The organism is Citreicoccus inhibens (assembly GCF_019039035.1).
GTDB classification, from domain to species: domain Bacteria; phylum Myxococcota; class Myxococcia; order Myxococcales; family Myxococcaceae; genus Citreicoccus; species Citreicoccus inhibens.
Window position 1 is genome coordinate 1 of sequence record NZ_JAHNZT010000018.1, and the last position, 56,744, is coordinate 56,744.

At 69.6% G+C, this 56,744-nt stretch carries 48 protein-coding genes and 1 pseudogene (1 of these 49 running past the window's edge); 19 read left to right on the forward strand and 30 right to left on the reverse strand.

Annotation, left to right across the window (positions count from 1 at the left end; all coding sequences use genetic code 11):
* Nucleotides 1–337 precede the first annotated feature (337 nt).
* A pseudogene (locus KRR26_RS37680) lies at nt 338–511 on the forward strand (transposase); the annotation flags it as partial.
* Nucleotides 512–568: 57 nt separating this feature from the next.
* Here the strand turns inward: KRR26_RS37680 and KRR26_RS36940 are convergent.
* From KRR26_RS36940 to KRR26_RS20860, 3 genes are all read right to left on the reverse strand, one after another.
* Nucleotides 569–2,317 (reverse strand): hypothetical protein, encoded by a 1,749-nt coding sequence (locus KRR26_RS36940; protein WP_236068917.1) that lies wholly within the window; start codon nt 2,315–2,317, stop codon nt 569–571.
* A 261-nt stretch (nt 2,318–2,578) separates the two neighbouring features.
* Nucleotides 2,579–2,755 (reverse strand): M57 family metalloprotease, encoded by a 177-nt coding sequence (locus tag KRR26_RS20855; RefSeq protein ID WP_236068918.1) that lies wholly within the window; start codon nt 2,753–2,755, stop codon nt 2,579–2,581.
* Between the two features lie 78 nt (nt 2,756–2,833).
* The gene (locus KRR26_RS20860) at nt 2,834–3,223 is read right to left on the reverse strand and encodes a hypothetical protein (protein WP_147423047.1); all 390 of its coding nucleotides are present in this window, start codon (nt 3,221–3,223) and stop codon (nt 2,834–2,836) included.
* 503 nt (nt 3,224–3,726) lie between these two features.
* On the opposite strand from KRR26_RS20860, the gene KRR26_RS20865 reads away from it, so the two are divergent.
* The gene (locus KRR26_RS20865; protein ID WP_217080637.1) at nt 3,727–4,941 is read left to right on the forward strand and encodes a methyltransferase; all 1,215 of its coding nucleotides are present in this window, start codon (nt 3,727–3,729) and stop codon (nt 4,939–4,941) included.
* A gap of 105 nt (nt 4,942–5,046) precedes the next feature.
* Here KRR26_RS20865 and KRR26_RS20870 read toward each other — a convergent pair whose 3' ends face one another.
* Nucleotides 5,047–5,688 carry a response regulator gene (locus KRR26_RS20870; RefSeq protein WP_120209235.1) on the reverse strand — a complete coding sequence of 214 codons (642 nt, stop codon included), beginning with the start codon at nt 5,686–5,688 and terminating at the stop codon, nt 5,047–5,049.
* Nucleotides 5,685–6,737 carry a sensor histidine kinase gene (locus KRR26_RS20875; protein WP_328707181.1) on the reverse strand — a complete coding sequence of 351 codons (1,053 nt, stop codon included), beginning with the start codon at nt 6,735–6,737 and terminating at the stop codon, nt 5,685–5,687. Before KRR26_RS20875 ends, KRR26_RS20870 begins: the two co-directional genes overlap by 4 nt.
* Nucleotides 6,738–6,980: 243 nt before the next feature.
* Between KRR26_RS20875 and KRR26_RS20880 the strand changes: the two genes are divergently transcribed.
* Together KRR26_RS20880 and KRR26_RS20885 are read left to right on the forward strand one after the other, a co-directional pair.
* Entirely contained in the window at nt 6,981–7,676 is a 696-nt protein-coding gene (locus tag KRR26_RS20880) for a DUF2306 domain-containing protein (protein ID WP_120209236.1), read from the forward strand.
* Nucleotides 7,677–7,848: 172 nt separating this feature from the next.
* On the forward strand, nt 7,849–8,364 hold the full coding sequence (locus KRR26_RS20885) for a GNAT family N-acetyltransferase (protein ID WP_217080639.1): 516 nt from the start codon (nt 7,849–7,851) through the stop codon (nt 8,362–8,364).
* On the opposite strand, the gene KRR26_RS20890 is transcribed toward KRR26_RS20885, so the two are convergent.
* From KRR26_RS20890 to KRR26_RS20910, 5 genes are all read right to left on the reverse strand, one after another.
* Nucleotides 8,353–9,615, reverse strand: a complete 1,263-nt coding sequence (locus tag KRR26_RS20890) for a hypothetical protein (protein WP_217080640.1) — start codon at nt 9,613–9,615, stop codon at nt 8,353–8,355. The two genes, KRR26_RS20885 and KRR26_RS20890, sit on opposite strands and share 12 nt — an antisense overlap.
* 164 nt (nt 9,616–9,779) lie before the next feature.
* Entirely contained in the window at nt 9,780–9,944 is a 165-nt protein-coding gene (locus KRR26_RS20895) for a rubredoxin (RefSeq protein WP_120209239.1), read from the reverse strand.
* A 189-nt stretch (nt 9,945–10,133) separates the two neighbouring features.
* On the reverse strand, nt 10,134–12,440 hold the full coding sequence (locus KRR26_RS20900; protein ID WP_120209240.1) for a S8 family serine peptidase: 2,307 nt from the start codon (nt 12,438–12,440) through the stop codon (nt 10,134–10,136).
* A gap of 233 nt (nt 12,441–12,673) precedes the next feature.
* Complete coding sequence (locus KRR26_RS20905; protein ID WP_217080641.1) at nt 12,674–13,105, reverse strand: hypothetical protein; 432 nt, start codon at nt 13,103–13,105, stop codon at nt 12,674–12,676.
* Nucleotides 13,106–13,453: 348 nt separating this feature from the next.
* The gene (locus KRR26_RS20910; RefSeq protein WP_217080642.1) at nt 13,454–14,050 is read right to left on the reverse strand and encodes a hypothetical protein; all 597 of its coding nucleotides are present in this window, start codon (nt 14,048–14,050) and stop codon (nt 13,454–13,456) included.
* Between the two features lie 131 nt (nt 14,051–14,181).
* Between KRR26_RS20910 and KRR26_RS20915 the strand changes: the two genes are divergently transcribed.
* From KRR26_RS20915 to KRR26_RS20930, 4 genes are all read left to right on the forward strand, one after another.
* Nucleotides 14,182–14,736: an O-acetyl-ADP-ribose deacetylase gene (locus KRR26_RS20915; protein ID WP_120209244.1), complete on the forward strand. Its 555-nt coding sequence runs from the start codon at nt 14,182–14,184 to the stop codon at nt 14,734–14,736.
* A 1,234-nt stretch (nt 14,737–15,970) separates the two neighbouring features.
* Nucleotides 15,971–16,672 carry a myxococcus cysteine-rich repeat containing protein gene (locus KRR26_RS20920; protein ID WP_120209247.1) on the forward strand — a complete coding sequence of 234 codons (702 nt, stop codon included), beginning with the start codon at nt 15,971–15,973 and terminating at the stop codon, nt 16,670–16,672.
* 155 nt (nt 16,673–16,827) lie between these two features.
* Nucleotides 16,828–17,544 carry a hypothetical protein gene (locus tag KRR26_RS20925; protein WP_120209248.1) on the forward strand — a complete coding sequence of 239 codons (717 nt, stop codon included), beginning with the start codon at nt 16,828–16,830 and terminating at the stop codon, nt 17,542–17,544.
* A gap of 74 nt (nt 17,545–17,618) precedes the next feature.
* Nucleotides 17,619–18,926, forward strand: a complete 1,308-nt coding sequence (locus KRR26_RS20930) for an outer membrane protein assembly factor BamB family protein (RefSeq protein WP_217080643.1) — start codon at nt 17,619–17,621, stop codon at nt 18,924–18,926.
* Between the two features lie 21 nt (nt 18,927–18,947).
* Here KRR26_RS20930 and KRR26_RS20935 read toward each other — a convergent pair whose 3' ends face one another.
* Nucleotides 18,948–19,601, reverse strand: coding sequence for a hypothetical protein (locus tag KRR26_RS20935; protein WP_120209250.1), 654 nt, complete (start codon nt 19,599–19,601; stop codon nt 18,948–18,950).
* 27 nt (nt 19,602–19,628) lie between these two features.
* Complete coding sequence (locus KRR26_RS20940; protein WP_217080644.1) at nt 19,629–20,171, reverse strand: C39 family peptidase; 543 nt, start codon at nt 20,169–20,171, stop codon at nt 19,629–19,631.
* A 200-nt stretch (nt 20,172–20,371) separates the two neighbouring features.
* Between KRR26_RS20940 and KRR26_RS20945 the strand changes: the two genes are divergently transcribed.
* Together KRR26_RS20945 and KRR26_RS20950 are read left to right on the forward strand one after the other, a co-directional pair.
* Nucleotides 20,372–22,246 (forward strand): penicillin-binding transpeptidase domain-containing protein, encoded by a 1,875-nt coding sequence (locus KRR26_RS20945; protein WP_217080645.1) that lies wholly within the window; start codon nt 20,372–20,374, stop codon nt 22,244–22,246.
* 341 nt (nt 22,247–22,587) lie between these two features.
* A complete protein-coding gene (locus tag KRR26_RS20950; protein ID WP_217080646.1) occupies nt 22,588–24,627 on the forward strand; it encodes a hypothetical protein in 2,040 nt (679 codons plus the stop codon).
* Nucleotides 24,628–24,907: 280 nt separating this feature from the next.
* Here the strand turns inward: KRR26_RS20950 and KRR26_RS20955 are convergent, their stop codons facing one another.
* The 5 genes from KRR26_RS20955 to KRR26_RS20975 all read right to left on the reverse strand — a co-directional run bounded on the left by KRR26_RS20955 (nt 24,908) and on the right by KRR26_RS20975 (nt 31,055).
* A complete protein-coding gene (locus KRR26_RS20955) occupies nt 24,908–26,857 on the reverse strand; it encodes a sensor histidine kinase (protein WP_233577364.1) in 1,950 nt (649 codons plus the stop codon).
* A 126-nt stretch (nt 26,858–26,983) separates the two neighbouring features.
* Nucleotides 26,984–27,898, reverse strand: a complete 915-nt coding sequence (locus KRR26_RS20960) for a glutaredoxin family protein (RefSeq protein WP_217080647.1) — start codon at nt 27,896–27,898, stop codon at nt 26,984–26,986.
* 12 nt (nt 27,899–27,910) lie between these two features.
* The gene (locus KRR26_RS20965) at nt 27,911–28,819 is read right to left on the reverse strand and encodes an SDR family oxidoreductase (protein WP_217080648.1); all 909 of its coding nucleotides are present in this window, start codon (nt 28,817–28,819) and stop codon (nt 27,911–27,913) included.
* Nucleotides 28,820–28,940: 121 nt separating this feature from the next.
* The gene (locus KRR26_RS20970) at nt 28,941–30,086 is read right to left on the reverse strand and encodes an acyl-CoA dehydrogenase family protein (RefSeq protein WP_217080649.1); all 1,146 of its coding nucleotides are present in this window, start codon (nt 30,084–30,086) and stop codon (nt 28,941–28,943) included.
* A 129-nt stretch (nt 30,087–30,215) separates the two neighbouring features.
* A complete protein-coding gene (locus KRR26_RS20975) occupies nt 30,216–31,055 on the reverse strand; it encodes a hypothetical protein (RefSeq protein ID WP_217080650.1) in 840 nt (279 codons plus the stop codon).
* A gap of 236 nt (nt 31,056–31,291) precedes the next feature.
* Between KRR26_RS20975 and KRR26_RS20980 the strand changes: the two genes are divergently transcribed.
* Complete coding sequence (locus KRR26_RS20980) at nt 31,292–33,403, forward strand: ATP-binding domain-containing protein (RefSeq protein ID WP_120209258.1); 2,112 nt, start codon at nt 31,292–31,294, stop codon at nt 33,401–33,403.
* A gap of 99 nt (nt 33,404–33,502) precedes the next feature.
* Nucleotides 33,503–34,390: a LysR family transcriptional regulator gene (locus KRR26_RS20985; RefSeq protein ID WP_120209259.1), complete on the forward strand. Its 888-nt coding sequence runs from the start codon at nt 33,503–33,505 to the stop codon at nt 34,388–34,390.
* A gap of 13 nt (nt 34,391–34,403) precedes the next feature.
* Here the strand turns inward: KRR26_RS20985 and KRR26_RS20990 are convergent, their stop codons facing one another.
* Nucleotides 34,404–35,078, reverse strand: coding sequence for a hypothetical protein (locus KRR26_RS20990; RefSeq protein ID WP_217080651.1), 675 nt, complete (start codon nt 35,076–35,078; stop codon nt 34,404–34,406).
* Between the two features lie 201 nt (nt 35,079–35,279).
* On the opposite strand from KRR26_RS20990, the gene KRR26_RS20995 reads away from it, so the two are divergent.
* A complete protein-coding gene (locus KRR26_RS20995) occupies nt 35,280–36,587 on the forward strand; it encodes a pectinacetylesterase family protein (protein ID WP_217080652.1) in 1,308 nt (435 codons plus the stop codon).
* A 90-nt stretch (nt 36,588–36,677) separates the two neighbouring features.
* On the opposite strand, the gene KRR26_RS21000 is transcribed toward KRR26_RS20995, so the two are convergent.
* The 6 genes from KRR26_RS21000 to KRR26_RS21025 form a co-directional block, all read right to left on the reverse strand.
* Entirely contained in the window at nt 36,678–38,063 is a 1,386-nt protein-coding gene (locus KRR26_RS21000; RefSeq protein WP_217080653.1) for a DUF1552 domain-containing protein, read from the reverse strand.
* Between the two features lie 11 nt (nt 38,064–38,074).
* On the reverse strand, nt 38,075–39,688 hold the full coding sequence (locus KRR26_RS21005; RefSeq protein ID WP_120209263.1) for a DUF1592 domain-containing protein: 1,614 nt from the start codon (nt 39,686–39,688) through the stop codon (nt 38,075–38,077).
* 109 nt (nt 39,689–39,797) lie between these two features.
* On the reverse strand, nt 39,798–40,145 hold the full coding sequence (locus KRR26_RS21010) for an SET domain-containing protein-lysine N-methyltransferase (protein ID WP_236068920.1): 348 nt from the start codon (nt 40,143–40,145) through the stop codon (nt 39,798–39,800).
* An 83-nt stretch (nt 40,146–40,228) separates the two neighbouring features.
* Nucleotides 40,229–42,772 (reverse strand): magnesium-translocating P-type ATPase, encoded by a 2,544-nt coding sequence (mgtA, locus tag KRR26_RS21015; RefSeq protein ID WP_120209265.1) that lies wholly within the window; start codon nt 42,770–42,772, stop codon nt 40,229–40,231.
* 13 nt (nt 42,773–42,785) lie between these two features.
* Nucleotides 42,786–43,868, reverse strand: a complete 1,083-nt coding sequence (locus KRR26_RS21020) for a lysylphosphatidylglycerol synthase transmembrane domain-containing protein (protein ID WP_217080654.1) — start codon at nt 43,866–43,868, stop codon at nt 42,786–42,788.
* A gap of 111 nt (nt 43,869–43,979) precedes the next feature.
* On the reverse strand, nt 43,980–45,464 hold the full coding sequence (locus tag KRR26_RS21025; protein WP_217080655.1) for a S41 family peptidase: 1,485 nt from the start codon (nt 45,462–45,464) through the stop codon (nt 43,980–43,982).
* Nucleotides 45,465–45,521: 57 nt separating this feature from the next.
* Here KRR26_RS21025 and KRR26_RS21030 point away from each other — a divergent pair, with 57 nt between their 5' ends.
* Nucleotides 45,522–45,890 (forward strand): arsenate reductase family protein, encoded by a 369-nt coding sequence (locus KRR26_RS21030; RefSeq protein ID WP_120209268.1) that lies wholly within the window; start codon nt 45,522–45,524, stop codon nt 45,888–45,890.
* On the opposite strand, the gene KRR26_RS21035 is transcribed toward KRR26_RS21030, so the two are convergent.
* A complete protein-coding gene (locus tag KRR26_RS21035) occupies nt 45,860–46,789 on the reverse strand; it encodes an alpha/beta hydrolase (protein ID WP_120209269.1) in 930 nt (309 codons plus the stop codon). The two genes, KRR26_RS21030 and KRR26_RS21035, sit on opposite strands and share 31 nt — an antisense overlap.
* Before the next feature lie 146 nt (nt 46,790–46,935).
* Here KRR26_RS21035 and KRR26_RS21040 point away from each other — a divergent pair, with 146 nt between their 5' ends.
* On the forward strand, nt 46,936–47,796 hold the full coding sequence (locus KRR26_RS21040; RefSeq protein WP_217080656.1) for a GspE/PulE/PilB domain-containing protein: 861 nt from the start codon (nt 46,936–46,938) through the stop codon (nt 47,794–47,796).
* A gap of 57 nt (nt 47,797–47,853) precedes the next feature.
* Here KRR26_RS21040 and KRR26_RS21045 read toward each other — a convergent pair whose 3' ends face one another.
* From KRR26_RS21045 to KRR26_RS21060, 4 genes are all read right to left on the reverse strand, one after another.
* Entirely contained in the window at nt 47,854–48,678 is an 825-nt protein-coding gene (locus KRR26_RS21045; RefSeq protein ID WP_328707182.1) for an SGNH/GDSL hydrolase family protein, read from the reverse strand.
* Between the two features lie 123 nt (nt 48,679–48,801).
* Complete coding sequence (locus KRR26_RS21050; protein ID WP_120209272.1) at nt 48,802–49,581, reverse strand: alpha/beta fold hydrolase; 780 nt, start codon at nt 49,579–49,581, stop codon at nt 48,802–48,804.
* Between the two features lie 398 nt (nt 49,582–49,979).
* On the reverse strand, nt 49,980–50,729 hold the full coding sequence (locus KRR26_RS21055) for an amino acid ABC transporter ATP-binding protein (RefSeq protein WP_120209273.1): 750 nt from the start codon (nt 50,727–50,729) through the stop codon (nt 49,980–49,982).
* Nucleotides 50,726–52,225, reverse strand: coding sequence for an ABC transporter substrate-binding protein/permease (locus tag KRR26_RS21060; RefSeq protein ID WP_236068922.1), 1,500 nt, complete (start codon nt 52,223–52,225; stop codon nt 50,726–50,728). Before KRR26_RS21060 ends, KRR26_RS21055 begins: the two co-directional genes overlap by 4 nt.
* A 110-nt stretch (nt 52,226–52,335) precedes the next feature.
* Between KRR26_RS21060 and KRR26_RS21065 the strand changes: the two genes are divergently transcribed.
* The 3 genes from KRR26_RS21065 to KRR26_RS21075 are packed head-to-tail and all read left to right on the forward strand — an operon-like array spanning nt 52,336 to nt 55,582.
* Nucleotides 52,336–53,007 (forward strand): response regulator, encoded by a 672-nt coding sequence (locus KRR26_RS21065; protein WP_233577377.1) that lies wholly within the window; start codon nt 52,336–52,338, stop codon nt 53,005–53,007.
* A complete protein-coding gene (locus tag KRR26_RS21070; protein ID WP_120209275.1) occupies nt 53,004–54,341 on the forward strand; it encodes a sensor histidine kinase in 1,338 nt (445 codons plus the stop codon). The genes KRR26_RS21065 and KRR26_RS21070 overlap by 4 nt, the downstream gene beginning before the upstream one ends.
* Before the next feature lie 5 nt (nt 54,342–54,346).
* Nucleotides 54,347–55,582 (forward strand): cytochrome P450, encoded by a 1,236-nt coding sequence (locus KRR26_RS21075; protein WP_217080660.1) that lies wholly within the window; start codon nt 54,347–54,349, stop codon nt 55,580–55,582.
* 42 nt (nt 55,583–55,624) lie between these two features.
* Here KRR26_RS21075 and KRR26_RS21080 read toward each other — a convergent pair whose 3' ends face one another.
* On the reverse strand, nt 55,625–56,263 hold the full coding sequence (locus KRR26_RS21080; protein ID WP_233577367.1) for a DsbA family protein: 639 nt from the start codon (nt 56,261–56,263) through the stop codon (nt 55,625–55,627).
* Between the two features lie 122 nt (nt 56,264–56,385).
* Here KRR26_RS21080 and KRR26_RS21085 point away from each other — a divergent pair, with 122 nt between their 5' ends.
* Nucleotides 56,386–56,744: the 5' end (the start) of an alanyl-tRNA editing protein gene (locus KRR26_RS21085; RefSeq protein ID WP_217080661.1), read on the forward strand. 844 nt of this gene lie beyond the right edge of the window; the window shows 359 of its 1,203 coding nt (coding positions 1–359); the start codon lies at nt 56,386–56,388; the stop codon falls past the right edge of the window.

Sequence of the window (56,744 nt, forward strand, 5' to 3'; positions counted from 1 at the left end):
CTCATGGCCGAGGTGGATGCCTACCTGGAAGCGCGCAACGCGCAACAGACGTCAAGTCCGCTGCTGCGCGTCGCTCCCACTCGACGCGCAGCATGAGACCATTCGAGAATCACGGTTCGTCGTTTAGAGGGCTCGATGCCCCAGCGTCTCCTCGCTGTTGCGGAGCGCCGAGGATTGCTGTCGGGGTAGTCCTCGGTGGAGTCCCGGCGCGGGCGCGATGCCCAACACGCGCCCCGTGCCGTCCAGGCCCATGCCCCAGGGGCAGCGTGTCTAGCGGCACGAGGGCTCGGCGGCCTGACATGCCCTGGGATTTTCGGACCACCTGAAGCTTGAGAGGATGCCGCTCCGGGTACGACCGAGGCAGGCGGTGAAGGAGAGTCGGTTCAGCGAAGAGCAGAGGGTCGCGAGTCTGCGCGAGGCGGAGCGGACGTCAGTCCCGGAGACCGCGAAGAAGCATGGAGTGAGCGAGCCGACGGTGTACGCGTGGCGCAAGCGATTCGGGGCCATGGACGCCAACGACGTCACTCGGTCCGGACCATCTCCTCCGTCATTGACTCCAGGAACTCGCTCAGTGCCGGTTCCAATAACGGTGGCGCTTGTATTTGCCCTTCAGTTGCTGAGTGTCGCCACAGAACGGACACCGGAACATGTAGGAATGGGGACTGGGCTTCGGATCCGCTGCGGGATTCGGCAGGGGCACCGCCGCGAGCACCAGCGGACGCACCCTGTTGGCCTCCTTGCAGGCCAGGTCGCTGACGACCTGCTCGGCCAGGTTCGGTGTCACGCCAAGATTGGCGGAGACCATCCTGCCCACGGTGTGGGATTGAAAGATGGCGCGGCCCAACTCCGCGTTGCGCATCGCCTGACTATCGGCACCTGGAATCGTGGTCGCGGGACCGGCTGGAAGGATGGGATTGCGGACCGCCCCCGGTCCGCCATTGAGCAGACCGGTCAGCCTCGCGGCGATATCTCCCACGACGCCAGCGCCAGCGGCGCGCTGGGACGCGCCGGTCGCCAGGGTGGCGAGGCTCAGGCCGCTGTTACAGCAGGGGCCGGCTTGTTGCTGGAGCCGATCGACCTCGGGATCGCGACGTGCCGCCGCGGCAATGTCCCAACACAACCCTCCACCGGTCGGCTCCTCCCCCGCGTGGTAGGCGATATCGAAGGTTCCACTCCGCCCCCCGACAATCACGACATCACGATGCAGCTCCCGCATCGTCGCCTTGAGGCGGGCCCAGAAATAGGCGCGCTGTGCCTCGGTGCGAGCGTGATTGGCGTAGAGGTCGATGTGATTGCCGCCGCCCCCCACCGGAGGGCGCCCGAAGGTCACCACCCTTCGAATGCCACGGGCGCCATTGACCGCGGCGAGGCGAGCCGGAGTGGTGTTGTGTTGGTAGTTGTAATCCTCGACACGGTTTGCCACCAGGATGTAGCCGGCGGCGGCGCTCAAACAGCCAGGAGCCTGGGTCAAGGCCTGGATCGCGCCATCAATGGCATTCTTCTCGTTGCTCATCAGACGTTCCGTCAATGTCTGCGCGAACAGCTCACAGGCGACATCCGCGATCGCGCGCTGCTCCTCCATCGCCTGCTCCACTGCGGCCTCGAAAACCCGGCGTGACGTACTCAAGCAGCTTTCAACATTCGTCCCCGCCGGAAGGCTCGCGCGTGCGATGTAGACAGGATGCCAGTGCGTCGCCTTGGTGCCCCTCGCCCAGACGGGAACCGGGGCACCCAGGGCCGGCACGGGGCCAGTGATGAGGATGGTCCGCCTGCCCAGGCGTGCCGCGACCATCTGCTCAATCATGGCGGAGCAGACCCGCAGATGCTTCTCGGTCGGCCCGATGCGAATCGCCACCGCGAGGCTGGGGCAGAGCTTCATGGCGGCGATGAGCCAGCACAGGTCTCCAGTCATGTCGCTGTTGATCGCGATCGCGCTCGTCGTGCCATCCGGCATGTGGGCCAGCGGCGCCGCGGATGTCGCGGTGGGCAAGGAACAGTCCTCGCTCTCCGCCCGACGGACACTGTCCGCCAGTTCCTCGAAGACTCTTGCGGACTCAGGCGCCCGGTTCACCCAGGCGCCCAGCGTGTTGTAGCGCGCGTTCAGGTCGACGCCGACAGGTCGGGCGGGAGCCCCCGCGGCGGACTCACGCGGATCGATGGCAATGGCCCAGTCCTTCGCGGAGAGCTGAGTGGCCGCGCCGCCCCCTCCCGTGGCGACCCCCCGGACCGCCGTGATGCGGTTGTTCACCGCGGCAACTGCGCCGTCGGTCCAGGTGTATTGGATGGGATAGGTTCCACGAACGGGCGTGAACGGCATCGAACCTCCAGCCCGAGAGGGCGACGGGCGCGGTGCCAGAGTATAGGGGCGATCTCAGAACTGCCTCAAATCCCAGAATTACCTCAAGAGGATGAGGATGCACCCGACGAGGAGGTGCACCACCTTCACCGTCGCGGCTCACGAAGCGACGAAAATTCTGGTGCCAGGCGAAGGGTCGCTGCACATTCCAGCGCCGTCGGTACTGGCGGAGTTCACGCCCGCCCTGGGTCTTCGTGTGGCGCCCGCGGCGAGGCAGGGCAATCAGCTTGACTCCGTGCACTGCGCCCTCAGCGCGGAGAGGTCTCCCGGGGCAAACCCGCCCGTCTCGGCCGAGCAGCAGCAGGAGTTCATGAGCGAGCCGCCGACTACCGCAGTGGTCGGCGGGCCTGGAATATCGATCGCACCGACGCCGGCCGGGCCCGGCGGGACTTCATGCAACGGGATGCGGCCTGATTACTACCAGGCGAGTGTCTCAACCATCAGGTGCGGTACAGCGGTCCGCCACCTCTGGCGCTCCTAGTTCGGCTGGAGAATCAGAGGTGCCGGGACCTTGAAGGGAAACACGACCGGAGTGGAGTCCGTGTCCGAAGCGGGATGCGTCAAGGCGATGCGGAAGGCTTTCACTTCTCGTGGCTCGGCTGGCAAAGGCAAGCACTTGCCTTCACCGCTGAGATAGTGCGTCGGGGTCACGGAAACAGTCTCTTCAGTCACCCTGTACGCAACGCCGGAGCTGCCCATGAGCTCCAGGGTCTTCCTGCCACCCTGCGTCACAAAGACAGTCTTGTCCGTCACATCGCAGGTCGGACCAGTGAAGAACAGGGCGGATCCCCCCAGGACTTCGCCAGTATCCATGTCGCGCGTCACAAACACTTTCCCGACACCTGGATAGGACTCGATGAGCGTCACCGAACCCGAGTACCCAACCAGCGGGCCCAACACCTTGCGATCCGACTGAAGCACCGTGACAAGCGCAGAGCCGTCGGCACCTCGGGCTCCAGCGGGGCCTGTTGCGCCGACCGCGCCCTGTGGACCAACGGGGCCGGCAGGGCCCTGCGCACCAATGGGGCCCGGCTGGCCCTCACTTTGGGAGCAACCTGCGAGTGAGGCAGCGATACAAAGCACGGCGACTGTGGTTCGCATGAACCTCCCGTCTCGTTGTTTCGGCACACCGGCCAGGGACACAGTAAACCAGGGACAGCCGTCTCAGGGTCTGCCCCTGTCGCTGAGGCCCAATGGGCGGGCCGCCAGGACGCGAGCTGTGGGCAGATATTCAACGAATATTTCAGGTCGGGCGGTTTGGGCCGCATCCACCACTGGCGGTGCGCCTTCGCGCCCCTGCCTCGAACGAAACGCACCGCTGAGACATCCCCCACCAGCGGAGCGGCGGCGCGTGCGTAGGATGCGCCCGCATGGACTTCCAGGCGCGACTCGAGGCGCTCACACACCAACTCCGGCCCTGGGCCCCGCTCTGGTCCCGCTCCATCCTCCAGGGCTGGCCCGAGTCTGGCGCCGCCTATCCCAAGGAGTGGTTGGCCTATGCCCGGTCTCTCGATGACCCGGGCGAGCGACGACTGGACCGAGGGGAACTCGTGGGCGAGCCGCCACCGTCCCTTGCCGCGCTCCTGGACGCGCTCGAGGAACTGACAGCGCTGCCCTGGCACCAGGGCAGGCACGCACTCACCGTCACGCAGACGCAGGGGCTCAGCGCCAAGAAGGCCCACGAACTGGAGCAGGTGCTCGCCCTGCTCGCGCCGAGAACACGCTCCATCCGGCTGGCGGTCGATATCGGCGGTGGAATGGGACATCTCTCCCGCCTCTGCTCTCGAACATTCGGATGGACGTTCCACAGCATCGATCGGGACGCCGCATTGCAGGACAAGGGCCGGCGATGGCTGACGAGAACCCACTCCGCGCACGGGGATACCCTGTGTTTCATCCAGGCCTCCGTCGAGGACAGTCTTCAGCCACAGGTCGATCCGCTCTTCTCTGGCCGGGACCGAGCCTCCATCGGACTGCATACCTGCGGGCCGCTCGCCCTCACGCAACTCCGCAAGAGCCAAGGGGCGGGCTTCATCCTGAACATTGGCTGCTGCTACGACAAGCTGGAGGTCCCTCGGGATCATCCCGTCTCCCGCTTCGGTAGCGCGCATCCGCTGCCCTTCACCCCACATGCTCTGGCGTTGACGACACGAGGACGGCAGCACAAGACCGATGAGGAGTTCGCGCGGATGAAGCGAGTCTACGCGTGGCGCTTTTCATTCCATCTCCTCGCGCGGCAGCTCTTTCCCGAGCGCGGCTTCGTGAGAGCGGGAGACTCGCCCCGAGCACGCTATGCCGGGAGCTTCGCCGACTACGCACTCGATCGCCTGGAGCGCCTGGGTCTCCATTCCAATATGACGAACGCGCAGCTGGATGCCTTTGAGGTGTCCGTTCGCGCCGAGACACGAGATCTCTTGCTCTGCCACCTGCTGAGGGATCGCTTCGCGAGGGCACTGGAGGTCGTGCTCCTGCTGGACCGCGCGCTCCTCATGGAGGAACTGGGCTTCCAGGTCGAACTCCTCCAGCTCTTCGAGCCGAGTCTGTCTCCGCGCAACCTCGCGCTCGTCGCGTCCCGAGGCGATTGAGCACCGGATGAGTCGCCCCGAGCCCAATCACGCCTCAGGAGTGACGATGCGCCAGACGCTCCTTCCCTCACGGGTCCAGCTGCACTGGGCCTGACGCATGCCGAGCTACAGACAGCCGAGTTCCATCGCGCGGAGGACTGCGCGCGTGCGGTCCCTCACTCCCAGCTTGGACAGAATGCTGGAGGTCTGATTCTTCACCGTTCCTTCGGCGGTCCCGAGCGCATCGGCAATCTCTCGGTTGGACAGTCCTCTCGCGATGAGGCGCAGCACTTCCAGTTCGCGACGCGTGAGTCCATCGGGCAGCTCCGCGTGGGGGAAGTCCCGCGGTAGCTCGGCCATTCCTCGCGCCACTCGCTCCGCGACGCCGGGCGGGAGCAAGGTCTGTCCCGCGTGGACTCGGCGGATGGCATCCGCCAGCTCATCCAAGGACACGTCCTTGAGCAGGAAGCCCTGCACGCCCGCGCGCAGGGCCTCGATGATGGCGGCGTCTTCATCGAACGTGGTGAGCAGCACCACGCGGCGATGGGGGCTGTCGCGGCGCAAGGCCCGCAGAGCCTCCAGGCCTGTCATGCGCGGCATGCGCACGTCCATCAGCACCACGTCCGGATCCAACTCCGCGACCTTGCGCAGCGCTTCCTCGCCATCCACTGCCTCCCCCACCACCCGCAAGTCCGAGGTGAGGTCCAACAGGCTTCGGAGCCCCTGCCGCACCAGGGAATGGTCATCCGCCAGGACGAGCCGAATCATGAGGTTCCCCTCGCACTCGCAGGCAGCCAGGCTTCCAGCTCCCAGCCTTTCCCCGCCTCCGCTCGCCAGGACACATCGCCTCCCAGGCGAGTGAAGCGCTCGCGCATGCCCGTGAGCCCTGCGCCCGGCGTTGGAGACATCGCGCCCCGACCATCATCGTTCGTGACGACGCGGACCCCACCCGTCTCACGGGACTCCACACGGATCCACAACTGTGTGGCACTCGCGTGGCGCAGCGTGTTCGTGAGGACCTCCTGAACACACCGAATGAGGGAGTGGGTCGCTTCGGATGACGCGAGCGCGAGGTCCTCCGGGATGTCGAGATGGACCGTCAGGCCCGGCGCGTTCGCCGCGAGCGATTGAAGTGAGGCGCGCAGCGGCGGCGGCGTGTCACGCAAAGCGGACACCGTCTCTCGCACCTCGGAGAGCAGGGTCCGTGCTGCCTCGCGGGCGCGCCGCAAGTGGTCCGCCGAGGGCGTGTCCTTCGCGGTGTACACCGCGGCTTCGAGGTTGAGTGACAGGGCCGTGAGGTGATGCCCAAGCGAATCGTGCAACTCCCTCGCGATGCGCAGCCGCTCCCCTTCCCGCTCCCGAGCCGCCAGCAGCATCTGCGTGGACTGAAGCTCCGCATGGAGCTGAGCCAGTTCTCGCCGCGCCTGCGCCTCGCGAACCATGACGATGGCCGAGGCCAACGTGAACCCCTGAAAGCCGATGAAGATGAGGCCCTGGACCAAGGCATACGCGAACGGGTGGACCCACAGATACACCCCCACCAACACCACGGACTGCGAGGCCACCCAGAGCACCGCGCGACGCTGGGTCAGCAGTTCTGGGACCTGGGCCGCGACGATGGCGAGCAGCGCGCCGTCCACTCCCGTGCGACTGGCGCCCACGGCGACGAGCCCTGTGAGACTTTGGAGCGCCAGCACGGGCACGCTGCCGGCATCCTCTGCAATGGCGTTGCGGCAGTACGCCACGCCGAAGCCGACAAAGGCCACCCACCACAGCAGCGCCATGGGAGACAAAGGCGCGGAGCCGTCCGTGCGCACCAGCGCCTCGACGTGGGGTGAGCCGACAACAGCCCATGTCAGCAACCCAGCTGCGAGCAGCAGTCGCCGGGTGGAGGGTGATTTCGCAGCGCCATGCCTCTGGGCCATGTCACCCAGCATAGGGCGCATCGCGCGAGGAGCATGTGCCGGAAGTCACATGGACGCGCTGTGACTTCCCGCAGATGTGGGGGCCCCCGCCCTTTCGTACCTTGGCCACCGACTCGCTGTTCGTCGGAGCCACACATGACGTTCTACTCGCTCGCTCGTTCGCTCCATATCGCCGCCGGCATCGTCGGATTCATCAGCCTGTGGTTGCCGCTGGTGGCTCGCAAGGGAGGCGCGCTGCATCGGAGGGTGGGTTGGGTGTACGTGGGCGCCATGGGCGTTGTCGCCCTGACGGCCCTGGTTCTCTCGGGGACTCGGTTCATCTTGGAGCCGGCCGCTCGCTCGGGCGCCCTGTTCTTCATCTCCCTCAGCGTCCAGAGTGCGGCGGCGGCCTCGCTGGGAGTCCGGGTGCTGCGCGCGAAGCACCGCACCGCCGGCCACCGCAACCTCTACGACCTGGGCATTGCCAGTCTCACGCTCGGCATGGGGCTCGTGACCTTGGGTTGGGGCGTGGCGATGCATGCGCCGCTGTTGTGGGGCTTCGCGCCCGTGGGGATCCTCGCGGGCGGCTCGGCGCTTCGCTACTGGCTCAGGACTCCCGGGGAGCGCATGCACTGGTGGTTCCAGCACATGGGCGCCATGGTGACCTCGGGCATCGGCACGCTCACCGCGGTCCTGGTGGTGAATGCCCGGCACCTGGGCATCGAGGGGATGCAGCTCGCCGTGTTCCTCGGTCCCACGGTGATCGGAATCACGGGCCTGCGCCTCTGGGTGCGCTACTACCGGCAGAAGTTCTCACCTCCGACCAAGACGCCGTCGAGCGCGCACCCGTAGCACCGTGCACCACGACCATCTCGCGGACAGAGCGGTGTTCACACAGGACACCGTGGCTCGCGTTCTCGACAGAACCCGAGCAAGGGATGGTTTCCCTGGACAATGGAGCCATGCTCACGCGAAGACCCGTGCCACTCCTATTCGGCGGGCGCTGAGCCCGTATTCAGAGCGCATGTCCTCTTCCATTGTCATTCGTCCCGAGGCCTCCGCGGATTCGCAAGCCATCGAGACCGTCACGGTCTCCGCCTTTCTCGAGGCACCCCATACGAGCCACAACGAGCAGGACATCGTCCGTGCCCTGCGTGAGGCCGGCGCGCTCACCGTCTCCCTGGTCGCCGAGGACTCGGGAGTCATCATTGGACATGTCGCCATTTCCCCCGTGTCGATTGCCGATGGCGCCGGCGGATGGTTCGGCCTGGGCCCCATCTCGGTGAGGCCAGAACGACAAGGCACGGGGATCGGCGCGGCACTGATGCGGGCCGCGCTCCAGCGACTGCGCGACCTGGGTGCCTCAGGCTGCGTGGTGTTGGGTGATCCCGCGTACTACGGCCGCTTCGGATTTCGCGCGGAGCCCTCGCTCGTGTTCCCCGGCGTGGAGGCCGCATATTTCCAAGCGCAGTCCTTCACTGGACGACTGCCCCAGGGCGTGGTGACCTACCACCCGGCCTTCTACGCCTCATTTCACTGACGCAGGAGAAGGCGCGGGAGAAGGCGCTGGTGGCGGAGCCTTGGGCACCACCGTCAGCTGTCCATCCTTCTCCTGGAGGGTGTGCGTGCTCCCCACCGCGTACTGTTGGAACTCCTCCAGCGTCGCGGGGGTGTACGTCACGGGGGGCGCTCCTCCGCCCTGGAAGACGACGCGGTACTTCGCGCTGCGCGAGGTGCGCTCCTTCTGACCTTTCTCCAGGGGCGGGACGGGGCGCAGCTCCACATCCGATGGCCAGTACGTCTCGAGCGTGCTCCCGCTCTTCTTCACGGTCCGATCATGTGCCCAATCCCATTGCGTCCAGGAGTACCAGGGCGCATTGCGTGGCACGCTCCGATAGTGCGGCTCCTGCCGCGAGCGTCGCTCATCCACATACCGAGGAGTCCGACGGGTCTTCGTCACCGAGCAGTAGCGGGTGGAGCACCGTCGCTCGCCGCCGGTGCAGGACGTCTTGCACGTGGCGAAGCCATTCTTGTTGCTCGTGCACTGCTCGCGGCATGAACGCGGCGTGGTGCTGCAATCCTGCCCGCAGGCCTCCTGCTCTCGATAGGACTCGGTGGTGTACCCGTCCTGTCGCTGCTCCGTGTAGTAGACAGTCTCGTAGCCATCGAGGACCTGGTCGTCGTGGTGATGGCGGGAGCCTCGGGCCTTCACCTGAAGGGCATTCGCCGGGCGAAGCTCCGCGAACCCTTCCCGCTCCGAGGCCCGGTAACGCTCCACATCCACGAGGTGCTCCCAGGAGACCTCCTTCACCTGGAGGGCCTGTGTCCAACCGGCATCAGGCGTCCCGGCATCCCGGGCCCCCGTCGCCCCCTCCTTCCCCCCCGTCAGGATGCCGACGCCCATCGGGCAGCAGCACCCGAAGAACAGCAGGCCCAGGAGGACATAGAAACAGCCTCGCATGAACGTGAGCGGCTTCTTCTCTGGACGCGGCGGCACACCTCCGGAGGGCTCAGGGCTCGGGGGCGCGGAGGCACCGCAGTTCTCGCAGTCTCCGTTCAAGGCCCGCTGGTCGCTGTCGCAGTAGGCGCACCGCCAGTTGGGACCGGCGGTGGCCATCCGCAGGAGCGCCGTGTCAGTCACCGTCGCCGCGGAGGCCGTGTCCTCCGGCATCTCGTACTGCTCGCTGCCGTCCTTGGCCTTCTTGCAGTGCTGACACACCAGGTGGCGGCCGAGGTTCCTGTGTTGGCAACTCGAGCACCGCCAGAACATCTCAATCTGCCGCGTCGACATTCGTGCGCTCACCCCTGGGGCAACCCCCGCGCAAGTCGCCTGTGCTGCTCAGAGGCCGCCCTCCCCACGAGGACAACCCCGCGCTTCCATTCCCCGTGACACGCCACCACAGGGACGGGCCTGGACGTCACATCCTCGGGGATATTCAATCCACCGCGCGCGACTCAGCCATCGAGGGGCTTGAAGTCCGCCTTGTCCGCGCCGCACTCGCCGCAGGTCCACTCCGTCGGAATGGACTCGAAGGGCGTCCCGGGAGGAAAGCCATCCTCTTCGATTCCCTGCTGGGGGTCGTAGACAAAGCCACAGCCCTGGCACTTGTACTTCCGCATGACCACCTCCGGTGTGAGGCGGCACTAGACGGCGATTCCCCGCAGGCGTCCAGGGAGATTCCTCCGCCCGCCCGCGAGGCCATGCTGTCCGACCGAGCGAGCCACGCCACCCGTGTGACTCGCCCAGCGCGGTGAGGCGAACCCGTCCACCCCACCGCGCCGTTCAATGAGCGGAGTCCGCTCGCGGGCTCACGGGACGATGAGCCCACCGCTCACGACGAGGCCGTAGTCCGCGTCCACCGCGGGCGTCTCCACGTGGGCGTCCTGAACAATCTCGTCGCCGAGCACCTCGACCTTCCACGTCCCCGCCGCGGGGTTCTGGATGAAGACGTTCTCCACCGTGTCCTTGGTGTTGGACGTGCCCCCCGACGTGGAGAAGTTCCCCGCCGTCAGGCCGTTGTTTCCCCAATAGAGTGTCCCGTTGGGGGCCGTCACGCGGAGCGACAAGTCATTGACGCGAGCCTGGGCCGCGCCCACGGTGCCCATCGGATCCGTGAAGACCATCGTGACGTTCAGCTCGGTGGAGCCCGTGGCAACCGAGACGTTGTAGCTCTTGACGCCCAGCGGGGTGATGACGTCCGTCTCATCAATCACGCTCGTCACGGGCGCGCGGTCCAGCAGGCGGCGGAGATCCGACGTGCCCCAGCCCTGCTTGTAACGGTCCAGGTCCGAGTTGGAGCCGCCCGCCAGCCAGTTGTAGCGATAGGCATTGTTGATCATCAGCGCCTTCGCCGTGGCCATCTGCGGACGGCTGGCGAAGACGTCCGCCTTGCCCCCGAAGCCGCTCCACACTCCCTGGTGCCACATCTGGAAGAGGAGCCCGAAGTGGCCCGACGTCTGCGGCGTGGCGGAGCTGGTGCCACCGAACTCCGTGTAGCTCGCGGTGCCGGTGCCCGTGGCCGAGTGGATGTTGTCGTAGAAGAACGACAGGTCCGGCTTGATGCGTCCATCCGCGGCCGGACCGATGCTGCCGCTGGAGCTCCAGCGATCATCCGTGCGCGCAGCGGTGCTCTGATGATTGAAGCCACCCACCGACACGATGTTCTTCGCCCAGGCCTGCGGGCGCGAGTCCTGGTTGCCCGCATTGCTCTGCGATTGCGTGCTGAGGATGGGGTACTTGAACAGGTAGTCATCCACCTCGGCGGACAGCGTGGTGTACGTGCGCACGCGAGCACTGCCCACGCTCGACGTCTGGAACACCGCGCGATACGTCCCGCTCGGGTCCGTCAGCTCACGATTGATGTCGTAGCGAGACTTGGTGCCACCGAACTGGGTGGACTCGCTGTAGCGGAAGAAGATGCCCTGCGCGTCCGGCAGCATGCCGCGCGCGAGCGGGTCCACGCCCTTGGCGAAGTTGTTACTGTAGCAACTGGTGCCGTGGTACTCGGAGCCGGTGGTGCCCGTGCTCTGGATGACGGGTGCGTTGGCCCATTCGCGGTGCGTGGTGAGCAGCTCGGTGTCGAAGACCTCGCCGCGCACGCCCTGCCCCGTCCATCCCTTCAGCGACTGCAGATAGTTGGCGCCGCCCACCTCGCGGACGATGTCCATGTCGAGTTCGCCTGGGCCACCCCATCGATCGATGAACTGAATCGCGTTGGAGCGCACCGCGGACAGCAGCTGGGCAGCGCTCAACGTCGCCTCGACGCGCAGCCCTCCCGGCTCCACGAGGTCCACGGCGCCGCCCAGGCGCTGCACCAGGGCGACGACCTCCGCCTGCCGAGCCTTTCCCGCCTCCCCCAACATGAGGGAGTAGCGCTGGCGCGGCAGCGCGGGCGCCAGGCCCACGAGCGCGTCACGCAGCTCGCGCTCCAATCGGTACTCCGGATGGTAGGGGCCCACCCAGCGGACGTAAGGGAGCGACTGGACGCGCTTCTGGGCGTCCGCGTCCATCTCCACGACGAAGGTGTGGTCGGTGAGGAAGCGCAGCACCTTGCCTCCCGAGCGCTCGATGGCCTCGCGGAACTCGGGCAGCGGCGTTGCCAGGAACTGGACCAACTGCAAGGTGTTGTCCGCATCCGCCGCGAGCAGACGGGCCGCCAGCGGTTGGGTGACTTGGAGCGGATCGAACTGCGCGCCCTCCAGCCTCACCAGATAGCTGGTGGGCCGAGCGCGGCCGAGCAACACCGCGCCATCCCGCGTATAGGCCGTGAAGGCCTGCTGGGTACCATCCGCTTGCAACTCCTGCCACGTATGGAGTTGGACGGTGGTGTCTGGAATGACGAGGCTGCGCAGCGCGGAGATGGGCGCCGCGGTGCGGTGGATGACAAGGCCGGACGCCGTCGTCAGGACATGGCGCCCCTCTCGCTCGGCCACCGCGCCGCTCTCGGTCACGAGCTTCGCTGGCACCAGCTGAGCCGCGCCCGGAGCAGAGGACCGGGCGGGACCCGGCTCCGAGCTGGCCGCGAGAAGGGAACCGGGCGCGACGAGCGCGCACGTCAGGACGACAGTCTTCAGCGGGCGCCACTGGCCCGCCGACCACGAGGACGTCTTTCGCATGGGTCGGTGCTCCCTGTATTCGAGTGGCTGGAGACGTCTTCCCAAACGTCCCCAGCGCTGCCGCACCTGGATACCCGCTCCCACGAATGACACGCCGGCACCCAGGCGCAAACAAGCCATTCACGACAGAGGCGATTTATCTATATTTCATGCAAATCAAGAATGCCAACGGGCGGTTCGAAAGCACGCGTCCACTGTTGCGTGCTCGACACAGCGCCAATGGCGCGCGGGCATCACTCCGCCGAGGTCGCCAGTCCGTTGCGCACCGCGTCCGCGACGGCGTCGCGCGAACCCTCGTCCTGGAGCTTCTCGGTGCGCAGGTAGATGCCCATCAAGCGCTCGAATAGACGGACCGGGTTCTTCTCGAGGCCCATCGCCACACCTGTCGCGAGCAGGAGCTCGGGCGTCCGGAGGAAGCGGGAGCGCGGGTCCGTCAGCGCCTCGAACAGCTGCGCGGCGGAGAACAGCGTCGGATGGCGGCGCCTGGCCGCGGCGCGCTCCTCGTCCGTGAAGGACTTCTGAGACGGGTGGATGCCCAGCAACACCTGCGCCGCGCGACGGCGCTCGGCATCGGCGCGGAGATCCTGGGTGGGCGAGGGCCCGACCCGCACCATCAGCGCCAGGAAGTCATCCGCGAGCTTCACCGGCCTGACGCCCTCCTTCATGAAGTCGACGCGATAGCCCCTGGGGTTCAGCGTGGCCGACTCGCCGCCCTCCCCTTTATTCAGGCGGGAGCTGAATGTGGAGCCGTGACTCGGCGGCTCCCACGGACTCGGCGGGGCTCGTCTTGCTGGCGGTCTTCTTGGCTGCCGTCTTCCTGGCCGCGAGCTTGCTGTTCGCGGTGGCCTGCTGACTCGACGGCTCGTCGAACGGGAGCGGACTGGGCGCGCCTGAGTCCACCTCTCGACTCCGCTCGCGGGACTTCGCAGTGCCGGGCCCAGGGCTCCGTGTATGAGAGCGCAGCCTGGAAGACGTGCTGAGCCTCCGCGCACGGGAGCCCGTGGGCGTTTGACTCAGATGCTCACGTAGGTGGGGGGAGTGGTGCTGGTGAAGAAGTTCGCGTACGTGGCGATGTAATAGGAGCCGCCCGTTCCCGTCTGCCCCGGGAACGGGCCCGTCTTCGTCCCCGAGGCCGTCAGCGTCGTCCCATCCCCCGAGATGGACAGGCTGCACGAGTTGACGTTGCCCGCCCCGAAGTTCACCACGAGGTCCGTGTCGCGCACGGTGCTCAAGGTGTCAGGAGCGACATGCTTGACCTTGCACTGGATGTTGCCGGCCGGGCTCGGGCTGCCGCGGTAGGCGAAGCTCACCGCCACGCCCAGGTCATTGGCCGCCAGCGAGATGACCGGAGTGGTGTACGAATAACCGAGAGTCACCGTGTCCGCCGTGCACGTCGCCGAAGCCGCGCGCGTGAGGTCCACGCGGTAGTACGGAGGGCTCATCGACAGCACGGTCGACGAGATGGTGAAGGAGCAGCCCTGCGACGTCCCCGTCGTCAGCCGCTGTGATTGGGCCGCCAGTGTCTGAGAATCCTGGGGCTCTGCCTCAGGACCACAGGCAGACAGGGACAGGACTGCGAGCATACCCACGGCGCACTTGAATCCTTGCATGGCACGACTCCGCGTTTGGGATGAGGGCTGGGACTCGAGGAACTGTCCCTGATCTCCATTTCGGAAATCAACTCCACGGGGCAACTTCCTGTGCTAAGTGCCGCGGCACCCTTCTCACCTCGCGAGGACGCATGTCTACGGAACGTCTGGAGTTGCTCCAACGGTTGGAGTTGGTCCGCGGAGACATCACGAAGGTCACCGCGGACGCAGTGGTGAACGCGGCCAACTCCGCGCTTTCAGGAGGAGGCGGTGTGGATGGAGCGATCCATCGCGCGGCGGGCCCCGGCCTCCTGGCGGAGTGTCGAACCCTGGGTCGATGTCCACCTGGAGAGGCTCGTATCACCTCAGGCCATCGGCTCCCCGCGAGGTACATCATCCACACGGTCGGGCCTGTCTGGGAGGGCGGCGGCCGGGGCGAATCGGGTGTGCTGGCCCGCTGCTACCGGAGTGTCTTTGATCTCCTGGCCCAGCGAGGATGGGTGACGGTGGCCTTCCCCTCCATCTCGACGGGCATCTTTGGGTTCCCCATCGAGCGGGCCTCAAGGATTGCCCTGAGAGAGATACTCGGAGCCCTCGAGCGCCGCCCCGCCCTGGAGCGAGTGACCGTCGTGCTGTTCAGCGATCGCGACCTCGCGGTGTATCAACACGCTCGGGATGAGCTGGCTTCGGCGGCACCGCCGGCTTGAGCCTCGGCCCCGGCCAACCCGGTGCGCCCATGCGCGCATCTCTGGAAGAGTGCTTCCGGCGAGATGGACCCTCGGGATGTGACAGTGGAGGAGGCCCGGCAGTGGGCGAGAGGGGATGACCTCGCGTCGCGGTGCAGGCTCGATGTCGCCAGGGTTCTCTCACGACGGAGGGCCTCCTCCACCGCCGTGCTCCAACCCCTGGAGGAGCAGCCGTCCTCGATGATGAGCACCGCCCAGCGTGCCTCCAGTTCCTCGCGCACCTGAGCCCCGCGCGTGCCCTGCGATTCCTGGAGGAGACCGCGCGCGCTCTCTTGGGGGTGCGTCCGGGAGACCGTGCCACGTGGCGAGATGGACGCTTCGCCCTGCACCTGCTCGCCAGGATGGACGCCACCGCTCGGCCGCCCTTGGGCGTGCCGCGCGCCTTGCATGCCCACACCTTACAGCGGAGCCATGGTGACACCGAGGCCCCGCCCATCCGCATCGCCGTAGAGCGGGTGTTGTCATCCCTTGCTTGGGCGGGGCCGCGCGCACCCCTGCCCCTCGGGCCAGGGTCCGGCGCACCCGGGCTCGCCGCGCGATGGGGTGCCCTCTTGCTCACGAGCGCGCCGCCGCGAGCCTCTTCGCCCTGGAGCGCTGGGTGGATGACCCGACCGAGACATCCCGCCATGAGGTGCTCCGCGAAGGACGCTTCATCCCCCGCCAGTTCGCGCCGGCCCCGCTCTTCCACTCGGCGTGGAGCATCCACCACGCGACGTCACACCTCGGTGATGAGGCATTCCATCGGAGCAGCCGCCGGAGGAGCCTCGGGCCCTGACTCGCTGCGCGCGCTCCGCGGTCCGAGCCCTGCTCGGAGGGGAACGCCTGAGCGAGAGGGAGCTCGGCGCGCAGACCTTGTTGGCCACGCCCGTCTCTGGAGATGACGTATTGCCCTGGGCGCGCGGCATCAGCGCTCCCGTGCGTGAGCCGTTGCGAGAGCACGCACGGCTGCTCGTTTGCGACTGATTCCAGACGGGGTTGATGGAAGACAGCGTGGACTGAGCAGCAATTTCCAGGTGTGTCCACGTCTCGCGCCAAGCATTCCATCTCATTCTGTGTCGAGCACCCGATAGGGCAGCTTTCCACGAGAGACCCTGACGCCTCGACTCAGCGATGAAGGGCCCGGGATGGAGCTCCTCCACAGAAAAGGCTCACACCCAGCCGCCCCATCCCATTCACCGGGTGAATTGGAGTCCACATGAGCAAGCGTCAGAGCATCACGCTGTCACGTGTCCTGGGTCCCCTCCTGGCCGCTGGCTTGCTGGGCGCGTGGGACAGCAGTCCCACCGAGCAGGAGTTCGTGTCCGATGCCCCGCCTCCCGAGGAGTCCAGCGAGGCGTTCTCCCTCAATCCTGGCGGCGATCCCTACGCGGACGCCATCTCCCCCGCGACGACGTCCGTCGTGCTCAACGCGTTCAACGTCCTGGGCGCCCCGGACGGCCTCACCGCCACCGTCGTGGGCCTGCTCAATACCGCCATCGTGCTCGACATGGGCGCGGGCGAGGAGGGCACCGGCAACCTGAAGATTTATTACAACGGCCTCAACGTGGCGGTGCTGGCGCAGGTGGACTTCATCAGCGCGTCCGGACACGTGCTCGCCACCACGCCGGCGAACCTGCTGGAGCTGGGCCTTGGCTCCCATGTCGCGGTGGTGCACTACCCGGCTTCCCCCCAGCCGTACCGGTACGTGCGCATGCGGGCCGTGGTGGCCTCGGTCTACACGCTGGACGCGGTGGAGACGGTTCGGCCCGTCGTCTGCGGTGATGGCTATACCTCGGGCGCCGAGCAATGCGACGACGGGAACCAGTTGTCCGGTGATGGCTGTAACAGTGTCTGCGAAATCGAGCCGGGCCATTCCTGCCATGGACAGCCCAGCATCTGCGGTCTCGGCTCGCGCTGACGCTTCTTCCCCCTCCCCCAAAGGCCCCCCGGTTTGACGACCGCCTTCCTTGCCCCATTCCTGATTCCGGGTTGAATGGGCAGCAGGCGCCCGCGTCAAGGCGCTGACTCCGCGGATGCGCTCGCGGAGTCATTCCCACCAAGGAGCACGCATCCATGATCCGCCTCATCCGGGGCCTGGCCCTGTCGTCCCTGTGTCTGTCGCTCGCTGCCTGCGGCGCCAGCAAGTACTACTCGCTGCCGGTCGACTCCAGCCGCGCCACCGAGACCCGCTCGAACCTCTCGGCCTGCGCCACGCAGCAGGGTCTCGAATCCCAGCCCATGGATCCGGATGGTGTGAGCGTCCGCTACGACGCGGCCTCCACGCTCTACTATCGCTATGACGGCAGCGACACCTACACCCTGCAGGTCGTCGTGGACGACAAGGCGGTCCCCGCCCCCGAACTGGAGGCCCGGTTCACGGCGGCGCGCAAGCAAGGCGAGGCGCTCTACGCCTGCGCCCAGGACCGCCTCAACACGCGACTGCTCGTCTCCGAGTCAATCCCCACGGAGCCCACCGCCACCGCGTCCGTGACCGCGGGCTCGGCGACGGCCTCCATCTCTGGAGGGTCCGCCACGGCGTCAGTCTCGGGCGCTTCCGCATCCGCCTCCGTGAACGTGAACGGCGGCACCTGCGCGCAGGCCACCGAGTGCTACGCGCGGCTGGCCCGGACCGTGTGCGAGGGCGCCCAGGAGTGCAGCTTCAAGGTGACCCTCCGGGGCAATGACGAAGCCAACTGCCGTGACGCCCTCCTGCGCGTCCCGGACCTCCTCCAGCCGTTCAAGATGATGCGGCCCGACCTCACCGCCCCCGCCATCTGCAAGGTGGAGTAGTTTCCCCGAGTCTCCCTCACCCGCCCCCGGATCATCGCCGGGGGCGGGGCGGGCCCGGGTGATAGAACCACCCCATGCCCTCCCTTGGCGCACGCGCGGCCCGTTGTCCCTCCTGCAAGGCCCCCTTCTCGCTCGTCGCGGGTCAGACGCTCTACACCTGCGGCTACTGTGGTGCGTCCATCGACCTGAACGGCGCCCCGGCCCAGGCGCCCTTGCGTCCCACGCAAGCATCGGCGTCAGGCTCGGCGTCGGCGGCAATGCCGGTCATGGTCATCACCGCGCTCGTGTGCATCGTGCTCGGCGTGGGAGTGTCGGTGTTCCTCCTCCTCGATTCAGGGAGTCCGCCTCCCCGTGCTGCGCCCCCCCGCGTGGTGACACAGCCCAGGCCTCCGCCCGCCCCCCTCCCGGCGGAGAACATCCACTGGAACGCGTCCGACGGCCCCGTGGTGATGGACCTCAACGGAGACGGAACCGACGACATCATCGGGCACGTGAGCGCCATCTCGTTGCAAGCAGGCGGGACCTCGCGCGAGTTGGTGGCCGCGTTCGACGGCAAGACCTTCGCGAAGCTGTGGGAGGTGGCTCCCGAAGGCCCCGCCTCCGACGCCCAGATGAGGACCTGGGTCGCCAAGCAGGCGGGGCGCCTGGTGATGACCGAGCCCGGAGCGGTGCGCATCTTGGAGCCCGCGACGGGCCGGAACCTCGGGCGCGTGCCGCTCTCGGACAAGCCGAGTTACCTCTGCGTCCCGGTGGGCAATCTCCATTCCGTCTGGGTGGAGGTGGAGGATGGGCAGCACCTCGAGTTCGACGTGCAGAGCGGCACCTCGCGACCGGCGCTCAAACCCCCGCCTTCATGCGCGGCGCGGCCCTTGAGTGAACAGACCTGCTCCATGTTCCGCCCTCGCGCGCTGCCCACGCGCTGTGAGGAGCCCCGCAGGGTTCCCGCCATCGCGGGCTTCACGCCTCGGATGCTCTACCGGGTCGGCGACCTTCGGCTCGTGATAGGCGTCCGGTCTCCCGGGACTTCGGTCCCCATGGCGGCGGTGTTCGAGGAGCGCGGCACAAAGCCCCTGTGGCATGGGCTGGTCGCGGACATGGACCCCCTGCGGCTCGCGGAGGATGTCTCCGAGGCGGTGGAGGTGACGCCGGACGCGGTCTACCTCGGGTACGGTCTCAAGGAGGGAGGCATGCGACTGACCCGCCGCGACATCCGCACGGGCGCCGTGGTCTGGGATGTGCCCATTCCGGGCTCGAAGGACGGCTCCCCTCCCAGCGCGCTGTGGCTGCTCGGGGGGCGGATGTACGTCCCCCATTGGACCTGGCTGGACGTGTTCGACATCCAGACAGGCCAATTGCTGGGCAGGATTGGCAAATGGATGTGAGCGGGTCCCGCCGCCACCGCGTCAGTTGCGCAGCATCTGGTTGGCCGACTCCTTGAGCTGCTGCATCAGCTCGGGCTGACGCAGCGCCGTCTGGTCGGCGCGGATCGCCGCGTTGAAGCTCCAGGGCTGGTTGGACAGGTAGAAGATGCGCTCCTGGCCCCCCGACACCACCAGGAGGAGCTTCGCCTGCGTCTGGGCCTGGAGCACGAAGCGCAGCCGCGCGCCCGGCTGGGCATACTTGGCGGACAGCCCATCCCAGGCGGTCGCCAGGTCCGACTGGCCAAAGCCCGCGAACTGCCAGACTCCGTCCAGCTTCGCCAGCCACATCACCAGCCGCGTCTTCCCATTCACCTTCACCGGGAAGAACAGCTCATCCATGGGAGTCAGCAGCGGCGCGATGGCTGCGCCGGGCGCATAGGCATTCAGCCCAGCGGGGTCCAACCGGAACGCCTCGACGGGCGCGCCGACGCGCAGCTGCTCCAGCTCGCGGGCATCCTTCAAGCCGAACTCGGCCAGCCCGGCCGCGTCGCGCGAGAGAATGCGCTGCATCTCCTTGAGGCCATACCCCACCTGCTCGTCGATGCGGGACTGCTCGGCCTCGGCCGCCAGGCCGGGCACGCTCGCCAGCATCACCAAGCTCACACACGTCGACAGGAAGGTCTTCATCGCGTTCATGGGTCTCACCTGTGAGTGCGGGGAGGACTACTTGTGGATGTTCCAGACGGTGTGCGTCCAGTTCCAGCTGCTGTTGCTCTGGAAATAGGCGTACGTCACCCAGCTGGAGACTCCGCCCGAGCCCACGGGCAGCGGGTTGTTGTAGCGCACGTACTGCGGGCCCGAATCATCCACGGCGCGAATCACCATCAGGTGCCCGCCGCCGCTCGTCCAGCCAATGCGCGGGATGAAGGGCCAGCCGTTTCTGTACACGTTGATATAGGCGTCGGAGAAGGACAGCGGCGAGTACGCCACGCTGCACGCGTACCCCATGGACTGAAGGCCCGTACACGTCTGGCCAATGCTCGCGGTGGGGCTGTTCGGACACGTCGTGCCGCCGAACTCGCGCTTCACGATGTCACACTGGGTCCAATAACTCTCACCCCAATACGTGGCAATCATGTCAATGGAGGCCGCGTGGCACCATTGGTCATACTCCTGGCCAATCAGCGGCACCGACAAGTCCGTGTAGGCCGCGGAGGCCGTGCCAGACACCAGCAGGGCAGCCAGCCACATCTTTCTTCTGAGCATGGAATGACCCTTTCAAGGGCGCGGAGCAGAACGCGACGCCCCGCTCATCATGCCAGGAATTGAAGCTGATTTATTGGTAATTCGAGAATGCCTCATGAAATTAACAAAGCTCAGCCAGCCCGGGGAAGCCGTGCGGGAATGTCGCCGGGGGACGAGGTTCGCGCGTGACGCGGGGCGCCGGGACCCGCAGAGTGCGCCGCGTGTCACGACGCACCTGTGAGTTCTTCTTCGGAGTCATCGCGGCCCTGGCGCTGGGAGCCTGTGCCACGGTGCGCCCACCGCCACCGCCCCCTCCCCCCGGCCCCGCCGACGCAGCCCAGGCCTATCTGCAGGGCTGGAGCGCTGGAGACCTGACGCGACTTCGTGCGGCCGTGGTCGCGCCGCCCGAGGACTTCGAGGCCCAGCACGCGCGCTTCCGCGACGGGCTGCGCATCATCGCGTCTCGCTTCGAGCTGGGCGACGTGACGTGGCAGGGAGAGAGCGCCGTCGCGCGCTTCCGCGCGTACCACTGGCTGCGAGGCCTGGGCGAATGGCCCGTGGAGGGAGCCTTGCGGCTGACGCGCCGCGAGGGCCGCTGGTGGGTGCGCTGGACGCCCGCGGTCCTCCACCCGGACCTCCAAGGCACCGAGCGGTTCTCTCGCACCCGGGCGTGGGGGGCTCGCGGCGAGCTGCTCGATGACTCGGGCCGGTCGCTGACCCACATTGGCGACGTCATCACCATTGGCGTGAACCCCGCCCGCGTGCGGTCGCGCGCGGCGGTGGCCTCGGCGCTGGAGGCCCAGCTCGGCGTGGCCCCGGAGCGCATGGAGCAGGTCCTGGGGCCCGCGGGCGCCGCCGTGACGGACGGGTTCGTGCCCGTCATCGACGTGCGACCCGAGCGCTACCAACTGGTGCGGCCCGCCTTGGCGCCAGTGCCGGGCATCTTCTTTCGCCGCAAGAGCGCGCGCCTCACGCCCGCGGAGGGCTTCGCGGCGCACACCCTGGGCCGCGTGGGCGACATCACGGCCGAGGCGCTCGCGCAGTTGGGCCCGCTGTATCAACCCGGTGACGTGGTCGGCCTGTCTGGCCTGGAGCGGGCCTATGAGCGGCGGCTGGCGGGGAGCCCCTCCGGGGACGTCCTCGTCACGCGCGCGGCGGGCGACACCCGCGTCCTCTTCCACTTCGAGGGGACGCCGGGGGCGCCGCTGCCCACCACCCTGCGCCCCGACGTTCAGGCTGCCGCCGAGGCCGCCCTGGAGGGGGTGGTGGAGCCCGCCGCGCTCGTCGCGGTGGACAGCACCACGGGCGCCATCGTGGCGCTCGTCAGCCGTCCGCTCGCGCAGCCCGCGCACCGCGCGCTCACCGGGCGCTATCCGCCCGGTTCCACGTTCAAGATTGTCACCACGGAGGCGCTGCTCGCCGAGGGCCTGGAGCCCCGCACGGCCGTGGCCTGCCCTCCCACCGTGACGGTGGGCGGGAGGACCTTCCGCAACTTCGAGGATGAGTTCCTGGGGACCACCTCGCTGCGTCTGGCCTTCGCCCACTCGTGCAACACCGCCTACGTGGCGCTGGCGGAGCAGTTGGGGCAGGAGCGGCTGGCCGCGGCGGCGCGCCGCTTCGGCTTCGAGGTGCCGTACCGCGCGGGGCTCCCTACCCCGGGCGCGTCATTCCCGGCGCCGCGCGACGTGGCCGAGCTGGCGTCCGCCGCCATCGGACAGGGCCGCGTGCTGGCCACCCCGCTGCATCTGGCCTCGGTGGGCGCGGCGGTGGCGGCCGGCCAGTGGCGCGCGCCCTATCTCGTGAAGGAGCAGGAGCCCCGGCCTCGCGAAGCCCTCGCGCCCGGCACCGCGGGGCCGCTCGCCGCGATGATGCGCGCGGTCGTCACCGAGGGCACGGGCCGCGCCCTGGCGAGCGTGCCGGGCGCGGGCGGAAAGACAGGCACCGCGGAGTTCGGCACCACGCCGCCGCTGCCCACCCATGCATGGTTCGTGGGCTTCCACGCGGGCCTCGGCTTCGCGGTCCTGGTGGAGGGCGGAGGCGTGGGAGGGCGTGTCGCCGCGCCCATCGCCGCGAGGTTCGCGAGCGCCGTGAAGTAATCACGGACCCCCTGGAGCGAATTTCTACCCATGCATTTATTTCCGAAGAATCTGCTTACTCACAATTCAACGAGAGACAAGTGTTGGATACACTCCAAGTGCGACCTCGGGACGGCTCGTTCCGGGCGCATCTGGGGGTGCCAATGTACAGAAACATCCGTCATGCCGTGACAGCATTGTCGTTGGCTGGAATGTTTGTCGTCGCGGCGGGCTGTAATTCCGGCGCTGAGCAGGGAACGACTCCCGCGTCAGCCCAAACACAACCACAACAGAATAATCCCGACTCGACGGCGCAAGCCGCGACGACCGAGGACCCTGAGCCAGAGACCACCATCGAGTCGATGTCGACGCTGCCGATGGTGGACCCCGAGAAGTCCGCGGACACGTTCATCCAACGGTTGAGTGACAAGACAGCGCTCAGCGAGAACATGGCCGTCCATGTCCGGCTGCCCGAGCCGGCCAACGAGAAGCTCAAGGACAGCCTCATCCGCATCGTGGGCTCCGAGTCGAGCCCGGTGGTGATGTTCCGCTCGGACGCGCTCGTGCAGATGGGCCTCATCAAGTCCAGCCCGGGGCCTGAGTTCTTCACCTCGCTGTCGAACTTCGACGACAAGGAACTCGACCGCCGCCTTCAGACCGAGGCGGATCTGTTGTCGGGCAAGTTGGGTGAGACGACCCCGGAGACGGTCCTGTTCGAGGGCCGCTCGCCGGTGGCGATGACCAAGGGCCTGTCGTTCGACCTGGCGTCGCTCAACGCCGGCATCGCGGTCCCCGCCATGCTGTGCCCGGTGACGCCCGCGTCCACCACGGCCGCGTGGGGCAAGTCGCTGCTCATCACCGCGCCGCAGGTGGTGCAGGACCCCACGCGCACGTGGGACCCGTGCACGGGCGCCGGCACGCAGGGCGGTGTCTGGACGTTCGCGCACCTGATGCGCCAGCTGGCGACGAACTCGGGCAACACGCCGGAGGTCTTCGTGCAGCGCTGGCTGGAGACGTGGCTCAATCCGCAGGTCATCAACAATGACTCGGTGGCCCAGCGCCTCAACATGTTCAACCAGGTCATCCAGCCGTGGGCCACCGCCAGCGGCGGCACGGCGACCCTGGTGGTGGATGGCGCGGGCCGGTTGGGTGTCAGCCTCACGGCGCCGCTCAACCTCAACATCGCGCCCTTCCGGCTGCTGGCCATCGTGAACCGCGTGGACCTGGGCCGCACGGTGAATGGCCCGGCGGGCTACGGCGGCGGTACGACGAGCCAGCCGGTGAACGCGGGCGAGCTGCGCTTCATCTTCGGCGTGACGCAGAAGGTCTCCGCGACGAACTGCGGCCTGAAGCAGTTCACCACCATCTTCGAGTACGGCGTGCCCATCACCGGCTGCTCCAACGTGGTGGCCTGGGCGCGCGACTGGCTCAACCTCAACAGCTTCAGCACGTTCAACAGCGGCTACCTCACGGCGCTGCAGGGAATCACGCAGCGCGTGGTGATGGCGAACCTGGCGCCCACCAAGGGCAACAAGAACGCGCTGAACCAGATCCGCACCAACGAGATCGCCCTGGCGACGGACGGCAAGTGGGAGCTGCGCGAGTTCACCCTGAGCGCGGAGAACTTCGTGGCCAACACGGACACGCCGGTCAGCGGCCTTCTGCGTCCGCACACCGTGGCGCAGAGCCCGGATGACGGCCTGCACTCGGCGACGAGCAGCGCGCTGGTGGACCAGTACGTGCGCAACGTGGTGCTGCCCACAGTGCCGGCGGGCTCGGGCCCGGCGCCCGCGCAGTGCTCGTCCAACTACACGGTGCCCTACTCGTTCCTGGGCACGCGCTTCCGCGGTGGCAACTCGCTCATCCCGCCCAACTCCTGGAAGGCCACCAGCATCAACCCGGCGCTTCCCAAGGAGCTGTGCGCGCGGCATGACTTCTCGCTCAACACCTGCCAGGGCTGCCACCGCAGCGATACGGCCACCGTCTTCACCCACGTGAAGCCGACGACGGGCGTTCCCGCGGCGCTGTCCTCGTTCCTCACCGGCGGCGGCCCGGGCTCGTTCATCACCGTCTCGGACACGCAGTTCCCGGCCAGCGGCGCCAAGTGGCGCTTCGCGGACCTGGACCGTCGGTGGCGCCGGCTGCACCAGCTGGCCAACTGCACGTCCTGCTCGCGCTTCCCCATCTTCTCCGGCGGGCTGGTTGACGCCGTGGGCCAGATGGCCGGCGTGGTGCCCATCGACCCCGTGGGCCCGCTCAGCTCGGATCCGAAGTTCGAGGTCGGCCCCATCACCGACTTCGCCGTGGTCAAGAAGATCCTGGACAGCCGCGCGCAGTTCGCCGTCGGAGAGACCGAGGAGCCGCTGAACCTCGTCCGCCCGGCGGAGTCCTTCACGCACTGACGCTTCACCGCCTCCCCCACGCGCGCACGGGGCCTGCTTGCCCGTGCGCGCGGTCGTTATCGGTGCTCGGGCCCGCGCATGAGCAAGCGGATGCTCACGTCGAGCTGGCGCTGGCGTTCCTCGAGCAGCCTGCCCAGCTCCGCGACTTCCGTCCCCACCCGCGCGGCTCGCGAACTCCACGCTCGGCATCACCGGCGCGTCCCCGGAGCGCGAACGAAGGAGACGACCGAGGTCGAGCAGTGGCTGGGGAAGGAGCACGGAGCGCCCCGCGCCGCACCGCTCACGGAGGCGAGCCGCCCGACTCCGTGACGGGCTGCACCGCCGAGTGCGCGCGAACCGGGAGCGAGACGCGAAAGGTGGAGCCTCGCCCCAGCTCGCTCTCCACCCAGATGCGTCCGTCGTGGCGCTCGATGATGTCTCGGCAGATGTAGAGCCCCAGGCCCAACCCCCCGAAGCCCGACACGGGCGAGTTGTGCGCCCGGAAGAACCGGGTGAACAGACGCGCTTGCTCCTCGGAGGGAATCCCGATGCCCGAGTCCGTCACGGACAGCACGGCCGCGGTCCCCTCGCGCACGAGCGAGATGCGCACCGCGCCGCCCAGCGGGCTGTACTTGATGGCGTTCTCCACCAGGTTGGACAACACCTGGGTCAGCCGGCCTCGGTCCCCCTGAACGATGAGCGCTTCGCTCGGCGCCTCGTACGTCACCACGTGGCGTTCGCTCGCGTCGCGAAAGTCGGAGGACACGTCGCGCACCACGTCCTGGAGCGGCACGGGACCGCGCTGCATGTCCAGCCGCCCCGCCCCCACCAGGGATGCGTCCAGCAAGTCATTGACGAGCGACGCGAGCCGACGCACCTGACCGAGCGCCTTGTCCACGCGCTCGGGGGTGACGGGCTGGCCCGCGACGAGCGCGTTGCGCAACGACTGGAGCAGCAGGCGCAGGGGCGTCAGCGGCGTCTTGAGTTCATGCGAGGCGATGGAGAGGAAGTCGTCGCGCACCTGGATGGCCTCATGCGCTTCACGCAGGAGGCGCTCCCGCTCTCGGGCCGCGCGCACGCGCTGCGTGACGTCCCGGAAGCTCCACACGCGCCCGGTGAGGACGCCGCCGTGGCGCTGCGGCTGCGACGAGCGCTCCATCACCCGTCCATCGTTCAACTCGATGATGTCGAAGCTGTCCGCGTCCGGCGTCTCGTACAGCGCGCGCACGCGGGCGACGAACTGCTCCGGGTCCCTCACCTGCGCACGCGCCGTCTCCAGCATCCGCGCGTCCTGCCCCACCGTGAGCAGATCCTCGGACACGCCCCACATGCGCTGGAAACGGCGGTTGTAGGCCGTCAGTCGCCCCTCGCGGTCCACCACGAGGAGTCCGTCCGTCGTGGCGTCGAGCGTGGCCTCCAGCAAGGACACGGTGCGCTCCAAGCGCTCCTGCGCGCCCCGCTGCTGGGTGACGTCCACCATGATGCCGCGCAGGCGGTGAGGCCGCCCCGCGTCCGTCAGCACGGTGACCAGGTCTCGCAGCCACACCACGCGGCCGTCGGCGGTGAGCATCCGATACTCGAACTCGTGCGGCAGACACCGCTCGGCCGACTCGCGGCAGAACGACGCGGCCCAGTCCCGGTCATCCGGGTGCAGGTGCTTCACCCAGAAGCTCGGATCCTCGATCCACTGGCGCGCGGGATAGCCGAGCAGCCGCTCCGCCTGCTGACTCACGAAGGTGAAGTGGAAGCTCGCGTCGGCCTCCCACACGATGCCATCGATGCTGTCGATGAGCTCTTCCAGCTCGCGCCTCGCGCGCGTGAGTTGAAGCTCGGCGACCTCACAGCGCGCCGTGGCCGGGTCGGGATCCAACGCGGTGTCCCCCGCGCCCAACACCTGCACCATGCCCAGCACCTGTCCCGCGTCGTCCGCCCCCTCCACGAGGCTGAGCGCGATGGACAGCCGCAGCACGCCGCCCTCGGGGCACGTCACGCGCACCTCCACCGTCCGCGGGGCACGCGAGGCCACGGCCGAACGCCACGTGTCTCGCAGAGCGGGCAGGTCCCTCGGGTCCACGATGCGCTCGAGCAGCGCGGGCTCCCAGGCCTCGCCGTCGCGGCGGCCGAGCACCTGGGCGAGCGAGCGGCTCAGCCAGCGCAGGCGCGGCGGCTCGCGCTCGCCCATCCACAGCAGGGGCGCCACGGGGGGAAGCGGCACGGAGGGGCTCACGCTGTCCGACGGTGTTCCGCTCATGGCCCCTCCTTTCCTGGGACGTGATGTCCGGCGGCATGGGCTCCCTGGAGAAACACCGCGCACCTCCGGGCCGCACCTTAGAACCCAGGACTCCGCGCGCCGCGCCGAGGCCCAGGCGAGCAGCCGTCAGGGGGCGGAGGGGGAGCGGCCCTGGTACTGCAGCAGCTCCTTGTCGAAGAGCTCCGACGAGAAACCGACGACGAGGCGCCCCCCGAAGTCGGTGATGGGGACCCCATCGTAGGTCACCTGGGCTTGGAGCCGCTTGTTGCGCAGCTCCTGGCGCGCGGCGGGGTCCCTGCTGACGTCCTTCTGGAGGAAGGGGATGTGCTTGGACGTGAGGAAGGTCACGGCATCGCGACACACGTTGCACCCTCCGGCGACGTAGAGGACGACGGCGCGATGGGCAGGTCCCGCGGCGCCCTGCTCTGGCCCCTGCCCCTTCGGCGCATCCGCCGCGGCGTCCTGCGCCGCGGCGAGGTGCGCGTCCATGGCCTCCAGTTGTCCGCGGGCCTTCTTGGTCGTCGACTCCTGCGCGGCCGCGTCCTTGCGGAGCGCGCGCCACCGCGCCTGGGCCGGCCTGGCCAGTGACGGGGGGACCTCCGCGGACAGCAGCGAGAGCACGCGAGACCACTCCGCCTCGCCGCTGGCGATCTCCGCCCGCAGCAGGCGCGCGGCGGGCGCGGAGTTCGTCACGCGCAGCCACTTCTCGCACGCGTCCTCCGCGGAGGAGATCTGCTTCTCCGCGAAGTAGGCGCGCGAAGCCACCTCGAGCGCGGCGGGCTGCTCCGCGTCGTAGCGCAGCGACATCTGCGAGAACTGCAGCGCGAGCATGGTGTCCTTCTTCGCGAGCGCGGCGCGGCTCGCGTCCGCGAGCACCCCCGCGGCGGGGGCGCGCTCCTCGGCGGACAACGTCTGCCCATCCAGCGCGAAGAGGACGTCGTCGAGGTGGCCCTTCTTGAGATGCCCCCGAGCAACGTCCACGGGCGAGGCCGCGAGCACGGGAGCAGCGAGCGACAGCAACAGCACGAGTGCAAGGCGCATGGCGTGCGCAGACTAGGCCAGCGCCTCACCTCGCGCAGCAGGCACGTGAACGGCCGCGGACAGGTCCGCGGTCCCCCCGAGGAAGTCTCGAGAGTGCGCCTGGCACCACGCCTCGAAGCTGCGCGGACGCTGGCCCGTCATCTGTTCAACGGTGGGTGTCACCACCGCTGCCCTGCCTGCTCTGACCTGAGCGGAATCCTGCACCACCGCCTCCGCGACCAACTCCGGGCAGCCCGTCTTGCGAAGGAGCGAAGCAGCGGCCTCCACCGACAGGTTCACCCCGCGCAGTGGACGACCCAGCGCGGCGGACAGGATGCGCACCTGCTCGCCCACGCTCAGCAGCTCGGCACCGGTGAGTTCGTACGTCCTGCCCTCGTGGCCCGGCGTGGTCAGCGCGGTGGCCGCGACGCGGGCGATGTCGCTCGCGTCGATGGGGGCGACCCGGCCGTCTCCCGTGAAATGGTACACGGCGCCCTCCGCGCGGATGGAGGCCGCCCACTGGAGCGCGTCCGACATGCAGGCGCCCGGACGAATGGCGGTCCACGCCAGCCCCGAGGTCTCCAGCAGTTGCTCGCGCTCGCGATGCCACTGCCCCAACAAGGACAGCGGCGCCATGCCCGCCGACAGCGCGGACAGCGTCACCACGTGCCGCACGCCGGAGTGCTTCGCCGCCTCCAACGCGTGCGCCGCGGGCACCAGCGTGGGCCCCGACGTCTGGAGCAACAGCCGCTCCACGTCGCGCATGGCGACGCGCAGCGAGTCCGGCCGCCCCAGGTCACCGCGCGCCACCTCCACCCGCGCGTCCAGCCCCGCCGGCCGCGCGCCGTCCCGGCTGAGCACGCGGACGCGCTCACCCGCCGAGAGCAACTGCGTGACGACGGCGCGCCCCACGCGGCCCGTCGCGCCCGTTACGAGAATCATCGTCCACCTCGCAGCTTGTCCACGCCGGCATCCTCGGGGGCGTGCGTGAAGCCAACCCCCTGAGGCGTGTGAAGAAATGCAAAGCGACGGGCGCTCTCCCACGAAGGCGCGGCGGCCTGCGTCAGAACGCGAAGGTGCGCGCGATGATCTCCTTCATGACCTCGGAGGTGCCGCCCCCGATGGTGAGCATGCGCGCGTCGCGCCACGCGCGGGCCACGGGCGTCTCCTCCACGTAGCCCATGCCGCCGTAGAACTGCTGACAGTCATAGGCCACGCGCTGGGCCAGCTCGCTGGTGAGCAGCTTGGCCATGGAGATCTCCTTCACGGGCTTGGCCTTGCGGCTGCGCTCATACAGGTCCACCGCGTGGTAGGTCAGGCGCCGCGCGGCCTCCAGCATCGTCAGGTGCTCGACGAACTTGTGGCGCCACACCTGGAAGTCGATCAACCGCTGACCGAAGGCCTCTCGCTCGCGGCCGTATCGCAGCGCGTCCTTCAAGAGCCACTCCATCACCGCCACCGTGTTGAGCGCCGTCACGAGGCGCTCCGAGTGGAAGCTGCTCATGATGTACGAGAAGCCGTCGTTCTCGCGGCCGAGCACGTAGCGCGCGGGGATGCGGCAGTCCTCGAAGTAGAGGAGGGCCATGTCCGACGCGCGCTGCCCTACCTTCTCCAGCTTGCGCGACACCTGGAAGCCCTTCACATCCGTGGGGAACGTCACCAGCGAGATGCCCGAGGCACCCGGGCCGCCCGTGCGCACCGCCAGCACGAGGAAGTCCGCGCTCGCGCCGTTGGTGATCCACGCCTTCGAGCCGTGAATGACGTAGTCGTCGCCGTCTCGCCGCGCGGTGGTGCGCAGCTGCGCCAGGTCCGAGCCGGCGCTCGACTCACTCATCGCCAGCGCGGCGATGCGCTCCCCGCGGAGCGCGGGCGCGAGGAACTCGCGCTGCTGCTCATCCGTGCCCAGCTCGTTGAGCACCGGCGTGGCCATCTGCCCTTGCACCAGCAGCGCCATGCTCACGCCCGCGTTCTGACTGCGCGCCAGCTCCTCCGCGAACGCCGCCACGTACCAGTAATCCAGACCGCTGCCCCCATGGCGCGGATCATGGTTGATGCCGAAGAGCCCCAGCGCGCCGCACTTCGCGAACACGTCGCGCGGGAAGCTCCCCGCCCGGTCCCACTCCAGCGCGTGGGGCGCCAGCTCCCGCTCCACGAACTGCCGCACCGTGCGGCGGAAGGCGTCGTGCTCCGGGGTGAACCGCTCGTGCATGGTGCGAGTCCTTGGGGACAGGGTCCGCCCGACTCGCGCGATATTAGTCGTGCCTGACGGGTTCGTCAGGACTTGATGGACCCGCCGCCCTGGCACCCGCGTGGGGGGCCAAGGGCGCGCGGGGCCGCGTCAGAACGGGAGCCAGACGATGCGCAGGCCCATGGTGAAGAGCGCGTGGAAGCCGTCCTTCACGGCGGACACCTGGCTCTCGATGGGCTCGGTGTTGGGGACGCTCAACGTCACCGTCTGCGTGCCGGTGCGCACGGTGTAGCTGCCCACCGAGGCCGTGAAGATGGGGCCCGCCGCCACATAGCGACCGAGCCGGAGGTCACCGCCAAAGGAGAGCCGCGCGAAGGTGGGGCCTCGGTCGGTGACGTGCGTCTCCAGCTTCGCGGGCACCGCGCCCACGCCGGCCACGGGCACGGTGATGTCCCCCTTCACGCGGCTCTTGAGGAACTCCATGCCCACGCCCAGCCCCACCCACGGGTCGAACATGCCGAGCGCGAAGTGGTAGCGGGCCTCGACGCCGAAGCGCCATTGCCACGTGGAGCAATCAAACCCATCAGGACAGGAGAGCGGATTGCTCTTGGTGAAGACGGGCTCGTAGGAGCCGTAGGCCCCGCCGTACAGGTGCGGCGTGGCGCGGTAGCCCACCTCCAGGAGGATGGGCAGCGAGGCCTTCGCGGCGTCGGTGATCTTGAGGTTCTCCAATTGGCCCGTGCGCGACGTGCCGTCCTTGTAGACGTAGCCCGCGCCCAGGCCGCCGTTCACGCTGAGCGCCATCTGGAAGCCGGTGGTGTTCTTGATGGCCTCGATGCGGGCCGCCTTGATGCGGGCCTCCATGCTCGTGGCATCGGCTCCGGGTGGAGCCCCTTGCGCCTCCTGGCTCTCTTGGGCCGCCGCGGATGCGGCGAATCCCAGCGTGAACAGCACCGACAGCGTCCAGCAAAGCCTTGCAGTCCTCGGCATGCGCCCCTCCGTGAGCAGAGCGGCAGCGACTGTGGGCGCGCCATGGAAGGCAAGGGAAGGCGAAGAAGGGCTCAGCGTTGGAGGACGACAGTGGCCGCGCTCACAACGTCAAACACTGTAGCAATCTGGCCCGCAAAACCAACGGGTTGACCTGAGCGAGCCCAGAGGTCACCTTGCGCGCCCGACGCAAAGCCCGGGCATGACGCCCGAGCGCGCACCGTCGCGAGGAGCAGACCATGGGCCAGCCCGAGCAGGAGCTCTCCGTGGAGGATCGCGCGCTCATCGCGGAGGAGGAGGCGCTGCTGGAGCGTGTGCGACAGGCCATCGGCCTCGCACGTCAGGCGGCGGCGGGGCGGGCGCTGGACACTCGCGGACTGGTGGCCCAGCTCCAGGTGCTCCGCGACGACGCGTCCACGGCCCACGAGGCGGACCTCCCGCACATCTTCACGCAGATGAACGAGGCCCGCGCGCTGATGGAGCGCCAGACGCCCGTCACGCTGCCGGACCCGCAGGCGCCCTACTTCGCGCACCTGCGCCTGGAGGGCGTCACCGGCGAGCGCGACTACCTGCTGGGCCGCACCACCTTCGCGGACGTGAGCGCGGGCGTGCGCGTCATCGACTGGCGCTTCGCCCCCGTGGCGCGCGTGTTCTACGGCTACGAGGAGGGCGACGCGTACGAGGAGTCCTTCGGGGACCGAATCTCCGAGGGCACCGTCACCGCGCGGCGGCTGGTGGTCATCGAGCGCGGCGTGTTGACGCGCGTGAGCGTGGGCGCGCGGGTGTTGGAGCGCGCCCCCGAGGGGGCGTGGCGGCGCGCGGGGATGGGCGCGGCGGCGCTGCTCGCGGGGGGCACGGGCAAGGCGGCGCGGCCCGAGTTCCTCGGCGTTGGCAAGGGCCAGGCCCTGAGCGCGGACGCCTTTGGCGTCACGGCGCTGCTGGACGCCGAGCAGTACGAGGCCGTCAGCACCGGCGCGGACGAGCCCCTCCTGGTGCTGGGCAGCGCCGGCAGCGGCAAGACGACGGTGGCGCTGCATCGGCTGGCGAAGATTGCCTTCGACGCGCCCGCGAAGTACCCGCCCGCGCGCACCCAGGTCATCGTCCCCGAGGAGGGGCTGGCGCGGCTGTCACGGCGCCTGCTCGCGCCGCTCGGACTGGGGCGCGTGTCCGTGCAGACGCTGGAGGCATGGTCGCTGGCGACGGCGCGCTCGGTGTTCAGCGTGCCGGGCATCAAGCTGGCCCCGGAGACCCCCGCGCTCGTCTCGCGCCTCAAGCGCCACCCGGCCCTGCGCCGCGCGCTCGCGGCCCGCGTGGGTGTGCCGAAGAAGTCCACCTCGGTGACGCTGGACCGCCTGCGCACGCGGCTGACCGACGCGTACATGGACCGCCGCTTCCTCGAGAGCGTGGTGACCGCGGCCCGGGGCGAGCTGCCGCTCACGGCCATCGAGGAGACGCTGGAGCACACCAAGCTCCAGCTCGCCGTGCCGCTCTCCCGCGCGCTCAAGGACTATGACCCGGAGAGCCTCGTCACCGTGGATGGCAAGTCCATCGAGGCCGACACGCCGGACGCGCTCGCCGAGACGCTCGACCTGGATGACCTGCCCATCCTGATGTTCCTCAAGGGACAACACGGCCCGCTGGGCGCGGACCGGGTGGCGCACATCGTGCTCGACGAGGCCGAGGACTTCTCGCTCTTCGAGCTGTATGTCGTGGGACAGCTCTTGGGCGAGGGGCGCAGCTGCACGCTGGCGGGCGACGAGATGCAGCAGACGACCTCGGGCTTCGCGGGCTGGTCCGCCGCGCTGGGCGAGCTGGACATCCGCGACGCCGCCACCTGTCGCCTGCAGGTGTCCTACCGTTGTCCCAAGCCCGTGGTGACGCTCGCGCAGCACGTGCTCGGGCCGCTGGCGCCCGCCGCGCCCGCGCGCCCCGGTCGAGATGGCGCGCCCGTGGGCTTCCACCACTTCCCGGACGAGGCGCAGACCTGGCTCTTCCTGGGCGACGCGCTGAGGGACCTGGTGCTGCGCGAGCCGCACGCCTCCGTGGGCGTCATCGCCAGCAGCCGAGACGCCGCCGAGTCGTTCTACCGCGTCATCGCCGACATGCCGTGGGCCCGGCTGGTGCGCGACGGCGAGTTCTCCTTCGAGCCCGGCGTGGACGTGACGGACGTGGACAACGTGAAGGGGCTGGAGTTCGACTACGTGCTCCTGCCCGACGTGACGGCGCGCGCCTACCCCAGCGAGGACGATGCCCGCCGCCGGCTGCACGTGGCCGTCACCCGCACGTCCCACCAGCTCTGGGTGCTGTCGTCCGGCGTCCGCTCGCCGCTGGTGCGCCACTTCAGCCCCTGAGCGTCAGCCCTGGAGGGGCCCGTCCGGGCAGGCGGGCGCCGGCCGTTCCGATGCACAAAGACGCGCCCGAACGGTCCAGGGCGTGCACAATCTCGGGGCATGAACGTCACGCTCGAGCAGGCCCGCGCATTGGACGCGCTCGCCCGGCACCAGACCTTCGCCGCCGCGGCCGAGGCGCTGCACAAGGGCCACACCGCGGTGCTGTACGCGCTGCGGACCCTGGAGGAGCAGACGGAGCTGGTGCTGCTGGACCGGCGGGGCTACCGGACGCGGCTGACGCCCGCGGGGGAGCGGGTGCTGGAGCACTGCCGCCGGCTGCTGGCGGCCGAGCGCGAGTTGGCGGCGGCCTGCGCGGAGATTCGCTCCGGCTGGGAGCCCAGCCTGCGCGTCATCTTTGACGGCATCTTCCCCGCCGAGCCCGTGCTGCGCGTGGTGAAGCAGCTGCGGGCCGAGGGCGCGGGCACGCGCTTCCACGTGTCCACCGAGTTCCTCGCCGGCGTGGAGGCGGCCTTCACCCGCGACGAGGCGGACCTCATGGTGTCGCTCCTGCCGCCCTCGCTGCCGGGCCTGCGCTCCTACGCCCTGCCCGTGCTCAAGGCGGTGCTGGTCGCGCACCGAGACCACCCGCTGGCCCGCCGTCGCGGCCCCCTGCGCGACGAGGACCTGGAGCCTCACCTGCTGCTCACCGTGCGCGGCTCCGACCCGCGCCTCCAGCTGAGCACCGGCCCATTGGAGACGCGCTCCACCGTGCACCTCAACGACTTCGCGTCCAAGAAGGCCGCCATCATGGAGGGGCTCGGGTTCGGCTGGTTGCCGGAGCATCTGGCCGGGCGCGAGCTCAAGCGCGGCGTGCTGCGCGCGCTCAAGCTCCCCGGGGGCGCCATCCATGCCTTCCAGCCTCGGCTGCATCACCGCGCGGCCACGCACCCGGGGCGCGCCGCCAGCCGCATGGTGCGCGCGCTCACCGGCGAGGAGCCCGTGACGTGACGCGGGCGCGGGCTCAGTTCCCGCCGCCGCGCTGGCGCCACTCACGCTGACGCTTCGCCGTCGCCTCGCGACGCGCGAGCGCCTCGTCCGTCTGCCGCGGCAGCTCCTGCAGCCGCGTGGTGTGCATCTTGATGCTCAGCTCGTAGAGCCCCTGGTCCTGGTCCGGCAGCGAGTCCCCGTACTCCCCCAGCACGCCCTGCGCGAACGCGATGGAGTCCTCCGAGAGCTTGCGGCGGTAGTCGAAGTACCGGTGGATTTCTTCCTCGGTGGCCTCGCCGGTCTGCACCTTGCCGAAGACGACGTTCCACTGACGCTCGGCCTCGGCCCGCTTGCGCAGCACCTCGGGGTCCTTCGTCGGGACGCCCACCTCCCAGTAGAGGTTGTCCGGCATCCGCGCGCGCAGCCGCTCCAGGTCCACCAGCGTCCGCGCCGACTCCTCGGGCGCCTCGGGCAGCTTCGCCACCGCCGCCGCGACGAGGTCCGGGCCTCCCTCCCTCGCGCGAGGCGCCACCGCCGCCGACGCGGGCACGGGAGCCGGCTCGGACGGACGCGGACGCGCGGCTTCACTCGGGGAGACGGGCGCCCCCCCTGGCGGCGCGCGCAGCGTGTCCACCGCCACGAACACCCCCGCCACCAGCAGGACCGACGCGGCGAGCAGCGGCAGCTTCCAACGGGCCTTGTCGCTCATTCCAACTCAGATTGCCCGCGCGCCCCGCGCCACGCAACCCACGCGCCCATTCATGCCGCATCGCATCAACAAGCGTCTCCCCGGAAGTCGACGCACAACCTACATTTCTGAACTTACCGGACCTGCAAATTTTCCTGCTTTCCATTGATACATTGTATCATCAGGGGCTTCACCCAACCCGCAGTCCCCTGGAGAAGCTGGATGCGACGCACTCTATTGATGAGTCTCCTGGCGCTGATGGCGCCGCTGAGCGCCGCGCGAGCCGAGGTCATCGTTTCGGGCATCGTTGACGTGCTCGTGGACGGAGGCAACAACTACAACTGGCAGAAGGTGGAGCTGCCCGGGACGAAGTGTGGCAATGGCTCGCAGTACAAGTTCTTCATGAGGAAGACGAGCTCGCCCAACCTGCTCTTCCTCTTCGAGGGTGGCGGGGCGTGCTGGGACTACGACACGTGTAGCGGGCGCGCGGGCGTCCTGGGCGCGGCCAATCCCAACGGCATCGCCGACGACTACATGACGCAGTTCACGGCGAAGTACGTGTCGCCCATCGTGAACGGCGCGGATCCAGGCCTGCCGGGCCGCAGCAAGAAGGACCTGGTCACCAAGGACTGGAACATCGTCTACATGCCGTACTGCACGGGTGACGTGCACATCGGCAACAACACCGCGACCTACGTGGACCCCACGGGCGCCAACCCGCCGCTGACCTGGTCGCACTCGGGCTACACCAACACGCTGGCCGCGGCGAACTACGCGAAGACGCAGTTCCCCGCGGTGCAGAAGATGCTCGTGACGGGCTACAGCGCGGGCGGCACGGCGACGTCGTCCTCGTACTACTTCGTCCGCAAGATCATGAACCCGGCGAAGGGCTACTTCATCAACGACTCGGGCCCCATCTTCCTGGCGCCGAACGTGGATGCCCTGTCCCGCCCGCTGCACGACAAGATTCGCCAGTCGTGGGCGCTCAACTCGGTGTTCAGCCTGCTGCCCTCCACGTTCAACCAGAACGACTTCGGCAGCATCAACCGCATGGTGGCCCTGGAGTTCCCGAACGATCAGCTCGCGTACACGGGCTACACCATGGACTACAACTACTCGCGCTTCTCCTATGAGCGCTTCCGCACGCCGAACGACGAGGCGGCCATCCACGCGTACTGGAAGGTGGACCAGGACAAGCTGGTGACGGAGCTGAACAACTACAACAACTTCAGCTACTTCATCCCCCACCAGCGCGCCATCAACGCCAGCCACTGCAGCACCATCATCACGTTCATTGGCAGCCACGCGTGCCAGCGCATGGAGAAGAAGCACTATTGGTACGAGTACATCCCGGAGCCGTGGCAGAGCTACAAGTGCTACAGCGAGTTCGTCCCGATGGAGACGTTCCTCTCGCGCTTCATCAATGACAACCAGCGCGTGCGCATCTACGAGCCGGCCAACGGCTACAACGCCGAGGACCCGGGCATGGGCATCGTGGCGCCGCTCATCAATGGCGCCATCGGCGGCTAGGCCCTTCGGCTGACGCACCCCCGACGGGAATGGACGGGAGCGGGGTTCGCCAGCAGCCAGGGCACCCGCTCCCGTTCGCTCTTCCAGGGACTACGTCAGGCCCGGCAGCGTGCCCGCGTAGTCCGGGTGGCCGAAGCGGTCCACCTGCACGCCAAACGCCTGGGCAATGGAGGTCAGCAGCTTGTTGTGCGGCACGGCGCCGGGCAGCGGCTCGCCCGCGCCCTGCCAGTTGGCCAGCGGATCCGTGCCGGGGCGCAGACGCAGGAAGCGGCCCATGCGGAAGCGCCCGCCCGCGCCGCCCCCGAGCACCGTGGGGATGGCCACGTTCATGTGGCCCGAGGCGTCCCCCAGCTCGTTGCCCCAGAGGATGAGCGTGTTGTCCAGGACGGAGCCGCTGCCCTCGGGCGTGGCGGCCAGCGTGTCCATCAGGCGGGCCACCTGCTCGGCGTACCACTGCTGCACGCGCACCATCTTCAGGCGGATCTCCGTGCGCAAGGGCTCGGAGCGGATGTCCGTACGGTGGGCGATGTCGTTGTGGATGTCCTCGGAGATGCCAATCCACGGCATGGTGGGCCCGGGAATCGTCATGGTCACCACGCGCGTCAAGTCACACGCGAAGGCGCGGGCCACCAGGTCCAGGTGGAGCTGGGTGAACTCCGGCATGCGGTCCACGTCTCCCAGCTCGCCAATGCCATACGCCTGCGGTACCTCTGGCTTCACGCACCCCAGCGCGCCCGCATTGGTCAGACGCCGCTCGATGTCTCGGAGCGCCGCCATGTGCGTGTCCAGCTTCTGCCGCTCGGTGCTGCCCAGCCGGTTCTTCAGGCGGGTGGCGTCCTTGATGAGGTAGTCCATCAAGCTCTTGCGCCGCGCGAGCTGCTGCTTCGCCTCCTCGCTGGAGCCCGCCATGGAGCCGAACAGGCGCGTGTACACGTTGGCCGGGTTCAGCTCGAAGGGCACGCGCGTGCCGTTCGCCGTGAAGCTGATGCTGTTGTAGACGTGCTGTGCCCCGTACTGCTCGAAGGCGTGGAGCTGGAGCGAGCGGAACTGGGTGGCGCCGCCAATGTTGTCGCCCAGCACCTGGTCCAACGAGGCGCCCGAGGGTAACTCCTCACCGCTGTCCGCCACCACCTGGCTGCCGGTGAGGAAGGTGACGGGACCGCCCTCGTGGCCGGTGCGGCCGTGCTCGTAGAGGACCTTGTAGTCCAGCCCGTCCAGCACGAGCAGCTTCGAGCGGTGGCGGTCCAGCGGGGACAGCACCGCGTTCTCGAACGAGATGTCGAAGTCCGTCTCCCCGCCGCGCGGGGTCCAGTACTCCGGCAGGCTGCCGTGGGGCGTGAAGAGCGCGATGAAGCGCAGGGGGCCCGCATCCGCGGCCTCCGCCACCGAGCTGGTCAGCAGGTGCGCGAAGGGAGCGGTCAGCGCCGTGCCAGCCAGCGCCCTGAGGATGCTGCGTCGGGAGAAGTCACGAGCCATGGTCGAAGTGCTCACCGGGAAGGAACGCGTCGCTGGGTGAAGGAAGGCGCCCGCACGAGGCTGACGAGCGCCTCGGTCAGCTTCAAGCGCTCCGAGCGGAAGGCGCCGCCCCGCATCGCGCTCAGCGCGTCCGCGTCCGAGGGCCGCTCGTCACGGCCCATGGCATAGCGGAACAACTGCAAGGGCGCGCAGTCCGCCACCTCGTTGCTGGTGGACAGGTAGCGCGCGAGCTGCGCGCCGCCGGAGAACGAGAACCGCGTGCCGTCCGGCGCATCCAGCCCTCCTGACGCATCCACGGTGAAGCCGTTCTCCTCCGTGCGGTGCGCGCCCAGGCCATCGAAGTCCTCCATCCCGAAGCCGATGGGGTCGATGACCTTGTGGCAGCCCGAGCACGCCGGGTTGTTCGTGTGCGCGGCGAAGCGGTCGCGGGTGGTGGTGTCCGGCCGAGGCGACGGGGGGATGATGACCACCGACGGAGGCGGCGGTGAGACCGTGCGGCACAACAGGCGCGTGAGGATGAACTTGCCGCGCTTGATGGGCGAGCTGGAGTCGAAGTGCGCGTAGGTGGCCATGACGCTGGCCTGGGTGAGGATGCCCGCGCGCTCCGCCGGCAAGGTGATGCGGCCAATCCCGGAGTCATCCAGCGTGGTCGGCGCCGACACGCCGTAGAAGCTGGCCATCCGCTCGTCCGCCACCGAATAGCTCGCGCCCAACAGGTCCGTCACCGAGCCGCCCGTGCGCGACAGCACATCGTCGATGAAGGCATCGGTCTCGGCTTGAGCGGACTCGCGGAACTCCACGCTGAAGTCTGGATAGACCTGGTTGTTCTTGTTGATCTTGCTGATGCCCGTCAGCCCCAGCCACTCCAAGACGAACTCGTGGAGCTGGTGTCGCGCGGCGGGGGTGGCGAGCAAGCGGCGCGCTTGACGCTCGCGCTCGTCGGGCGAAGACAACGCGCCGGAGTCGGCGGCGGCGAGGAGCGCGTCATCGGGAGGACCCGCGGTGATGGCATAGGACAGCGCGGAGGCGACCTCGTAGGGCGTCAGCTCCACGAGCTGCCCGGGCCGGCCGCGCTCGGACCCCAGCTCCGTGCGATAGACGAACGAGGCCGAGGAGAAGATGCCTTGGAGCACCAGCTTCGCCCCCTCGGTCGCGGTGGCCCCGGCGGCGCCGGCGTTGTAGAGCGCCAGCAGGTCGTTCTCCTCCTCGGTCGTCACGGGACGACGGAACGCGCGGGCGCCCACCTTCCGGATGAAGGCCCGGGCGCACGCCTCGGGCGTCTGGCCTGGGCACGTGAGCAGGTTCTTCAACTGCGTGACGCCCACGTCGCTCAGGTTGATGGCGGCGGTGTCCAGCTGATCCGCCAGCAGCGACGTCACCTGGAGACGCTCATGCGTGAAGAATCCGAGGATGGAGTCCTCGGCGGCGAAGCCTTGACCCACGGTCTGCGGCGACCCCAACACCGCGGACACGGAGTTGTCGTACTCGTCGCGAGTCAATCGGCGAACGCGCGCGGGGGCGGCGGCGCTCTCCGGGGCTTCATCCTGCCCGCCGATGTTGCCCGTCATGCAGGCACCAGAAGACAAGGCAAGCGCCGAGGCCAGCAAGAACCGATTGAATCTCATAGGTGTTCGAATTCCTCGCACCCGCGCGCGGCGACCGGCCTGTCGCTCGGGCATCCGCAATCTATACGGCCCCGTCCCGGGTTTCAGTGAGGATTTCGTTTCCTGCCCTTCAGGGAGGCACCGTCATTCCCCGAGCTGACCACCATGCCTCACCGTAGCTCACGCATATCTGTTCGCCTGGGTAGATGTCGCGCAATGCGTGGAAGCGGAAGACATCGCGATCCGAGGCGCGCGAATAGACGGCGTTGGGCTCGTTGGAGTGGTTGTAGATCATCCCGTACCCCATCACGAGGGCGACCCAGTTGCCGGGGCGCGGCTCCTCGTGGCGGTTCCAGCGAATCTCGAAGACGTAGTCATCGAGCGGCTCTCCGCGGCACTGCTTCTGCGGGACCTTGAGGTAGTGGCACTCCTCGATGAGCGCACCAGAGACGATGGGTTCGTCGGCGAAGACCCCCATGCCCCACTCGCATGGGCGAACCTTGACCCCCGGGTGAAGAAACAGCGCGGGTCCCAGGTTGTTGACGTCGGACTCCATGGCATTCAACCCCAGCGGCGAGAGAAACCTCGGTTGAGCCCCGCCGCGGCCAGCAGGTAGAGCACCACCAGGCCCATCAAGGCCAGGAGGACCTGAGGGGGCGGCGGAACAAAGCCGAACGAGCGGCCCAGCGGGAGATACGGCAGCGCGAGCGCGACGCCCACCGCGCTCAGCGAGGACGCGACCAGCCAGCCCGAGGGCCGACTGCGCCAGGGCACGCCCCGCGTCCGGATGATGAAGATGACGAGCACCTGGGTGGTGAGTGACTCGACGAACCAGCTCGTCTGGAAGAGGGGCGCGTCCGCGCGGAAGACGACGAGCAGCAGCATGAAGGTGGCCGCGTCGAACACGGAGCTGAGCGTGCCGAAGAGGGCCATGAACTGGCGCACGTGGCGCAGGTTCCACCGCGTGGGCCGCGCCAGCTGCGCGTCGTCCACGGAGTCCAGGGGGATGGCCAGCTCGGACACGTCATAGAGCAGGTTGTTGAGGAGGATCTGCAAGGGGAGCATGGGCAGGAACGGCAGCAGCACGGACGCGCCGGCCATGCTGAGCATGTTGCCGAAGTTGGAGCTGGTCCCCATGCGGATGTACTTCATGACGTTGCCGAAGGTGCGCCGCCCCTCGAGGACGCCCTCGTGCAGCACGCCCAGGTCCTGGCGCAGCAGCAAGAGGTCCGCGGCCTCGCGCGCCACGTCCACCGCGCTGTCCACCGAGATGCCCACGTCCGCGGCGCGCAGCGACGGCGCGTCGTTGATGCCGTCTCCCATGCAGCCCACCACGTGGCCCGCTTGCCGCAACGCGCGCACCACGCGGCTCTTCTGGGCGGGGGACACGCGCGCGAACACCGTGGTGCGCTCCGCTCGCGCGCTCAGGCCCGGCTCGTCCAGCCGCGACACCTCGTCGCCCGTGAGCACGCCCTCCACGGGGAGCTCCAGCTCGCGGCACACCTGCGTGGCCACGCGCTCGTTGTCCCCCGTCACCACCTTCACCTCCACGCCCGCCCGGGTCAGCGCCGCCAGCGCCTCGCGCGCGCCGTGCTTGGGTGGATCCAAGAAGGATGTGAAGCCCGCGAAGACGAGCCCGGACTCATCGCCCACGTCCGCGCGCTGGACCTCCGACGAGGTGTCACGCCACGCCACCGCGAGCACCCGATAGCCCTCCTCGCCCAGCGCCCCGAAGCGCGCGAGCAGCGCGCCCCGCCGCCCCGCGTCCATCTGCCGGACGTGTCCCGCGGATTCCTCCAGGTGGACGCAGCGGGTGAGCAGGTCCTCCGGCGCCCCCTTGACCACGAGCACGCGTCGCCCGGCCCGCTCGAGCAGCACGGACACGCGCCGGCGAACGAAGTCGAACGGCACCTCGTCCACCTTCCCCCAGCCGTCCTCGGCCAGCTCCGTGTGCGCGAGGATGGCCTCGTCCATGGGGCCGCGCAGGCCGGACTCGAAGTGGCTGTTGAGCCAGGCCCAGCGCAGCACCGAGTCGCTCCGCGCCCCTGACGCATCCTCGTAGCGCTCCAGATGAATGAGCGCCTGGGTCAGCGTGCCCGTCTTGTCCGTGCACAGCACGTCCATGCTGCCCAGGTCGTGCACCGCGCTCAGCCGCTTGACGATGACCTCGCGCGACGCCATCCGCAGCGCGCCACGGGCCAGCGTCACCGACACCACCATGGGCAACAGCTCCGGCGTCAGCCCGACCGCCAGCGCCACCGCGAACAGGAACGACTCCAGCAACGGGCGACGCGCCGTCACGCTCACCAGCAGCACGAAGAGCACCAGCAGCACCGTCAGCCGCATCAGCATCAGGCCAAAGGCGCGCATGTCCCGAGCGAACGCGGTGGACGCCGCGGGCGCATCCAGCCCTCGCGCGATGTCACCCACCGTGGTGCGCGCCCCCGTGGCGAAGACGAGCCCCCGCGCCGTGCCGCTGATGACCGCGGTGCCCGCGAACACCGCGTTGCGTGCCTCCGTGAGCGGCACCTCCCGAGAGCCTGCGCCGGTCTCCTTCTCCACCGGATAGGGCTCGCCCGTCAGCATCGCCTGATTGACGTAGAGGTCTCGCGACGCGAGCAGCCGCAGGTCCGCGGGCACCAGGGTGCCCGCCGCCATCAGCACCACGTCTCCGGGCACGAGCGTCCAGGCGGGGACCTCGCGCGCCTCGCCGTCGCGGAGCACGCGCGCGCGGAGGGCCGCCCGGCCTCGCAGGCGCTCCGCCGCGTTGCCCGCGCGGTGCTCCTGCACGAAGTCCAGCGCCACGCTCATCAACACGATGGTCGCGATGATGGCGGAGCTGGTCAGGTCGTGGACGACCGCGGACACCGCGCTGGCCACCAGCAACACCAACACCAGCGGGTTGCCGAAGCGCGCGAGGATGTCCCAGGCGAGCGAGCGGCGATGCGGCTCGGCCCGGTTCGGACCGAGTCGCTCCAGGCGGGCCTGGGCCTCCGACTCGCTCAGCCCCTCGGGCGCGCTGCCCAGTCGAGCCAGCAGCGCCGCCTCCGTTCCACTCCAGGGAGGTGGCCCCTCGGTGCTCGCGCGTGTCTCGCGCCGCTTCACGCCCCTGCCCTCCTCAGTCCGGTTGCTTCTCCATGCCCGGGGGGGGGGAGGCCGTCGTGGGCGTGCGCACCTCCGGGGGATGCGTCGTGAACGTGCGCCGCAGCAGATAGAGCCCCGGCACCATCGGCAGCCACAGCGTGAAGCCGCGCAGGAGCAAGGTGCCCGCGAGCGACACCTCCACGGGCACGCCCAGGAAGTTCAACATCCCCACGGACACGGCCTCGTAGGTGCCCACGCCGCCGGGAATGATGGAGACCGTCTCCGCCATCGACGCCACCATGAAGCCGACGAACACCGTGCTCGCGGGCACCTCTTGCTGCCCCAGCGCGCGCAGCATCGCGCCCAGGGTGGCCGCGTCCAGCACGTAGACCGAGAGCTGCAACGCGATGCCGCGCACGAGGAGACTCTGGCTCCCCAGCAGACCGGGCGGGACTTCCGCCAGGGCCTTCACCATCGCTTCGAGCCCGGGGATGCGGCGCAGCCAGCGACCGGGCTTCCAGTCGCGCCGCCGAGACAGCCACAGAATCAGCACCGGGACGATGACCGCCAGCGCGCCGAAAGCCGTCACCAGCATCTGCACCAGCGAGTTCAGCTCCGAGCGCGCCCACAAGAAGGCGATGCTCGCGGCGACGCCCAAGGCCTGGGCGGCGTAGAAGCAGAGCACCGTCAACAGCACCGCGCCGGCCGCCACCCCGGGCGCCGCGCCTTCGCGCCGCAGCCCCCGCGCCACCACCAACGTGCCGCCAATGCCCGCCGTGGGGATGACCTGATCAAACGCCAGCTTCATCACCGACAGGCGCGACAGGGACCACACCGAGACGCGCACGCCGGTCCGCCCCAGCACGATGTGCCAGATGCCCGCCACGCACAGGTACGTGGCCAGTTGCAGCCCCAGCGCGACGAGGAGCCAGGCGGGCTGCGCCTCGCGCAGCAAGCGAAGGAACTGCTGCTCCTCCGAGTGCCGAGAGAACACGAACGCGACGAAGGCCACCAGGAGCACCGCGCCGGGGACCCACCACCACCGACGACGGCGCCCGAGGGGGCCGTCCCATGCCTCATCCTGCTCGGAAACCTCGTCCTGGCGGGTGCCTTCCATCGTGCTCCCTTCCGCTCTGGAAACGATGCGCCTTGCCGCTCCCCAGCGCAGCAGCGGGCGCCCGACTGCACGCGTGCCCTACCACCATCCAGCCCGCCCCGCCCCGCGGACTCACCGGGTCAGGAGCTGAAGCGCTCGCATGGACTGGGGGTCATCCACGCCCGGCAGGGCATCCAACGGCCCCTCCCAGGGGACGACCACTTCGGGAACCAGGGGCTCGTCCTGCAACTCGCGCCCCCGAGGCGTCCTCAGCTTGCCCACCGACACCATCAGCGCCGAGCCGTCCACGAGGGGGAACAGCCCGTGCACCAGCCCCTTGCCATGCGAGCGCCGGCCCACCAGCACCGCCCGCCCATGGGCCTGGAGCGCGCCCGCCAACAGCTCCGCCGCGCTCGCCGTTCCTCCGTCCACGAGCACCACGAGCGGCCCGTCCACCTCGCGCTGCCCCTCGGCCCACAGCGGGACACCCTCCGCGGAACGACCCGCCAGCGCTCCGTCACTGTTCGCGCGCATCGCCCCCGGGGCGCCACTCCCGCCGCTGCCCGTCGGCGGGGCGCTCTCGGCACGGCGCAGCTGGGGGGCCGCGCTTCCCGCCAGGCTCGTGGGCAACAGGCCCCCGCTGGCGCGGCTCGCGACAGGTGCATCACTCGCGCGGCCCGTTGGCGGTGGCTCCGCGCCGGCGTGGCTCGGGCCGGGAGACTCGCCCGCGGCACGACTGAGGAGCGGCGCATCACCTTCGGAGCGGGTCACGCGCAGACCGACTTCAACGGGCCCCAGAAAGAGCGCCGCCACCCGGAGCACTTCGTCCACGCGGCCCCCTGGGTTGTGGCGCAGGTCGAGCATGAGCCGGTCCGCGCCCTCCTTCCGCAGCGCCGCGAGCGCCGCGCGCACTTCGTTGGCCGTCCCGGCGGAGAACATCTCCACGCGCACGTAGCCCACGGCCCGGCCGCCTTCTCGCATGATGCGCCACTGCACCGGACGCAGCCAGGTGTCGCGCTGCTCGCGCACCAGCGTCACCGTGTGGACCTGCGTGCCGTGACGAACCTCCAGCGAGACGGGGGTGCCCGCGACGCCGCGAAGCAGCACGCCGGCGACCTCCAACTTCATGCCGCGCGCGGGTCTGCCGTCGATGGACTCCACGATGTCCCCGGGATGGATTCCCGCGCGCGACGCGGGCGAGTCTCGCAGCGGCGTCACCACCATGAGCGTCCGCGAGCGCGAGTCCACGTCCAGGCCCAGCACCTCCGGCAACCCCACGCCCACGCCCGCGCCGCCCGCCAGCTCCCGCTCCAGGCCCTCGCGTTGTTCGGGCTCCAGCAGCCGCGTGGCGGGCTCGTTCAACACGGTGGTGATGGCGCGGATGCGCGCCCAGGCCTCGCGCTGCGTCGCGGGTGGCGTGCCCGCGTGGCGCACGTCCTCGCCTCGCTTCACCGCCTCGGGATTCATGAACTCGCGCAGGAGGACCCCCCAGGCCTCATCCACCAACGACTCGGGGGTCCCCGAGGTGTTCGCGACCGTCGGGGTCACCGGCGCGGGCACGGTGCGCGTCGCACACGCGGAGAGCGCCAGGCCCAGGGCGAGGAGAAGGGGTCTCATGGGCGCGAGCATACATAGGTGCCCACCTGCTGGATGGGCCTCTGGTAGAAGCCGCGCATGGCCAAAGACGTCCTGTTGCTCGAGTACTCGGGCTGCGACACCTGCCGCAAGGCTCGCAAGTGGCTGGATACCCAAGGGGTGACCTACACGGTTCGCCCCATCGTCGAGTCCCCACCCACCGCGACCGAGCTGCAAACGTGGATCGCCCGCAGCGGCCTCCCCGTGCGCAAGTGGCTCAACACCAGCGGGCAGAGCTATCGGGCGCTGGGGAAGGCCTCGGTGGACGCCGCGTCAGAGGCGCAGCTGCGCGAGTGGCTCGCGCAGGATGGCAAGCTGGTGAAGCGGCCCGTGCTCATCACCTCGGACCGGGTCCTCGTCGGCTTCAAGCCCGAGGCCTACGGCGAGCTGTTCTCCGCGCGCGGATAGGCCGCCAGCGCCGCGGAGAAGAACGCACGGAGCTGGTGCGCATAGCCCACTGGATCCACCCGTGCGTATTCGCCGTGCGTCGCGCCGGGGACGCGCCACAGCGTCCTCGGCTCGTGCGCGGCGCGGTAGAGGCTGCCATCCAACTTGGCGGGCCCATCCGGATCCGTGTCGCCGTTGATGAGCAACAGCGCACGTCCCTCCAGCCGCGCCATTCCATCCAACGGGCGCACCGCGTCCACGTCCACGCCCGCGCGACGCAGGCTCCACACGACGGGCAGCGAGTTGAGCCGCCCCAGGCGCCCGCCGTAGCAGGAGTGCACGTCCGCCTCCAACACGGGGAAGGCGCCCACCGCCGCCACCGCGCGCACGCGGGGCTCCTCCTGCGCCACCAGGAGCGCCGTGGCTCCGCCCATGGAGAACCCGAGCAATCCCAGACGTGAGGCCTCCACGTCGGGGCGCGAGGCGACGAACGCCAGCGCGGCGCGGACGTCTCCTCGCTCGCGATCGCCCCAGGTGACCGCGTCTCCATCGCTCTCTCCCTGCGCGCGCAGGTCGAAGAGCAGGACGCCGTGGCCCGCCTCCGCGAGCGCACGCGCTTCGAAGAGCAGCTGCGCCCGGTTGGCCGCGAAGCCATGCACCAGCACCACCGCGGAGCCATCTCGTGAGGGGACGTACCAGCCGCGGAGCGCATGACCCTCCGGTCCCTGGAAGGACACGCGCTCCATGCCCGCGAGTGGGCCGGTGGCGTCCGGCGGGACGACGGGCACGCGCGAGGGGTGGAGCATGCCCTGCGCGGTGCGCCATCCCTGCCAGCCCAGGACCGCCGGAAGGCCCACCCCACCCAGAGCCAGCCCGAGCGCGACGAGGCGAGGAAGGACTGCGCGAACAGAGGTCGTCATCGGCGGAAGCCCGGCGAGAAGGAGCGAGCGCGCCAGCGTAGCCGAGACGGACTTGATTCACGCCCCCTCGCGCGGTGGCGGGCAGGGCAATGGCTCCCCTGCCCGCCCGTCGTCGCGCGGGCCGACCGTTGCCAGACTCGAGGGGCATGGAGATGGGAGCCAAGCGGCCCCTGGGAGAGATCCTCCTGGCGATGGGCGTGGTGGACAGGGCCCAGCTCCGGCTCGGGTTGGTGCACCACTACGAGGTGCACGTCCCCCTCGGCCGGGCGCTGGTGCGGGAAGGCGTGTGCACGGAGGCGGACGTCCTGCGGGGCCTTGCCGCGCAAGCGGGCGTGGACGCGGTGGACCTGGACCACGAGCCCTTGGACCGAGCCCTCACCTCGCTCGTCCCGGCGCGCATCGCCCGGCAGTACCGAGTCATTCCCTTGCGCATCGAGCAGCGCGACGAGCGCGAGGTGCTCCATCTCGCCCTGCCCGCGCCGGTCTCGCTGGAGGCCGTGGACGACGTGCGCGCCATCTCCGGCAAGGCGCGCGTCGAGCCGCACCTCGCCGCGGACAGCGCCCTCACCCGCGCGCTGGGCACGATGTACGGAATCCACGAGGCCGCGGACTTCACGGCCCCTTCCGAAGCGGCCACCGCCCCCGAGTCTCCGCTCCTGCTCTACGGCTGGCCTCCCGTGACGGCGGTGCTCATCTCCCGAGCCCTGGCTCGACACCGGATTCCGTCGCGCACCGCGACACCGCTGGAGGTGCTGCACACGCGCGCCAGCGACATCGTCATCGCGCCCATCCAGGCCATGGAGGGACTGCTCGCGGGCGAGGTCCGCATCGCGGGCGGGCTCATCGTGCACGGCAGCTCGGATGACGAGGGATTCGAGCGCGCACTGCGACTCGGAGCCCGCGGCTTCCTCGCCAATCCACGCGACGAAGAGCTGCTGCTGCGAGCGGTCCGCCGAGTCCTCCAGCGGCAGCGCGACCCCGAACCACGGGCCCCAGGCCTTCGGTGACGTGCGCTGGCCCGCGTCTCAAGAGCGGGCCAGTCCGTCACCCGCCAGCCGCGGCGCTCAGGGCGTGGCGACCACCGGCTCCGCGGCGTGGGAAGCGGAGGAGGCCCCGTGTCCACTGGCGCTGTGAGCCGTGCCGTGCGCGGGCGCGATGGCGTGGCGCGGCGCGGGCTCCAGGCCGAGCACGCCGAGCACCTCGGGATAGACCTTGTCCGCGAAGTAGCGACCGCCCGCGACGGTGAAGTGGACGCCGTCCGTCATTCGCAGCCGCATGGGCTTGCGGAAGCCCTCCACGTGGGCCTCCTGGAGCGCGTGCCCCCGCGCGTCCGTGAAGAACGGATGCGTGTCCACGTGCACCGCGTCCTCGCGCGCGGCGATGACTTCACGCTGGAGCCCTCGGATGAGCGCCAGCTTCTTCTCGAAGCGGCGCAGCCCCGTCGTCGGCAGCTCCAACCAGACAATCTTCCGGCCCGGAGCCGCGATGACGCCCAGGAAGTCCTGCACGCGCTGCCGGTAGGCAGTCTCCCACTCGGCCTGTCCCCAGGCGATGGCCGAGCCGCCCGCCTTGTCGCGCAGCGCCTGCCCGTCATTGCCGCCCAGGATGACGACCACCACCTCTGGCTGGTGCCGCTCCACCTCCTGGCGGCCCGCCTCCATCCAGTCGAAGAAGTCCGGGCGCGACAGCCCCGTCGAGGACTTCGCCTTGCGACGGCAGCGGACGCTCGGGTGCGCATCCAGCTCGGCTTGCAGGGTGTCTCCGAAGCCCGTGGCGATGAGGCTGTCGCCGAGCAGGAGCACCGTGTGCTCGGCACCAGGCGCGGGCGCGGGCGCGGGACGAGGCGTGGGCTGGACGGGGACCGCCGGCAGCACGGGCGCCGGGGACACGGCGCCCTCCGCGGGAGATGCCGCCCGCGAACCCATCGCGAACAGGGAAACGAAAAGGAGGAGCGAGCGCGTGAACCGGTTCCGCATCGGCGCCCGCAACCTACTCGGCCCCACGTGGTGACGTCACCCCTTCGTCGCGGCCATCGACCGAGGCCACTCGGAACTTGACTCCACGGACAGCGCGGCCAACCACGGGCGCAGGAGGCGAGCGCACGCGTCCGGGTGGCTGAAGTAGGGCACGTGGCCCGCGCCCCGCAGCACATGCTGGGGCGTTCCCGGCGGCAGCGCCGCGGCCAGCCGGCCCAGCGTGCTCGGAGGAACCAGCACGTCTCGGTCACCTTGAATGCAGATGCAGGCCACGGGCAGCCGGCGCAGCTCCGGAGGAGGCGGCTCGGAGCGGATGGCGAACGCGCGATACAGCGTGGTGACGCGCTCCTCCCAGGTCGTGGGCACGACCTCCGCGACCTGCGCGCGCGGCAGGGGCTTCCATGCGGCCAGCGACGCGGCACCCCACCCCGGGCGGCCCAGGACGGCGATGGGCCCCATCATGCGGATGAGCCGACCACGAACACCCAGGTGCTCGGTGCGAGCGAACGAGCCGAGGAACGCCACCCCCCGCGTCGCTCCGCCCGCGGCCAGGTGCGCGGCCACCATCCCGCCGTAGGAGCTGGCCACCACCGCGTCCACCGGCCCCGCCGCGCGCAGCACCCTCGCGGCGAGCGAGCGAGCGCCCTGTGAGGCATGCACGCCCTCGGGATACTCGACGAGCACCGGCCGAGAGCACTCCGCCAGCCGCTCGGCCAACGCACGAAAGCCCGAACCCCGTGCCCCGAGCCCCGCCAAGAGGAGCACGCGAGGCCCCTCTGCCTGTCCGACTTCCGTGAGCTGTACCTCGCGACGCATGCAATCTTCCTCGGGTGAGCGCGATGGCGAACACGGCGACGACGCGGCGTCTGCCCCGCGCCCGGCCCTTCGCAGGCTCCCAGGCGGCGACAGCAAGGGGAAGGCCGCCCGCCCTCCACTTTCAGCCCGTGCACATCCGACGCGCGGTTCAGCCACGCGCCCGACGCTTCGCCCGCGCCACCGCCGCCACGCAGTCCTCCGCGCCAGGCACCTCGACGCACCAGGACACGCCCCCGCGCGGAGAGCACGTCCGACCTGGGGCGTAGCGACGCCAGCCTCGCGCTGCGCCTCGGTGCGCTCGAACGCGACCGCGCCGGACCAGCCGCAGACCCGGCACGACGCACTTCTCACGCCTCGAATCGCCTCCCCCCGGACGCGGTGCGGCTCAGCGCGACACCTCAGCCACGCGCGGAGCGGTCCAGACCGAGGAAGGCGCGCGTCCGTGCATGGTTCGGCCGCGTGAGGACCTCGTCGGGCACACCTTCTTCGATGACGCGCCCTCCGTGCAGCACGAGCACCCGCGAGGCCAGCTCGCGCGCGAAGCGCATCTCGTGCGTCACCGCCACCATCGTCAGGCCCTCCGCGCGCAGGCCCGCCAGCAGGTCCACCAGCTCGCCCACTCGCTCCGGATCCAACGCGCTGGTGGGCTCGTCCAGGAGCAACACCTCCGGATCCATCGCCAGCGCTCGCGCGATGGCCACCCGCTGCTGCTCCCCTCCCGACAGCGCCGCTGGGTACGCGCTCTCGCGATGCGACAGCCCCACGCGCGCCAGCAGCGCCCTGCCGCGCTCGGTGGCCTCACGAACCCCGAGCCCTCGCACGAACACCGGCGCCTCGATGACATTGCCCAGCGCGGTGCGGTGCGCGAACAGGTGCCACTGCTGAAAGACGAAGCCCACCCGCTGGCGGATGCGCCCCAGCACCGCCCCCTGCGACCGCCCACACCCCGGCCCCAGCGTGTCCCCCCCCACGCGCACCGAGCCCGCGTCAAACGACTCCAGCCCGTTGAGGCACCGCAGGAACGTGCTCTTGCCGCCCCCCGAAGGGCCCACCAGCGCCACCACCTCGCCGCGAGCGAACGTCGCGCTCACGCCGTCCAGCACGGCCTGTCCGTCGTAGCGCTTGCGCAGCTCCTTGACGTCAATCATCCACGCTCCAGTCGCGCCTCCAGACGCCTCGCCAACCGCGCCAGGGGATAGCTCATCGCCAGGTAGAGCGCGGCGCACAGCGCGCCGGGCACCAGCCAGCTGCGAACATCCACCGCGGTGATGGTCATCCGCTTCGTCAGCTCGACCACCGAGATGACCGACACGAGCGAGCTGTCCTTCAGGAGCGCGATGAAGTCGTTGGTCACGCCCGGCAACGCCACCCGGAACGCCTGCGGCATCACCACGCGCCGCAAGGCCAGCCGCAGCGGCATGCCCAACGAGAGCGCGGCCTCCAACTGTCCGCGCGGCACCGCCTGCACCCCCGCGCGGTACACCTCGGCCTCGTAGGCGGCGTAGTTGAGCCCCAACCCCACCACCGACGCGCTCAGCGCGTCCAACCGCAGCACGCCCGCCAGCCCGTAGTACAAGACATACAGCTGCAACAGCACCGGCGTGCCTCGCAGCAGCTCCACGTAGAGCGTGGAGGCCCGAGACACCACCCCGTTCCCGTACAGCCTCGCCAAGGCCAGGAGCACGCCCAGGGGAATGGCCACCGCCATGGCCAGCACCGACACCAGCAGCGTCACGCCCGCGGCCTGGAGGAAGAGCACCGCCTGCCCCCAGCCCAGGTGCGCCGTGGACGTGTCCGCCAGGAGCGCCTTGGTGTCCGCCTCCGTCCAGTCCACCATGCGCTGCTCGGCGTCATCGTCGACGTGCCAGCGCTGGAAGATGGCGCGCAGCTCGCCCGAGCGCGCCAGCCGCGTCAGCGCCGCGTCCAACGCCGCGCGAAGGTCCTCCTCCCCCGGGCGCACGGCGATGGCGTAGTGCCCCTCCCCCACATCGCCCACCACGCGCAGCCTCGGGCGCGTCTGGCCGTAGCGCTCCGCGATGATGTCGTCCAGGAGCACCGCGTCCAGCCGCCCCTCCTCCAGGTCGATGTACGGCTCCTGCACGCCCTCGTAGGGCAGGGCCTGCGCCCCAACCCGCAGCAGCAGGTCCCACGCCTGCGAGTTGGCCAACGTGCCCACCCGCTTGCCCCGCAGCGACGCCAGGTCCGTGATGCGCGCGTCGCCCAGCCGGGCCATCAACCGTTGCTGGAAGACGTAGTAGGGCCGCGTGAAGAGGACTCGGCCCGCGCGCGCCGGAGTGACCTCCAACCCATTGAGCGCCACGTCGAACGAGCCGCGATCCAACGACGGAATCAGGTTGGACCAATCGTTCTGCACGAACGCGGCGCGCACGCCCAGCTCGCGCGCCAGCGCGTCCGCCAGCTCCACCTCGAAGCCCCGCACGCCCCCCACCTGCTCGGGGTCCTCCATGACGTAGGGCTCGCCCCCTTGCGCGTCCCCACCCCACCGGAGCACCCCCGCCCGGCGCACGCGCTCCAGGCCCGTACCCGTCTCGTGGCCGCAGGCGGCGCACAACAGCACGAGCACCGCCAGCGCCCAGCGCCAGGTGTGTGGGGGCCGGGTCGCCCACGACCAGGGTTGTTCCATCTCGCTCGAGTTTTGGATGCCACCGACATAGGCGAAATCCGAGCGGCAGTGCGGTAGTTTGTCGCGACCTGAACTCCTGGATATTCATGGAAGAGTCTAAAGTCTTGATAGTGGACGACGAGCCCCAAGTGGCGCACGCCCTGCGCCGCCTGCTGCGCCGCGAAGGCTTCACGGTCGAGGTGGCGTACAACGGCGAGGAGGCCTTGGAGCGGCTCCAGCAGTTCACACCGGACATTGTCCTGTCGGACTTCCGGATGCCCGGGATGACGGGGAGCGAGTTGCTCCAGCAAGTCAAACGCAGTCACCCCCTGGCGCTGCGGCTCATCATCTCCGGCTACGCGGACTTCAAGTCGGTGGTGGCGTCGGTGAACGACGGAGAGATTTGTCGCTTCATCAGCAAACCGTGGGACGACGCGGAGCTCGTGGCCTACCTGCTGGGGCTGCTGCGGCACCGCGAGGTGATGGCGCAGCTGTACCAGCCGTTCCTCGGGGAGCGGACGGGGCGCACCGCGGAGGCGTGTCCGGCGGACTCGGCGCTGGTGGTGAAGGTGCAGCTGACGGAGCCCGCGTTCGCGACGGACCAGGCGATGAAGCTCATCGAGCGCTTCGCCGGGCTGTTGGCCGACGACAGCCTCAAGGTGGTGGGCGGGTTGCTGGAGCGCTACGGCGGCAAGGTGTCCTTCGTGGCGGAGGTGGGCGGCCCGCAGCGGCTCAAGGTGGAGCTGCCCGTGCGGACGGAGCTGGCGCCCACGGCGGCTCGGTCCCTCGTGGGCAAGGCATGAGTCCGGCGCCCTGGGAGCGGGAGATGGACCTCCCGCCCGAGGAGGCCGCCCGACGCGTGAACCAGCGCGTCCGGCGCATCACGCTCGCGGCGGTGACGGCCCTCCACGCCCTGCTCCTGTGGACGTTGTGGGGGAAGTGGGGCCGCATGGCGCTGGTGACCGCGGTGTTCGCCGCGGTGACGGCCATCAACGTCGTGCTGGCCCGGGCGTTCTTCAGCCGGCACACGCGCGTGGCCGAGGCCCTGCGCGTGGGGCTCAACCTGCTGGCCACCCTGCTCTACGGCACGGTGAGCGATTGGGCCCTCCCCGTGTGGTTGTACCTGCCCCTCAACAGCCTCTGGGTGGATGGCTACGTGGACCCGACCGCGCGCCGGCGCCTGGGGCTCCTGCTGGGGCTGGTGGCGGGCGTGGCCCTGCTGGATGGCTGCGAGCCGATGCTGCCCGCGTGCTTCCTGCTCTTGTCCCTGCTGGTGGGCCTCATCTCCGAGGCGCGCGTCTTCCTCACCCATCAGGCGATGCGCGGCCTGGACCGCCAGCACCAGGCCCTGGCGCGGGCGCACGCGGCGCTGGACGAGGCGCACCGCCGCGCCCACGAGCAGGAGCGGCTCTCCAGCCTGGGCCTGCTCGCCGCGGGCGTGGCGCACGAAATCAACAACCCGATGAGCTACGTGAAGAGCAACGTCAACTCGCTGCTCGTGGAGCTGAAGGCGACCCCGAACCTGTCGCCCCTGCTCACCGAGTACGTGGAGGACGTGCTGCCGGCCACGCTCGATGGCATCCGCCGCGTGACGGCCATCGTGGCGGACCTGCGCCGCTTCGCGCGGGGAGACCCGGAGGCGCTGACCGAGTACGACCTCAACGACGAGGTGGCCGTCGCGCTGCGCATCACCCGAAGCCAGCTCCACCCGCGTTGCGAGGTGGTGCCTCAGTTGGGCGACGTGCCGGTGCTGCTCGGACGTCCGGGCCAGATTGCCCAGGTGGTGGTCAACCTGCTGATGAACGCCTCGCAGGCCATGCCAGAGGGCGGGCGCATCGTCGTGTCCACCCAGATTGTCCAGGACCACGCGGTGCTACAGGTGAGCGACACGGGCACGGGCATGACGGCCGACGTGCGCGCGCGCATGTTCGAGCCCTTCTTCACCACCAAGCCCGTGGGCGAGGGCACCGGCATGGGCTTGTCCGTCGTGCACGGCATCGTCACCACGCACCACGGCCGCATCGACGTGGAGTCTCAGCCCCGTCAAGGCAGCACCTTCACCATCCGCCTCCCCCTGCATCCGCCATACCTGATGGGGCTGGCCTCCACCGCGGCGCCCGGGTCCCACGGCGCCTGAGCACCATGTCCACCCCCTCCGCCCCCGACTTCCAGCAGCGCTTCCAGTCTCCGCACCTGGAAGACCCCTATCCCCTCTATGAGCGCCTGCGGCACGAGGCGCCCATCCACTTCAGCGAGGCGCTGAGCCTGTGGGTCGTCACGCGGCACGAGGACGTGCGCGCGGTGCTGGGCAACCCCGGGGACTTCCTGTCCGCCAACGCCTTCGCCAGCCCCGTGCCGCCGCCGCCCGAGGTCCTGGAGGTGTTGGCCCAGGGCTATCCACGCCTGCCCTCGCTGGTGGACGCGGACGCGCCCTACCACACGCGCATGCGCGCCATCGTCTCTCGCGCGCTGGCGCCGCAGCGGGTGGGGGCCCTCGAGCCGCGCATCCGCGAGCTGGCCACGCGCATGGCGGATGACTTCGTGCCGTTGGGGCGCGCGGAGGTGGTGTCGCGCTTCAACTTCCCGCTGCCGGCGCGGGTCATCGGCCTGCTGCTCGGCATGCCGGACGCGGACCTGGAGCGCTTCCGCGTGTGGACCGAGGACATGTCGCTGTTGTCCGGCGGCAACCTGCCGGTGGCGCGGCAGGTGGAGTGCGCGCGCAGCCTCGTCGCCTTCCAGCACTACATGGCCGCGCTCATCCACGAGCGGCGCCAGGTCCCTCGCGACGACCTGACGAGCGCGCTCGTCGCCACGCGGCCCGAGGAAGGTCCTCCGCTGGAGGACGCGGAGCTCATCAACCTGGTGATGGGCCTGCACTTCGGCGGGCACGAGACGACCACCAACCTGCTGGGCAACATGCAGGTGATGCTGCTGCGCGAGCCCGAGCGATGGAAGGCGCTGCGCGACGAGCCCACCCTGCTGCCGCGCGCGGTGGAGGAGGCGGTGCGCCTGGACACGCCGCTCCAAGGGATGATGCGCACCACGCGGCGCGCGGTGACGCTGGGCGGCGCCGAGCTGCCCGAGGGCGCGCGGGTGCTGGTGTTGTTCGGCTCGGCCAACCGGGACGCGGGCACGTTCCAGGCGCCGGACCGGTTCCAGATTCGCCGGCCGGACACCGGCCGTCACCTGGGCTTTGGCGCGGGCATCCACTACTGCCTGGGCGCGCAGCTCGCCCGCCTGGAGGTGCGCGTGGCCATGGAGGTGCTGCTGGCGCGGATGGACACCCCGCGCCTCCAGGCGGACAAGCCCATTGTCTACCTGCCCAACTTCCTGCACCGGGGCCCCAAGCAGCTCTACCTCGAGTGGGAGCCCCGCTGAGGGCCCCTCGCAAGGCAGCGCCTGCCAGGGGCTGGCCGGGACTCAGCGCGCCAGCTCCGCGTCGATGAGCCGCACGAAGTCCTCGACGGGCTGCGCGCCCGTCACCGCCTGGCTGTTGACGAAGAAGGTGGGCGTGCCGAGGACTCCGCGCGAGCGCGCCTCCACCGCGTCCGCCTCCACGTAGGAATCCCACGCGTGCTTGTCGAGCGCGCCGCGGAAGCGCGCCACGTCCAACCCCAGCTTGCGCGCCAGCGCCTCCAGCCCCGCGCGCTCCAACGCGTCCTGGTTGGCGAAGAGGGCGTCGTGGAACTCCCAGAACTTCCCCTGCTCGTTCGCGGCCATGGCGGCGGCGGCGGCCTGCCTGGCGTGCGGGTGCGACGGCAGCGGCAGATGACGGAAGACGAAGCGCACCCGGTCCCCGTACTTCGCACGCAGCGCGCTCAAGGTCGTCGCGCCGCGCGCGCAATAGGGGCACTCGAAGTCGGACCACACCTCCACCGTCACGCGCGCGGCGGTGGGCCCCACCGACGGGGCCTCGGCGCGGGGCGTGGCGGCGCGGGGCGTGGGGCGCGCGTCGACCGCCTCGGGGCGCGCCTTGTCACACTCGGCCGCGGAGCTGGCGAGCGACGTGAGCGGGAACAGCAGGACAGCAGACCACGACAGCATGAGCCGACGGTTCATGGACATCACCTGGAGATGTGGGGTGTGAAAAGGGCCAGCAGCGCGGAGCGACCTTGGCCGCGCGCCAAGGAGTGACCCGAGCGCGCCGCCGGTTTCATCGACCGCGTGTTATCCCCTTCACCATGCGCCCCACCGAGCGGCTCTACTTCGCGGATCCCTTCCTCCTCCACTTCCAAGCCCGAGTGCTCGCCCATGCGCAGTTCCAGGGCGTGCCCTCCGTCGTGCTGGACCAGACCGCCTTCTATCCGGAGGCGGGCGGGCAGATGGCGGACCACGGCGTGCTCGGCGGCCTGCTTGTGCGCGATGTCCAGGTGGACGACGCGGGCGTGGTGCACCACCTGCTCACGCGGGATGCCGGCGCCGCGCTCCCCGACGTGGGCACCGAGCTGACCGGCGACGTGGACCGCGCGCGGCGCCGCGCGCACATGGCGCTGCACACCGGCCAGCACATGCTGTCGCGAGCGCTCCTGGACGTGGCGGG

Coding starts and splice junctions, on each gene's coding strand:
- KRR26_RS20960 (WP_217080647.1), bottom strand. CDS start 27,898: ATGCGCCTTGCACTCGTGCTGTTGCTGTCGCTCGCTGCTCCCGTGCTC.
- KRR26_RS20915 (WP_120209244.1), top strand. CDS start 14,182: ATGTCTACGGAACGTCTGGAGTTGCTCCAACGGTTGGAGTTGGTCCGC.
- KRR26_RS20885 (WP_217080639.1), top strand. CDS start 7,849: ATGTCCTCTTCCATTGTCATTCGTCCCGAGGCCTCCGCGGATTCGCAA.
- KRR26_RS21000 (WP_217080653.1), bottom strand. CDS start 38,063: ATGGCTCGTGACTTCTCCCGACGCAGCATCCTCAGGGCGCTGGCTGGC.
- KRR26_RS20980 (WP_120209258.1), top strand. CDS start 31,292: ATGGGCCAGCCCGAGCAGGAGCTCTCCGTGGAGGATCGCGCGCTCATC.
- KRR26_RS21050 (WP_120209272.1), bottom strand. CDS start 49,581: ATGCGTCGCGAGGTACAGCTCACGGAAGTCGGACAGGCAGAGGGGCCT.
- KRR26_RS21020 (WP_217080654.1), bottom strand. CDS start 43,868: ATGGAAGGCACCCGCCAGGACGAGGTTTCCGAGCAGGATGAGGCATGG.
- KRR26_RS21035 (WP_120209269.1), bottom strand. CDS start 46,789: ATGACGACCTCTGTTCGCGCAGTCCTTCCTCGCCTCGTCGCGCTCGGG.
- KRR26_RS21040 (WP_217080656.1), top strand. CDS start 46,936: ATGGAGATGGGAGCCAAGCGGCCCCTGGGAGAGATCCTCCTGGCGATG.
- KRR26_RS20955 (WP_233577364.1), bottom strand. CDS start 26,857: ATGAGCGGAACACCGTCGGACAGCGTGAGCCCCTCCGTGCCGCTTCCC.
- KRR26_RS21030 (WP_120209268.1), top strand. CDS start 45,522: ATGGCCAAAGACGTCCTGTTGCTCGAGTACTCGGGCTGCGACACCTGC.
- KRR26_RS20920 (WP_120209247.1), top strand. CDS start 15,971: ATGAGCAAGCGTCAGAGCATCACGCTGTCACGTGTCCTGGGTCCCCTC.
- KRR26_RS36940 (WP_236068917.1), bottom strand. CDS start 2,317: ATGCCGTTCACGCCCGTTCGTGGAACCTATCCCATCCAATACACCTGG.
- KRR26_RS20880 (WP_120209236.1), top strand. CDS start 6,981: ATGACGTTCTACTCGCTCGCTCGTTCGCTCCATATCGCCGCCGGCATC.
- KRR26_RS20935 (WP_120209250.1), bottom strand. CDS start 19,601: ATGAACGCGATGAAGACCTTCCTGTCGACGTGTGTGAGCTTGGTGATG.
- KRR26_RS21005 (WP_120209263.1), bottom strand. CDS start 39,688: ATGAGATTCAATCGGTTCTTGCTGGCCTCGGCGCTTGCCTTGTCTTCT.
- KRR26_RS20890 (WP_217080640.1), bottom strand. CDS start 9,615: ATGTCGACGCGGCAGATTGAGATGTTCTGGCGGTGCTCGAGTTGCCAA.
- KRR26_RS20965 (WP_217080648.1), bottom strand. CDS start 28,819: ATGATTCTCGTAACGGGCGCGACGGGCCGCGTGGGGCGCGCCGTCGTC.
- KRR26_RS21070 (WP_120209275.1), top strand. CDS start 53,004: ATGAGTCCGGCGCCCTGGGAGCGGGAGATGGACCTCCCGCCCGAGGAG.
- KRR26_RS20985 (WP_120209259.1), top strand. CDS start 33,503: ATGAACGTCACGCTCGAGCAGGCCCGCGCATTGGACGCGCTCGCCCGG.
- KRR26_RS20990 (WP_217080651.1), bottom strand. CDS start 35,078: ATGAGCGACAAGGCCCGTTGGAAGCTGCCGCTGCTCGCCGCGTCGGTC.
- KRR26_RS20950 (WP_217080646.1), top strand. CDS start 22,588: ATGTCGACGCTGCCGATGGTGGACCCCGAGAAGTCCGCGGACACGTTC.
- KRR26_RS20870 (WP_120209235.1), bottom strand. CDS start 5,688: ATGATTCGGCTCGTCCTGGCGGATGACCATTCCCTGGTGCGGCAGGGG.
- KRR26_RS21075 (WP_217080660.1), top strand. CDS start 54,347: ATGTCCACCCCCTCCGCCCCCGACTTCCAGCAGCGCTTCCAGTCTCCG.
- KRR26_RS20905 (WP_217080641.1), bottom strand. CDS start 13,105: ATGAAGGAGGGCGTCAGGCCGGTGAAGCTCGCGGATGACTTCCTGGCG.
- KRR26_RS20925 (WP_120209248.1), top strand. CDS start 16,828: ATGATCCGCCTCATCCGGGGCCTGGCCCTGTCGTCCCTGTGTCTGTCG.
- KRR26_RS21060 (WP_236068922.1), bottom strand. CDS start 52,225: ATGGAACAACCCTGGTCGTGGGCGACCCGGCCCCCACACACCTGGCGC.
- KRR26_RS20940 (WP_217080644.1), bottom strand. CDS start 20,171: ATGCTCAGAAGAAAGATGTGGCTGGCTGCCCTGCTGGTGTCTGGCACG.
- KRR26_RS20910 (WP_217080642.1), bottom strand. CDS start 14,050: ATGCAAGGATTCAAGTGCGCCGTGGGTATGCTCGCAGTCCTGTCCCTG.
- KRR26_RS21025 (WP_217080655.1), bottom strand. CDS start 45,464: ATGAGACCCCTTCTCCTCGCCCTGGGCCTGGCGCTCTCCGCGTGTGCG.
- KRR26_RS20970 (WP_217080649.1), bottom strand. CDS start 30,086: ATGCACGAGCGGTTCACCCCGGAGCACGACGCCTTCCGCCGCACGGTG.
- KRR26_RS21055 (WP_120209273.1), bottom strand. CDS start 50,729: ATGATTGACGTCAAGGAGCTGCGCAAGCGCTACGACGGACAGGCCGTG.
- KRR26_RS20930 (WP_217080643.1), top strand. CDS start 17,619: ATGCCCTCCCTTGGCGCACGCGCGGCCCGTTGTCCCTCCTGCAAGGCC.
- KRR26_RS20895 (WP_120209239.1), bottom strand. CDS start 9,944: ATGCGGAAGTACAAGTGCCAGGGCTGTGGCTTTGTCTACGACCCCCAG.
- KRR26_RS20865 (WP_217080637.1), top strand. CDS start 3,727: ATGGACTTCCAGGCGCGACTCGAGGCGCTCACACACCAACTCCGGCCC.
- KRR26_RS21080 (WP_233577367.1), bottom strand. CDS start 56,263: ATGAACCGTCGGCTCATGCTGTCGTGGTCTGCTGTCCTGCTGTTCCCG.
- KRR26_RS20900 (WP_120209240.1), bottom strand. CDS start 12,440: ATGCGAAAGACGTCCTCGTGGTCGGCGGGCCAGTGGCGCCCGCTGAAG.
- KRR26_RS20975 (WP_217080650.1), bottom strand. CDS start 31,055: ATGCCGAGGACTGCAAGGCTTTGCTGGACGCTGTCGGTGCTGTTCACG.
- KRR26_RS21010 (WP_236068920.1), bottom strand. CDS start 40,145: ATGGGGGTCTTCGCCGACGAACCCATCGTCTCTGGTGCGCTCATCGAG.
- KRR26_RS20995 (WP_217080652.1), top strand. CDS start 35,280: ATGCGACGCACTCTATTGATGAGTCTCCTGGCGCTGATGGCGCCGCTG.